At 68.4% G+C, this 56,490-nt stretch carries 61 protein-coding genes (2 of these 61 running past the window's edge); 50 read left to right on the top strand and 11 right to left on the bottom strand.

The features are described from left to right. From ACFVVI_RS00500 to smc, 8 genes are all read left to right on the top strand, one after another. A protein-coding gene (locus ACFVVI_RS00500) for a response regulator (protein ID WP_378992399.1) crosses the window boundary here: on the top strand, nt 1–553 show its 3' portion. The gene continues 119 nt to the left of window position 1, outside the view; 553 of the gene's 672 nt are visible here — the last part of the coding sequence; its start codon lies off the left edge, out of view; it ends in the stop codon at nt 551–553. Nucleotides 554–643: 90 nt separating this feature from the next. Then, entirely contained in the window at nt 644–1,087 is a 444-nt protein-coding gene (locus ACFVVI_RS00505) for an OsmC family protein (protein WP_378992155.1), read from the top strand. After that, nucleotides 1,084–1,419 carry an acylphosphatase gene (locus tag ACFVVI_RS00510; RefSeq protein ID WP_387442125.1) on the top strand — a complete coding sequence of 112 codons (336 nt, stop codon included), beginning with the start codon at nt 1,084–1,086 and terminating at the stop codon, nt 1,417–1,419. The genes ACFVVI_RS00505 and ACFVVI_RS00510 overlap by 4 nt, the downstream gene beginning before the upstream one ends. A 31-nt stretch (nt 1,420–1,450) precedes the next feature. Beyond that, nucleotides 1,451–2,200, top strand: coding sequence for a hypothetical protein (locus tag ACFVVI_RS00515; RefSeq protein WP_387442128.1), 750 nt, complete (start codon nt 1,451–1,453; stop codon nt 2,198–2,200). Next, a complete protein-coding gene (locus tag ACFVVI_RS00520; RefSeq protein WP_378992159.1) occupies nt 2,201–3,364 on the top strand; it encodes a glutathionylspermidine synthase family protein in 1,164 nt (387 codons plus the stop codon). It begins immediately after the preceding gene. Nucleotides 3,365–3,399: 35 nt separating this feature from the next. Next, complete coding sequence (locus tag ACFVVI_RS00525) at nt 3,400–3,855, top strand: DUF350 domain-containing protein (protein ID WP_062986928.1); 456 nt, start codon at nt 3,400–3,402, stop codon at nt 3,853–3,855. A gap of 87 nt (nt 3,856–3,942) precedes the next feature. Next, on the top strand, nt 3,943–4,419 hold the full coding sequence (locus ACFVVI_RS00530; RefSeq protein WP_387442130.1) for a DUF1707 domain-containing protein: 477 nt from the start codon (nt 3,943–3,945) through the stop codon (nt 4,417–4,419). A 155-nt stretch (nt 4,420–4,574) separates the two neighbouring features. Then, nucleotides 4,575–8,201 carry a chromosome segregation protein SMC gene (smc, locus tag ACFVVI_RS00535; protein WP_387442132.1) on the top strand — a complete coding sequence of 1,209 codons (3,627 nt, stop codon included), beginning with the start codon at nt 4,575–4,577 and terminating at the stop codon, nt 8,199–8,201. Nucleotides 8,202–8,230: 29 nt separating this feature from the next. On the opposite strand, the gene ACFVVI_RS00540 is transcribed toward smc, so the two are convergent. Beyond that, nucleotides 8,231–9,151, bottom strand: a complete 921-nt coding sequence (locus ACFVVI_RS00540) for an NmrA family NAD(P)-binding protein (RefSeq protein WP_387442135.1) — start codon at nt 9,149–9,151, stop codon at nt 8,231–8,233. A 123-nt stretch (nt 9,152–9,274) separates the two neighbouring features. On the opposite strand from ACFVVI_RS00540, the gene ACFVVI_RS00545 reads away from it, so the two are divergent. Continuing rightward, nucleotides 9,275–10,048, top strand: a complete 774-nt coding sequence (locus ACFVVI_RS00545; protein ID WP_387442137.1) for a TetR/AcrR family transcriptional regulator — start codon at nt 9,275–9,277, stop codon at nt 10,046–10,048. On the opposite strand, the gene ACFVVI_RS00550 is transcribed toward ACFVVI_RS00545, so the two are convergent. Further along, nucleotides 10,032–10,421 carry a DUF2237 family protein gene (locus ACFVVI_RS00550; RefSeq protein ID WP_019048221.1) on the bottom strand — a complete coding sequence of 130 codons (390 nt, stop codon included), beginning with the start codon at nt 10,419–10,421 and terminating at the stop codon, nt 10,032–10,034. The two genes, ACFVVI_RS00545 and ACFVVI_RS00550, sit on opposite strands and share 17 nt — an antisense overlap. A 154-nt stretch (nt 10,422–10,575) precedes the next feature. Between ACFVVI_RS00550 and ftsY the strand changes: the two genes are divergently transcribed. From ftsY to ffh, 6 genes are all read left to right on the top strand, one after another. Next, nucleotides 10,576–12,096 (top strand): signal recognition particle-docking protein FtsY, encoded by a 1,521-nt coding sequence (gene ftsY / locus ACFVVI_RS00555; protein ID WP_387442140.1) that lies wholly within the window; start codon nt 10,576–10,578, stop codon nt 12,094–12,096. Nucleotides 12,097–12,410: 314 nt separating this feature from the next. Next, nucleotides 12,411–13,757 carry an ammonium transporter gene (locus tag ACFVVI_RS00560; protein WP_378992171.1) on the top strand — a complete coding sequence of 449 codons (1,347 nt, stop codon included), beginning with the start codon at nt 12,411–12,413 and terminating at the stop codon, nt 13,755–13,757. Nucleotides 13,758–13,762: 5 nt separating this feature from the next. Next, the gene (locus ACFVVI_RS00565) at nt 13,763–14,101 is read left to right on the top strand and encodes a P-II family nitrogen regulator (protein ID WP_067449485.1); all 339 of its coding nucleotides are present in this window, start codon (nt 13,763–13,765) and stop codon (nt 14,099–14,101) included. A gap of 91 nt (nt 14,102–14,192) precedes the next feature. Further along, complete coding sequence (locus ACFVVI_RS00570; RefSeq protein ID WP_387442144.1) at nt 14,193–16,637, top strand: [protein-PII] uridylyltransferase; 2,445 nt, start codon at nt 14,193–14,195, stop codon at nt 16,635–16,637. A 132-nt stretch (nt 16,638–16,769) separates the two neighbouring features. Further along, entirely contained in the window at nt 16,770–17,084 is a 315-nt protein-coding gene (locus ACFVVI_RS00575) for a hypothetical protein (protein WP_378992174.1), read from the top strand. 80 nt (nt 17,085–17,164) lie between these two features. Beyond that, nucleotides 17,165–18,730, top strand: coding sequence for a signal recognition particle protein (ffh, locus tag ACFVVI_RS00580; protein ID WP_056811842.1), 1,566 nt, complete (start codon nt 17,165–17,167; stop codon nt 18,728–18,730). Nucleotides 18,731–18,898: 168 nt separating this feature from the next. Here ffh and ACFVVI_RS00585 read toward each other — a convergent pair whose 3' ends face one another. Beyond that, nucleotides 18,899–19,690: a 3-oxo-5-alpha-steroid 4-dehydrogenase gene (locus tag ACFVVI_RS00585; RefSeq protein WP_378992176.1), complete on the bottom strand. Its 792-nt coding sequence runs from the start codon at nt 19,688–19,690 to the stop codon at nt 18,899–18,901. Nucleotides 19,691–19,794: 104 nt separating this feature from the next. On the opposite strand from ACFVVI_RS00585, the gene ACFVVI_RS00590 reads away from it, so the two are divergent. The 6 genes from ACFVVI_RS00590 to trmD all read left to right on the top strand — a co-directional run bounded on the left by ACFVVI_RS00590 (nt 19,795) and on the right by trmD (nt 23,924). Continuing rightward, a complete protein-coding gene (locus ACFVVI_RS00590; protein WP_378992178.1) occupies nt 19,795–20,613 on the top strand; it encodes a nuclear transport factor 2 family protein in 819 nt (272 codons plus the stop codon). A 122-nt stretch (nt 20,614–20,735) separates the two neighbouring features. Further along, a complete protein-coding gene (locus tag ACFVVI_RS00595) occupies nt 20,736–21,830 on the top strand; it encodes an amidohydrolase family protein (protein ID WP_378992179.1) in 1,095 nt (364 codons plus the stop codon). A 208-nt stretch (nt 21,831–22,038) separates the two neighbouring features. Then, nucleotides 22,039–22,476 (top strand): 30S ribosomal protein S16, encoded by a 438-nt coding sequence (gene rpsP, locus ACFVVI_RS00600; protein ID WP_378626367.1) that lies wholly within the window; start codon nt 22,039–22,041, stop codon nt 22,474–22,476. Then, the gene (locus tag ACFVVI_RS00605) at nt 22,476–22,718 is read left to right on the top strand and encodes an RNA-binding protein (RefSeq protein ID WP_056811833.1); all 243 of its coding nucleotides are present in this window, start codon (nt 22,476–22,478) and stop codon (nt 22,716–22,718) included. Before rpsP ends, ACFVVI_RS00605 begins: the two co-directional genes overlap by 1 nt. Next, on the top strand, nt 22,719–23,243 hold the full coding sequence (gene rimM, locus ACFVVI_RS00610; RefSeq protein WP_387442150.1) for a ribosome maturation factor RimM: 525 nt from the start codon (nt 22,719–22,721) through the stop codon (nt 23,241–23,243). A gap of 3 nt (nt 23,244–23,246) precedes the next feature. After that, on the top strand, nt 23,247–23,924 hold the full coding sequence (gene trmD / locus ACFVVI_RS00615; RefSeq protein ID WP_378992180.1) for a tRNA (guanosine(37)-N1)-methyltransferase TrmD: 678 nt from the start codon (nt 23,247–23,249) through the stop codon (nt 23,922–23,924). Between the two features lies 1 nt (nt 23,925). Here the strand turns inward: trmD and ACFVVI_RS00620 are convergent, their stop codons facing one another. Together ACFVVI_RS00620 and ACFVVI_RS00625 are read right to left on the bottom strand one after the other, a co-directional pair. Beyond that, entirely contained in the window at nt 23,926–24,294 is a 369-nt protein-coding gene (locus ACFVVI_RS00620) for a VOC family protein (protein ID WP_378992183.1), read from the bottom strand. Nucleotides 24,295–24,696: 402 nt separating this feature from the next. Continuing rightward, nucleotides 24,697–25,542 (bottom strand): LuxR C-terminal-related transcriptional regulator, encoded by an 846-nt coding sequence (locus tag ACFVVI_RS00625; protein WP_387442154.1) that lies wholly within the window; start codon nt 25,540–25,542, stop codon nt 24,697–24,699. Between the two features lie 96 nt (nt 25,543–25,638). Between ACFVVI_RS00625 and ACFVVI_RS00630 the strand changes: the two genes are divergently transcribed. The 16 genes from ACFVVI_RS00630 (at nt 25,639) to ACFVVI_RS00705 (ending at nt 41,660) form a co-directional block, all read left to right on the top strand. Further along, nucleotides 25,639–27,252, top strand: coding sequence for an AMP-binding protein (locus ACFVVI_RS00630; protein WP_387442157.1), 1,614 nt, complete (start codon nt 25,639–25,641; stop codon nt 27,250–27,252). Next, a complete protein-coding gene (locus ACFVVI_RS00635) occupies nt 27,252–28,865 on the top strand; it encodes an AMP-binding protein (RefSeq protein WP_387442158.1) in 1,614 nt (537 codons plus the stop codon). Before ACFVVI_RS00630 ends, ACFVVI_RS00635 begins: the two co-directional genes overlap by 1 nt. Before the next feature lie 110 nt (nt 28,866–28,975). Further along, nucleotides 28,976–30,145: an alpha/beta hydrolase family protein gene (locus tag ACFVVI_RS00640; protein ID WP_387442160.1), complete on the top strand. Its 1,170-nt coding sequence runs from the start codon at nt 28,976–28,978 to the stop codon at nt 30,143–30,145. A 47-nt stretch (nt 30,146–30,192) separates the two neighbouring features. Beyond that, nucleotides 30,193–32,574: a Tex family protein gene (locus ACFVVI_RS00645; protein WP_378992192.1), complete on the top strand. Its 2,382-nt coding sequence runs from the start codon at nt 30,193–30,195 to the stop codon at nt 32,572–32,574. Nucleotides 32,575–32,602: 28 nt separating this feature from the next. After that, a complete protein-coding gene (locus ACFVVI_RS00650; RefSeq protein ID WP_378992193.1) occupies nt 32,603–33,481 on the top strand; it encodes a hypothetical protein in 879 nt (292 codons plus the stop codon). A gap of 157 nt (nt 33,482–33,638) precedes the next feature. Beyond that, the gene (rplS, locus tag ACFVVI_RS00655) at nt 33,639–33,980 is read left to right on the top strand and encodes a 50S ribosomal protein L19 (RefSeq protein ID WP_071929278.1); all 342 of its coding nucleotides are present in this window, start codon (nt 33,639–33,641) and stop codon (nt 33,978–33,980) included. Nucleotides 33,981–34,066: 86 nt separating this feature from the next. After that, nucleotides 34,067–34,831 carry a signal peptidase I gene (gene lepB / locus ACFVVI_RS00660; RefSeq protein ID WP_378992195.1) on the top strand — a complete coding sequence of 255 codons (765 nt, stop codon included), beginning with the start codon at nt 34,067–34,069 and terminating at the stop codon, nt 34,829–34,831. A gap of 182 nt (nt 34,832–35,013) precedes the next feature. Then, a complete protein-coding gene (locus ACFVVI_RS00665; protein ID WP_378992196.1) occupies nt 35,014–35,718 on the top strand; it encodes a ribonuclease HII in 705 nt (234 codons plus the stop codon). Between the two features lie 46 nt (nt 35,719–35,764). Next, nucleotides 35,765–36,070 (top strand): DUF2469 domain-containing protein, encoded by a 306-nt coding sequence (locus ACFVVI_RS00670; protein WP_011210678.1) that lies wholly within the window; start codon nt 35,765–35,767, stop codon nt 36,068–36,070. A gap of 91 nt (nt 36,071–36,161) precedes the next feature. Then, nucleotides 36,162–36,518, top strand: a complete 357-nt coding sequence (locus ACFVVI_RS00675; RefSeq protein WP_378992197.1) for a YraN family protein — start codon at nt 36,162–36,164, stop codon at nt 36,516–36,518. Beyond that, complete coding sequence (locus tag ACFVVI_RS00680) at nt 36,518–38,026, top strand: YifB family Mg chelatase-like AAA ATPase (protein ID WP_387442164.1); 1,509 nt, start codon at nt 36,518–36,520, stop codon at nt 38,024–38,026. Before ACFVVI_RS00675 ends, ACFVVI_RS00680 begins: the two co-directional genes overlap by 1 nt. After that, complete coding sequence (gene dprA / locus ACFVVI_RS00685; protein ID WP_387442166.1) at nt 38,023–39,204, top strand: DNA-processing protein DprA; 1,182 nt, start codon at nt 38,023–38,025, stop codon at nt 39,202–39,204. Before ACFVVI_RS00680 ends, dprA begins: the two co-directional genes overlap by 4 nt. Nucleotides 39,205–39,465: 261 nt before the next feature. Then, entirely contained in the window at nt 39,466–40,389 is a 924-nt protein-coding gene (locus ACFVVI_RS00690; protein ID WP_378626382.1) for a tyrosine recombinase XerC, read from the top strand. A 416-nt stretch (nt 40,390–40,805) separates the two neighbouring features. Next, complete coding sequence (locus ACFVVI_RS00695; protein WP_378992200.1) at nt 40,806–41,171, top strand: YidH family protein; 366 nt, start codon at nt 40,806–40,808, stop codon at nt 41,169–41,171. Continuing rightward, complete coding sequence (locus ACFVVI_RS00700; RefSeq protein WP_378992202.1) at nt 41,168–41,467, top strand: DUF202 domain-containing protein; 300 nt, start codon at nt 41,168–41,170, stop codon at nt 41,465–41,467. Before ACFVVI_RS00695 ends, ACFVVI_RS00700 begins: the two co-directional genes overlap by 4 nt. A 61-nt stretch (nt 41,468–41,528) precedes the next feature. After that, a complete protein-coding gene (locus ACFVVI_RS00705) occupies nt 41,529–41,660 on the top strand; it encodes a hypothetical protein (protein ID WP_387442170.1) in 132 nt (43 codons plus the stop codon). Nucleotides 41,661–41,901: 241 nt separating this feature from the next. Here the strand turns inward: ACFVVI_RS00705 and ACFVVI_RS00710 are convergent, their stop codons facing one another. The 3 genes from ACFVVI_RS00710 to ACFVVI_RS00720 form a co-directional block, all read right to left on the bottom strand. Continuing rightward, nucleotides 41,902–42,414 carry a DUF1990 family protein gene (locus ACFVVI_RS00710; protein ID WP_387442172.1) on the bottom strand — a complete coding sequence of 171 codons (513 nt, stop codon included), beginning with the start codon at nt 42,412–42,414 and terminating at the stop codon, nt 41,902–41,904. Between the two features lie 61 nt (nt 42,415–42,475). Then, nucleotides 42,476–42,955 carry a M23 family metallopeptidase gene (locus ACFVVI_RS00715; RefSeq protein ID WP_387442175.1) on the bottom strand — a complete coding sequence of 160 codons (480 nt, stop codon included), beginning with the start codon at nt 42,953–42,955 and terminating at the stop codon, nt 42,476–42,478. Nucleotides 42,956–43,301: 346 nt separating this feature from the next. Next, nucleotides 43,302–43,550 carry a hypothetical protein gene (locus tag ACFVVI_RS00720; protein ID WP_378992206.1) on the bottom strand — a complete coding sequence of 83 codons (249 nt, stop codon included), beginning with the start codon at nt 43,548–43,550 and terminating at the stop codon, nt 43,302–43,304. 478 nt (nt 43,551–44,028) lie between these two features. Here ACFVVI_RS00720 and ACFVVI_RS00725 point away from each other — a divergent pair, with 478 nt between their 5' ends. From ACFVVI_RS00725 to ACFVVI_RS00750, 6 genes are all read left to right on the top strand, one after another. Beyond that, nucleotides 44,029–44,202, top strand: a complete 174-nt coding sequence (locus tag ACFVVI_RS00725) for a hypothetical protein (protein WP_387442178.1) — start codon at nt 44,029–44,031, stop codon at nt 44,200–44,202. Nucleotides 44,203–44,464: 262 nt separating this feature from the next. Beyond that, nucleotides 44,465–45,355, top strand: a complete 891-nt coding sequence (gene rpsB, locus ACFVVI_RS00730; protein WP_062989975.1) for a 30S ribosomal protein S2 — start codon at nt 44,465–44,467, stop codon at nt 45,353–45,355. Between the two features lie 108 nt (nt 45,356–45,463). Beyond that, nucleotides 45,464–46,288 carry a translation elongation factor Ts gene (gene tsf / locus ACFVVI_RS00735; RefSeq protein ID WP_378992207.1) on the top strand — a complete coding sequence of 275 codons (825 nt, stop codon included), beginning with the start codon at nt 45,464–45,466 and terminating at the stop codon, nt 46,286–46,288. Between the two features lie 168 nt (nt 46,289–46,456). Next, nucleotides 46,457–47,185 carry a UMP kinase gene (gene pyrH / locus ACFVVI_RS00740; RefSeq protein WP_378607015.1) on the top strand — a complete coding sequence of 243 codons (729 nt, stop codon included), beginning with the start codon at nt 46,457–46,459 and terminating at the stop codon, nt 47,183–47,185. 49 nt (nt 47,186–47,234) lie between these two features. Beyond that, nucleotides 47,235–47,792: a ribosome recycling factor gene (frr, locus tag ACFVVI_RS00745; protein WP_101468579.1), complete on the top strand. Its 558-nt coding sequence runs from the start codon at nt 47,235–47,237 to the stop codon at nt 47,790–47,792. Nucleotides 47,793–47,903: 111 nt separating this feature from the next. Beyond that, complete coding sequence (locus tag ACFVVI_RS00750) at nt 47,904–48,782, top strand: phosphatidate cytidylyltransferase (RefSeq protein ID WP_387444401.1); 879 nt, start codon at nt 47,904–47,906, stop codon at nt 48,780–48,782. Between the two features lie 11 nt (nt 48,783–48,793). Here ACFVVI_RS00750 and ACFVVI_RS00755 read toward each other — a convergent pair whose 3' ends face one another. Beyond that, the gene (locus ACFVVI_RS00755; protein WP_379317489.1) at nt 48,794–49,174 is read right to left on the bottom strand and encodes a lipopolysaccharide assembly LapA domain-containing protein; all 381 of its coding nucleotides are present in this window, start codon (nt 49,172–49,174) and stop codon (nt 48,794–48,796) included. Nucleotides 49,175–49,275: 101 nt separating this feature from the next. Between ACFVVI_RS00755 and rlmN the strand changes: the two genes are divergently transcribed. Further along, on the top strand, nt 49,276–50,385 hold the full coding sequence (gene rlmN / locus ACFVVI_RS00760; protein WP_378626392.1) for a 23S rRNA (adenine(2503)-C(2))-methyltransferase RlmN: 1,110 nt from the start codon (nt 49,276–49,278) through the stop codon (nt 50,383–50,385). Nucleotides 50,386–50,427: 42 nt separating this feature from the next. Here rlmN and ACFVVI_RS00765 read toward each other — a convergent pair whose 3' ends face one another. Beyond that, complete coding sequence (locus ACFVVI_RS00765) at nt 50,428–51,231, bottom strand: transglutaminase family protein (protein WP_387442183.1); 804 nt, start codon at nt 51,229–51,231, stop codon at nt 50,428–50,430. A 115-nt stretch (nt 51,232–51,346) separates the two neighbouring features. Between ACFVVI_RS00765 and ACFVVI_RS00770 the strand changes: the two genes are divergently transcribed. From ACFVVI_RS00770 to ACFVVI_RS00790, 5 genes are all read left to right on the top strand, one after another. Beyond that, the gene (locus ACFVVI_RS00770; protein ID WP_387442185.1) at nt 51,347–51,769 is read left to right on the top strand and encodes an uL11 family ribosomal protein; all 423 of its coding nucleotides are present in this window, start codon (nt 51,347–51,349) and stop codon (nt 51,767–51,769) included. Between the two features lie 105 nt (nt 51,770–51,874). Then, nucleotides 51,875–52,123, top strand: coding sequence for a hypothetical protein (locus ACFVVI_RS00775; protein WP_378992212.1), 249 nt, complete (start codon nt 51,875–51,877; stop codon nt 52,121–52,123). 32 nt (nt 52,124–52,155) lie between these two features. Then, the gene (locus ACFVVI_RS00780) at nt 52,156–53,112 is read left to right on the top strand and encodes a hypothetical protein (RefSeq protein ID WP_387442187.1); all 957 of its coding nucleotides are present in this window, start codon (nt 52,156–52,158) and stop codon (nt 53,110–53,112) included. 94 nt (nt 53,113–53,206) lie between these two features. Next, a complete protein-coding gene (locus ACFVVI_RS00785; protein ID WP_387442189.1) occupies nt 53,207–54,343 on the top strand; it encodes a serine/threonine-protein kinase in 1,137 nt (378 codons plus the stop codon). 43 nt (nt 54,344–54,386) lie between these two features. Continuing rightward, the gene (locus tag ACFVVI_RS00790; RefSeq protein ID WP_387442191.1) at nt 54,387–55,349 is read left to right on the top strand and encodes a LysR substrate-binding domain-containing protein; all 963 of its coding nucleotides are present in this window, start codon (nt 54,387–54,389) and stop codon (nt 55,347–55,349) included. A gap of 64 nt (nt 55,350–55,413) precedes the next feature. Here the strand turns inward: ACFVVI_RS00790 and ACFVVI_RS00795 are convergent, their stop codons facing one another. Beyond that, on the bottom strand, nt 55,414–55,683 hold the full coding sequence (locus ACFVVI_RS00795; RefSeq protein WP_378992217.1) for a DUF2631 domain-containing protein: 270 nt from the start codon (nt 55,681–55,683) through the stop codon (nt 55,414–55,416). Between the two features lie 119 nt (nt 55,684–55,802). Here ACFVVI_RS00795 and dxr point away from each other — a divergent pair, with 119 nt between their 5' ends. Continuing rightward, nucleotides 55,803–56,490 carry the 5' portion of a 1-deoxy-D-xylulose-5-phosphate reductoisomerase gene (dxr, locus tag ACFVVI_RS00800; RefSeq protein ID WP_387444403.1) on the top strand. 482 nt of this gene lie beyond the right edge of the window, so 688 of the gene's 1,170 nt are visible here — the first part of the coding sequence; its start codon is at nt 55,803–55,805; its stop codon lies beyond the right edge, outside the window.

Here is a 56,490-nt window from a genome sequence, read left to right on the forward strand (position 1 = left end):
AAAGCACCCCGACGTCGTCATTCTCGACCTCGGTCTGCCCGACATGGACGGGATCGAGGTGCTGGCCGGACTGCGTGGGTGGTCGCCCGCACCGGTGCTCGTGCTGTCGGCGCGTACCGATTCGGCCGACAAGGTCGAGGCGCTCGACGCCGGCGCCGACGACTACGTGACCAAGCCGTTCGGGATGGACGAACTGCTGGCCCGGCTGCGCGCGGCGGTGCGTCGTGGTGCCAGCGCGACCGATGCGGGCGACCCGATCGTGGTCACCGACTCGTTCACCGTCGACCTCGTCGCCAAGAAGGTCACCAAGCAGGGTGTGCCGGTGCACCTGACGCCCACCGAGTGGGGGATGCTCGAGATGCTGGTGCGCAATCGCGGAAAACTGGTGGGGCGCAAGGAACTACTGCGCGAGGTGTGGGGTCCGGCCTATGCCACCGAGACCCATTACCTGCGGGTCTACCTCGCGCAGTTGCGGCGCAAACTCGAAGACGATCCGGCCAACCCGCGCCATCTGCTCACCGAGGCGGGGATGGGGTACCGCTTCCAGGAATGAGCGTGCGCCCGGTCACGTGACCGGAATGCCGGGAGTGGCGTGGACGTTCCCAGGCGTGGATCGTCGTCGAGCGAATGGCAGGATCAAGGCATGGCTGAGCAGATCGCACCCGTGACCAACGCCCCCACCGAACTGTGGGTCGAGCGCACCGGAACCCGCGCCTACACCGGGCGCAGCAACCGTGGCGCCGAGGTGTTGATCGCCTCCCAGGGCGTGCCGGGCGCCTTCACCCCGGGTGAGTTGCTGAAGATCGCGCTCGCGGGCTGCACCGGGCTCAGCTCCGATTTGCCGTTGTCGCGTCGCCTCGGCGACGAGTTCGACGCCACCATCCGCGTCTCGGGCGATGCCGACCGCGAGAACGAGCTCTACCCGCAGCTCGACGAGGTCCTCGAACTCGACCTGTCCGAACTCGACGAGGCCGCCCGCGAACGACTACTGGTCACCGTGCAGCGTGCTGTCGACAAGGTGTGCACCGTGGGCCGCACGCTCAAAGCGGGCACGAAGGTGACGCTGACCTTCAACATCGACGCATGAGCGAGGAGCCGGTTCGGCTGAGCGCGTGGGTGCACGGGTACGTGCAGGGCGTGGGATTCCGGTGGTGGACGCGGTCGCGCGCACTGGAACTCGGCCTGGTCGGCTACGCGCGCAACCACAGCGACGGCCGCGTCCACGTTGTCGCCGAAGGGCCACGAACGGCGGGCGAGAAATTGCTGGAACTGCTACGGTCCGGCGAAGCGCCCGAGAGCTCGCACGCTGTCGGGCACGTGACACATGGTCTGTCCGGGCGTGCTCCTGGGCGGGTAGACCTGGTTGTGGAAAGCTGGGAGCCCGCGCGGGGCGACATGACGGGATTCGAGGAGCGCTAGTGGTGACTTCGGGGGCTAGGGGGCGGCAGCGGTGAGCACACAGAACCCTGGTCCGCCCGATCGACCGGAACAACCCTCGAACGGCGAGCCCGAGAGATCGCCGTGGACCCCGCCCGACTCCGGCGCGGGCTGGACCCCGCCGGACCCGGGTTCGGCACCGTCCGATCCGAATGCCGATGCGACGCCGGCGGACCCGGTGTTCGGCGGGGGCGGGCATCCCGTCGGCCAACCGCAACCCGGCCGGATGTCACGGCAGGAACCCGGCGTCACCCAGCCACGTCCACCCACCGTCGGTGAGGCGCGCGCCAGGGACAAGGCCCGCAGGCAGGCCGAAGAGGCCGAGCGGGCAGCGGTCGCGGCGGCCGAGGAGAAGCGGCGCAACCGTAAACGCGTGATGATCGGCGGTGTCGCCATCGTGGGCGTCGCCGCGCTGGTCGGTGGCGGTTACCTCGCCTACCGGGCGATCACCGCACCTGACCAGGTCACGGCCTCGTGCGTGCAGATCGACCAGAACGGTCAGGAAGTCGTTGTCCCCGACGACAACTGCGGCGACGGCAAGACCAATTTCCGCAGTGAGGGCTCCGGCGGTCACGGCGCCGGACTGCTGATTCTGGGCTGGCCGCAGTACCGCTACCACTACGGCGGCACACCGACGATCGGCAAGCCACCCACGGGCGGCACCTCGGTGAAACCGCGCAATGCCCAGATCACGACCAAGAGCGGCACCACGGTGCAACGCGGCGGACTCGGCAGCAAGTCGACCGGGGGGAGTGGGTCGTAGATGCGGCGCACCAAGAGCACACCACGCCAGGACTGGCAGCAGATCGTCGAGAAGCAGGGCCTCGTCTACGGCGCGCCGGGGCGCGATGCCAGCGGTCAGCCGCGCCCGTACTGGGACGAGTCGGTGCACTACGAGTTCTCGATGGACGAGATCCTCGCGCTGGAAGCCGATGTGGAACTGCTGCAATCGATGTGTCTGCACGCCGTCGAGCACGTGGTCCTCACCGAGCGCTTCGCCGATTTCGGTCTGCCGGAATGGACGTGGGGCCCGATCGCCGAATCATGGCGTCGCAGTGACCCTTACGTGTACGGCCGCTTCGACCTGCGCTACGACGCGCGCCGCCCGGCCAAGCTGCTGGAATACAACGCCGACACCCCCACCTCGCTGCTCGAGGCCGCGATCATCCAGTGGCACTGGTTGCAGCAGGTGTATCCCGGTGGCGACCAATGGAATTCGCTACACGAGAAACTGGTGGAGCGCTGGACCGAACTGCGCGGCGTGCTGCCCGGTACCGAACTGCACTTCACCTGGTCGGGCGCCGACGCGACCGGCGAGGACAACGTCACCACCGCCTACATGCAGGAGACAGCGGCCGAAGCCGGGTTCGACACGGTCGCGCTGCCGATCGAGGAAGTCGGTTTCGACACCGAGCTGAACCGGTTCGTCGATCTGGCCGAGGCGCCGATCGAGGCGATCTTCAAGCTGTATCCGTGGGAGTGGATCCTCGACGACGACTTCGGCAAGCGCGTGGTCGGCAGCCTGCCCGCGACCGCGTGGATCGAACCGCTGTGGACCACGCTGCTGAGCAACAAGGCGATCCTGGCGATCCTGTGGGAGATGTATCCCGGTCATCCCAATCTGTTGCCCGCCTACCTGGACAACCCGCACGAGCTCACCGAATACATTCGCAAACCCAAGCTCGGCCGCGAGGGCGCGAACATGACCATCGTCGGCCCCGGCATGGAGACCGCGACCGGCGGCGTCTACGGCGCCGAGGGTTTCGTCTACCAATTGCTCGATCCGCTACCGGAATTCGACGGGATGCGCCCGGTGCTCGGCGCCTGGGTCGTGGGTGACACCGCGGCGGGGCTGGGCATTCGGGAGACCGCCGGCCTGATCACCGATGACGGCGCCGCGTTCGTGCCGCACCGCATCGTCGACTGACACCTGACCTCACAACATTGTTCGAAAGGACCACGATGACCGCCCTCGCCCTGGAATCGGGTTATTGGAGTGCGCTCGGTGAAGGCGTCGGCGCCATCATCCTGTACTGCCTGATCGGCCTCGCCCTCATGCTGATCGGCTTCTTCGCCATCGACCTGACCACGCCCGGCAAGCTGCGCGACCTGGTGGTGGCGGGTAAGCCGAACGCGATCATCGTCTCGGCGGCCGGGATGATCAGCATGGCGTTCATCGTCGTGTTCGCGGTGCTGGCCACCGGCGGCAGCGGCAAGCTGTCGGAAGGTCTGATCGCGGCGATCATCTACGGCCTGGTCGGCATCATCGCGCAGGTGATCTCGGTACGGGTGATCGAGAAGGTCACCGGCATCGACATCGGCCGCACGCTGCACGCCGAGACCTACACCCCCGAGGTTCTCGTCGTCGCCGCCGCGCACTTCGCGCTGGGTCTCGTGGTGGCCTTCGCCATTCTCTGAACGAGGGTGATCGGTTGACATCGCACTGTGGAGGGTGGACGCTGGAAACCAGCACTCCACCGTGGATGTGACCGAGAGGACGTCGGCATGGATATCACCCCGGGTACGCGCGCGTCCGACGCCGAACGCAACGCGATCGTCGCCCAGTTGGGCACACATCTGGCCGACGGCAGGCTCGACCTGGGCGAATACGATCTGCGCGTGGCCAAGGTCTACGCGACCACCACGCGCGACGAACTCGCCGTCGTCCTGTCCGACCTGCCGGCGCTGACGAAACAGCAGCAAGCGGACGTACCGGTCGAACACAAGCCCGGTACACGGTTCCCGATCTGGCAGCGCATCGAGGCGGGCAGCTGGCTCGGCGTCAGCGTGATCGTGCTGGTCATTTGGGGTCTGATCTCCTTGACCGCGGGCGAGCTCACCTACTTCTGGCCGATGTGGGTGATCGGCCCGTGGGGCGCGGTCCTGGTCTTCCGCGTGATCACCGGCTGGGAAGCGACTCCCGGTACCCAGACCCACTTGCGTCAACTTCAGAAGCAGATGAAGCACATCAATCCGCACTGACCGCAAACTTGCCGCTACGTCCGCTAGGCTTTCGCGAGCACATGGGTAACTCGTCGGGAACCGGCTGCCCGAGTCACCCCCATCACCGCTGGCCGCGTGCGATGCCTGCACGCACCTAGGTCTGGCCTGATTCGCGGAGAGGCGGACGAGTTCTCTTGCATTTGAAGAGCCTGACGTTGAAGGGGTTCAAGTCCTTCGCGTCTGCGACCACGTTGCGCTTCGAACCGGGCATCACCTGCGTAGTCGGGCCGAACGGGTCCGGCAAATCCAATGTCGTGGACGCGCTGTCCTGGGTGATGGGCGAGCAGGGTGCCAAAGCGTTGCGGGGCGGGAAGATGCAGGACGTCATCTTCGCCGGGACGGTCGGGCGGGCTCCGCTCGGGCGCGCCGAGGTGACACTGACCATCGACAACTCCGACGGCGCACTGCCCATCGACTACGCCGAGGTGTCGATCACCCGGCGGATGTTCCGCGACGGCGCGGGCGAGTACGAGATCAACGGCAGCACGTGCCGGCTGATGGATGTGCAGGAACTGCTGTCGGACTCCGGTATCGGGCGCGAGATGCACGTCATCGTGGGTCAGGGCAGGCTGTCGGCGATCCTGGAATCGCGGCCGGAGGATCGGCGCGCGTTCGTCGAAGAGGCCGCGGGCGTGCTCAAGCACCGCAGGCGCAAGGAGAAGGCGGTCCGCAAGCTCGACGCGATGCAGGCCAACCTCGCCCGGCTCACCGACCTCACCACCGAACTGCGCCGCCAGCTCAAGCCGCTCAGCCGCCAGGCCGAGGTCGCCCGCCGCGCGCAGACCGTGCAGGCCGACCTGCGCGATGCCCGGTTGCGACTGGCCGCCGACGACCTGGTCACCCGCCGTGGCGAGCTGGAATCCCAGCTCAGCAAAGAGGCCTACGCCCGCGAACAGCAGATCAACGTGCAGACCGAACTCGACGCCGCCAACGCCGCACTGGCACAGCAGGAGTTCCAGCTGTCGCGGCTGAGTCCCAGCGCCGAGGCCGCCGCGCAGACCTGGTTCCAGCTCTCGGCGCTGACCGAACGGGTCAACGCCACCATCCGCATCGCCAGCGACCGGGCCCGGCACCTGCACACCGAGGCGCCGGTCGGCACCGGACGCGACCCGGACCAACTCGAGGCCGAGGCCGACCGGATCGAAGCCGAAGAGGCCGAACTGCGGTACGCGGTGGAGATGGCCACCGAGACCCTCGAAGCCGCCCGCGAAGCCCTCGCCGAGCGGGAACACGCCGCCAAGGCGGCCGAGCAGGCGCACCTGGCGGCCGTGCGCGCGATCGCCGACCGGCGGGAGGGGCTGGCCCGGCTGTCCGGCCAGGTCGACACCTTGCGCACCCGTGCCCAGTCCGTGGACGCCGAGATCGCGCGCCTGTCCGTGGCCATCGCCGACGCCCGGCACCGTGGTGAGACCGCGCAGGTCGAATACGACTCGGTGCAGGACGAACTCGGCGATCTCGACGCGGGCGAGAAGGGCCTGGACGCCCAGCACGAACACGCCGTCGCCGCCCAGGAACTGGCCGACGAGCGCGTGCGGGAACTGCGGGAACTCGACCGGGAGGCGAGCAAGCTGGTCGCCCGGCTCGGTGCCCGCATCGAAGCGCTCGGTATGAACCTGGCCCGCAAGGACGGCGCGGCCTGGCTGCTCGAACACGGCGTGGGCGGGCTCGGCGGACGGCTGTCGGGCCTGCTACGCGTGCAGTCCGGGTTCGAGGCCGCTGTGGCCGCACTGCTCGGTCCGCTCGCCGATGCCATCACCGCCGATACCGCGACCACCGCCGACTCGGCGGTGCGGGAATTGCGCAGCGGTGACGGTGGCCGGGTGGCGTTCGTCTTCGCCACCGACGCGGCGTTATCGGCCGAGCGTTCCGCGTTGCCCGCCGGTGCGCAGTGGCTCGCCGACGTGCTCGAAGGCGACGAGCAGGTGCGACCCGCGCTGGCCGCGCTCACCGCCGACGTGGTGGTCGTCGACGATCTGGCGACCGCCACCGAGCTCGTCGCCCTGCGCCCGGAATTGCGGGTGGTCACCCGTGACGGGGATCTGGCCGGTGCCGGCTGGATCGTCGGCGGTTCGGAACGGATGCCCAGCCAGCTCGAGGTCCAGGCCGATATCGACACTGCCACCGCCGAATTGGCGGCCGCGCAACGGCGGGCCGAGGAGCTGGAGGCCGCGCTGGCCGGCGCGCTGGCCGAACAGACCGACCGCAAGGACGCCGCCGACCACGCGCTGATGGCGCTGCACGAATCCGATCAGGCACTACTGGCGATCTACGACCGGCTCGCCCGGGTCGGGCAGAACGCCCGCGCGGCACAGACCGAGGGGGAGCGGCTGGCCACCCAGCGCGCGGAAGCCGAAGCGGCGCGGGAGAAGTCGCTCGCCTCGCTCGCCGAACTCGAGGACCGGCTGCGGCACGCCGAGATCGAACACGACGGCAGCGACGACAGCTACGGCGCCGCGAGCACCGAGACCGCCGGCTATGCCCGTGAGGAAGCCGCCGCCGCGCTCGCCGAGGCCCGGACCATGGAGGTCGAGGCTCGGCTGTCGGTGCGTACTTCGGAGGAGCGCGCGGAATCTGTTCGCGGCAAAGCGGATTCGCTGCGCAGAGCGGCCCGTGGGGAGCGGGAGGCCAGGGCTCGCGCCGAACGCGCGCAGGCCGCTCGGCGCCAGGCTGCCGCGGTCGCCGCGGCCGTCGCCGCATCGGGCACCGAGATCAAGAACGAACTCGAGCAGGTCGTGGCCGCCGCTGCGGCACGGCGTGACGAATTGGTCCGTCGCCGTGGCGAATGCGCGGCCGCGCTGGAACAGGTGAAGGAACGCGCCCGTGCGCTGAACACCCAGCTGACCCAGCTCACCGACGCCGTGCACCGCGACGAAGTCGCCAAAGCCCAAGCGGCACTGCGCATCGAACAGCTGGAGACGACGATCTCCGAACAATTCGGCATCGCGCTCGCCGACCTCGTCGCCGAATACGGGCCCGAGGTGCCGTTGCCGCCCTCGGCCCTGGAGCTGCACGAGTACGAGGAGGCCAAGGAGCGCGGCGAGCAGGTCAGCGCACCGCAGCCGATGCCCTACGATCGCCCGACCCAGGAGCGCCGCGCCAAACGCGCCGAGAAGGACCTCACCACCCTCGGTAAGGTGAATCCCCTTGCGCTGGAGGAGTTCGCGGCCTTGGAGGAGCGCTATACCTTTCTGGCCACCCAGCTCGAGGACGTCAAGAACGCGCGCAAGGACCTACTCGACGTGGTCGCCGAAGTCGACGCCCGCATTCTCCAGGTGTTCACCGAGGCCTACGCCGATGTGGAACGCGAATTCGTCGGCGTCTTCGGGAAACTGTTCCCCGGCGGCGAGGGCAGGCTGGTGCTCACCGACCCGTCGGACATGCTCACCACGGGCATCGAGGTCGAGGCGCGCCCGCCCGGCAAGAAGGTGAAGCGCCTCTCGCTGCTCTCCGGCGGCGAGAAGTCGCTCACCGCGGTCGCGTTGCTGGTCGCCATCTTCCGCGCTCGCCCCTCCCCGTTCTACGTGATGGACGAGGTCGAAGCGGCCCTCGACGACACCAACCTGCGCCGCCTCATCGGCCTGTTCGAGCAGCTGCGGGAGAAGAGCCAGCTGATCGTCATCACCCACCAGAAGCCCACCATGGAGATCGCCGACGCCCTCTACGGCGTGAGCATGCGCGGCGACGGCATCACCCAGGTCATCTCCCAGCGGCTGAACCGAGCCGAGGTCCCCGACCCCGACCCGGTCTCGGCTTCGGCCTGAGGCCGGTGCTCGCGCGGCTGGACGGATTCTCAGCCGAACCGGGTCGCCGGGGCCGTGGTGTCGATCCGGTCGATGATCCGCTCGGAGCCGCCGCGGGCGAGCCAATCCCGCAGGGAGGTCAACTCTGGGTGCAGCGCGCGCAAGGCGGGCAGGTCGGCGTGCCAGCCGCCGGTCTCGCGGATCAGGCGCCAGGTGTTGCCGAGTTGGGGGCCGATCGCGTCGGCTTCCTCCTCGGTGACTTCGCGGTAGTGGACGTGCCGGCCGATCGCGGCGCCGATGATGGCGGCCGCGTCGACCGGAGTGATGGCGTCGCCCGCGAGTTCGAGGATGCGGGCGTGCCAGCCCGCGGGGTCGGCGAAGGCCAGGGCGGCGAACGCGGCGATATCATCGATCGCGATCATCTGGAGCGGGCGATCGGCGGGGAACAGGTGCGGGTGTTCGCCGCCGTCGCGGATACCGTCGACAGGGGAGCCGTGCAGCAGGTAGTTCTCCATGAACCGCACCGGGCGCAACACGGTGTAGCGCAGACCCGACGATGCCAGCGCCTCTTCGATCCGGCGTTTGCCCTGCTGACCCCATGATTTCGCATCGCCCATCGTCGCGACGCCGGTGAACACGATCTGTTCGACACCGGCGGCGCGGGCCGCGTCGATCAGGGCGATACCGCGGCGGGCCTCGGTGTCCTCACCCCAGCCCTTGACGCGGTAATCGGCTGGGGGAACGAGAAATACGGCTCGGATTCCGGTCACCGCCACCCGCAGGGAGGCCGCGTCGTCGAAGTCGCCGACCGTCAGTTCGGCGCCGGCATCGGCCAGTGCGCGGGCGGCGGGGGAGCCGGGGTCGCGCACCAACGCGCGAACCGGGTGGCCTTCGGTAAGCAATCGGTAGGCGGTCGCGCCACCCTGCTTGCCTGTCGCGCCGGTGATCAGAACGGGAAGTGCTGACGTCATTGCGGAGGAGCTCCGTTTCGTGATCGATCGTGTGCCTACAATCGGGTCGGTCGACCCGTATTCCGGACGGTACGGGTGGTCGCACCCGGTTGGCCAGGTCCGGTACAGGGAAGGCGTAACGAAATGACGGTCGAGCACGGCGTGGAACCGGCGATCCGATCCGACGCACGCCGCAATCGCGCGCTGATCCTGGCTGCCGCGCAGCGTGCGCTCGCCGAACGCGGCGCCACCGTCTCGCTGGCCGAGGTGGCCCGCCGCGCCGGTGTCGGCGCGGGCACCGTCCACCGGCATTTCCCCACGAAAACCGATCTGCTGGAAGCGGTTATGCAACAGCGCGTCGACCGGCTGGCGGCGCTGGCCGCCGACCACCTCACCGATCCGGATCCGGGCACGGCCTTCTTCGCCCTGTGCACCCACGTCATCGTGACCACACCCGGCAACAAGGACCTCTGTGACCTGGTGCAATCCGACGACGGCTGGCCTCGCGCCCTGCTACGCGGGGCGGGCAACCGCTTCCATCGCGCACTGGGCGCGCTGCTGGCCTCGGCGCAACGTCAGGGCGCGGTCCGGCGCGACGTGGTCGTCACCGATGTGCTGGACATCTTCACCGGATGCGTTGCGATCCAACGACATCGACGCGCAGTGGACCCGCTCGCACCGGCCGTCGCGCTCATCCTCGACGCCCTGCGCGCCCATCCGTCAGTCGTAACGGAACGCCCGGCGGCCGACCGTAACGAAACGGCGGAAGGTAACGAAACCTCGGCACCCTGCGTCGTCTGCGGCTCGCCCGTCCGGAGACCGGCCACCGGCCGACCGGCCCGCTACTGCTCCCCGGCCTGCCGCCAGAAGGCCCACCGCCTCCGCAACGGGTCGCGAGCCCTTACAGCAGGTCGCTGACGTCGTCGGGGACATCTACGGCGTATTTGCGCAGGATGTCCATGGAGATGACCTCCAGCGCGTTCTCATGGGTCGCGGCCAGCACCACGGGTGCGGCCACGCCGTCCTCGTGGGCGTGCAACCAGCGGACCGCCACCACGCACCAGCGGTCGCCCGGTTGCAGGCCGGGGAAGTTGTTCTCTGGGCGCGGGGTGCTGAGGTCGTTGCCGATGGAGGCCTGATGCTCCAGGAATTCCGCCGTCACGACGGTGCACACGGTGTGGCTGCCGAGATCCTCCGGACCGGTGCTGCAGCAGCCGTCCCGGTAGAAGCCCGTGAGAGGATCGGTGCCGCACTCTTCCAGCGGCCCCCCAAGCACGTTTCGATCGGTCACTCCGCCGATCCTATGGGGCAACCGCCAGAAGTTCCGCAGGACAACGAATCTGTAGTATTTCCGCCACGCCGCGACGCGCCCGGCTACGGCTCGCCGACCTGCCGCGCAGACGCCGCCGACGTGCGGCAACTCCCCGCCCGAATAGACTCGCCGGGTGAGTTCGCAAGCGTGGATCCTGATCGCCGCGATCGCCGCCGTCCTGTTGGTGGCGCTCGTCGCGGGTTTCGTCCTGTACAAGCGACGCCAGATTTCGCTGGCCCCGCCCGAGCCGGACAAGGAGTTGACGGACCGCTCCGGTGGTTACACCGCGTCCGGTGGATTCAGCTTCAGCCAGGGCGGCTCGACGGCGACCGTGCCGAAACCCGAACCCGTCCCTGAACGCACCGATACCGACGGTCAACCGCACATCGGCGACGACGCCGCGATCCCGCGTGACGCCCCGCGCCGCGGCATCACTGATGTTCCGCTGCCCGAGGGCGATGTCGCCGTCGACGAGACCGTGGTCGTCCCCGACGACGCGTCCGCCCTCGACACGGTCGCACCGGCCGAGCCCGGCACCGAGACCGCGCCCGCGGACACGGCCCCCGCGAAGACCGCGCCGTCCGACCCGGTTGTTACCGAAGTCGAGCCCGCGGATACGTCCTCGATCGAGGCTCCCGCCGCACCGACCACCGAGCCCGCACCGGCTCCGGCCGAGACCACCCCGGCCGAAGTCGGCGCCACCACCACCGCGATCGACGAGATCGACCCCACCACCGGCCGCCTCGTCCGGCTGCGCGGTCGCCTGGCCCGTTCCCAGAACGCGGTCGGCAAGAGCCTGCTCGGCCTGCTCGGCGGCGGCGACCTCGACGAGGACTCCTGGGAAGAGATCGAAGACACCCTGGTGCTGGCCGATATCGGCACCGCGAGCACCGCCAAGATCGTCGAACGCCTGCGCGAGGAGATGGCCTCGCGCAGCGTGCGCACTCCCGAACAGGCTCGTGCCGCCCTGCGTGACGTGCTCATCGAGGCGCTGCGTCCCGAGCTCGACCGTTCCATCCACGCCCTTCCGCACGGCGACAAGCCCGCGATCCTGCTCGTCGTCGGCGTCAACGGCACCGGCAAGACCACCACCACCGGCAAACTGGCCCGCGTGCTCGTCGCCGACGGCCGCCGGGTACTGCTCGGCGCCGCCGACACCTTCCGCGCCGCCGCCGCCGATCAGCTGCAGACCTGGGGCGAACGGGTGGGCGCCGAGACCGTACGCGGTAAAGAGGCCGCCGACCCGGCCGCTGTCGCCTTCGACGCGGTCACCGCGGGCATCGACCGCGGCGTCGACGCGGTCCTCGTCGACACCGCGGGCCGCCTGCACACCAAGACCGGCCTGATGGACGAGCTGGGCAAGGTGAAGCGGGTCGTGGAGAAGAAGGGCGAGGTCGACGAGGTGCTGTTGGTCCTCGACGCGACCGTCGGCCAGAACGGCTTGATGCAGGCCCGGGTGTTCGCCGACGTCGTCGACATCACCGGCGTGGTGCTCACCAAGCTCGACGGCACCGCCAAGGGCGGCATCGTGTTCCAGGTGCAGCACGAACTCGGTGTGCCGGTGAAACTCGTCGGCCTCGGCGAGGGCGCCGACGACCTGGCGCCGTTCGAGCCGGGCGCGTTCGTCGACGCGCTGCTCGGGGGTACCGCGTAACGGTCCCGCCGATGCCCGTCCGATCCAGCGATCGGGCGGGCATCGCTGTTTTCCTGAGCTGACATCACTGTTTCCGGACAGCGGTGGTGTGGGGAATCGCCGCGCGAACTCGCGGCGAATCGCACATCCGTACCAACCTCACCGTGAGCTGACAGGCTCGTGCCAACCACGCGAAACGTGGATGCAACACAACAGCGCTATCCGTTCACTCAGGTGAAACACCACAGCTCAACGGATGAAACACCGAGTGGCGACCCTTCTGTACAGGTCCTTTTGCCGTCATCGGCAGGGCCCGAGATGAGGAGGAACACAAGGTGGCATTTCCACTGATCGGCGCACCGGACGCCGGTGACACCGCCTGGATGCTGGCGTCAGCGGCCCTCGTGCTGTTGATGACGCCGGGTCTGGCGTTCTTCTACGGCGGTATGGTCCGTGGCAAGAACGTGCTGAACATGATCATGATGAGCGTCTCCGCGATGGGCCTGATCACCATCCTGTGGTGTCTATACGGCTTCTCGATGGCGTTCGGCGAGGACAAGGGCAAGCTGGTCGGTGACCCGCTCCAGTACTTCGGCCTCAAGGGCGTCCTGGGCGGCGACTATCTAGCGACTACCGACCCCGCGGCCCCCGCCGCCATCCCGCTGTTCGGCACGATCCCGCTCTCGGTGTTCGTCGCCTTCCAGCTCATGTTCGCGATCATCACGGTCGCACTCATCTCGGGCGCGGTCGCCGACCGCTTGAAGTTCGGGTCGTGGCTCGTATTTGCCGGAATCTGGGCCACGGTCGTCTACTTCCCCGTCGCGCACTGGGTGTTCGCCTTCAGCGGCTACACCGGTGAGAACGGCGGCTGGATCGCCAACAACCTCAAGGCGATCGACTTCGCCGGTGGTACCGCGGTCCACATCAACGCCGGTGCCGCCGGTCTGGTGCTCTGCCTGATCCTCGGCAAGCGCAAGGGCTGGCCGAAGACGCCGTTCCGCCCGCACAACCTGCCGTTCGTGATGCTCGGCGCCGGTCTGCTGTGGTTCGGCTGGTACGGCTTCAACGCGGGTTCGGCGCTGAGCGCCAACGGTGTCGCGGGTGCCACCTTCCTCACCACCACGATCGCCACCGCCGCCGCCATGATGGCCTGGCTGCTCGTGGAGAAGATCCGCGACGGTCACCCGACCTCGCTCGGTGCCGCCTCGGGCATCGTCGCCGGTCTGGTCGCGATCACCCCGGCCTGTTCCTCGGTGAACGTGGTCGGCGCCCTGGCTGTCGGTGTCGTCTCCGGTGCGCTGTGCGCCTTGGCCGTCGGCCTGAAGTTCCGCTTCGGCTTCGACGACTCGCTCGACGTCGTCGGCGTCCACCTCGTCGGTGGTCTGGTCGGCACGCTGATCGTCGGACTCGTCGCTACCAGCGAAGCTCCCGCAGGTGTCGATGGACTGTTCTACGGTGGTGGGGTCGAGCAGTTGAAGCTGCAGGCCGTCGGTGCCTTCGCCGTTCTCGCCTACTCGCTGGTCGCCACGGCCATCATCGCGTACGCGATCAAGTTCACGATCGGCCTGCGCGCCAGCGAAGAATCCGAGTCTGCGGGCCTGGATGAGTCCGAGCACGCGGAAACCGCTTACGATTTCGCTGCTGTGGGTGGCACGGCACGCACGCTCGTCAAGGAGGCATGACGAACATGAAACTGGTTACGGCAATCGTCAAACCGTTCACGCTCGAAGATGTGAAGTCCGGGCTGGAACAGGCAGGCGTGCTCGGCATGACCGTCAGCGAAGTCCAGGGATACGGCCGGCAGAAGGGCCACACCGAGGTTTACCGCGGTGCCGAGTATTCGGTGGACTTCGTGCCCAAGGTCCGGGTCGAGGTCGTCGTGGACGATGCGTCGGTCGAGAAGGTCGTCGAGGTGATCGTCGAAGCCTCGCGCACCGGCAAGATCGGTGACGGCAAGGTGTGGGTGACCCCGGTGGACACCATCATCCGCGTCCGTACCGGCGAACGCGGAAGCGACGCACTGTAATTCGGTAGGGCACGCACGATAAATCGATCGAGCGGCGGCCCCGCTCCCACCGGTGAGACTGATCCGGTCGGGGCGGGGCCGCCCGCATGAAATGGTGGTGTGGGCTGTGGCACAGCGGAACGGTGGTATTCAGAACAACGGAGCGGCGGACCTGGTGAAGGCCAGGGCGCAACTGCTCGACGGAGCGGGCACCCGCAATCCGCGGCTCGATCCGGAATCGCTGCGCGAGGCCTTGGTCGATCTGTTCGAACTGTGGCTCACCAGCAAGGGCAACGAACTCGGCATCACCGCCGACAGCGGCCTCTCGCTCGTCGCGGTGGGTGGACTCGGACGCCGCGAGATGCTGCCCTACTCCGATCTCGACCTCGTGCTGCTGCACGACGACGTCGACCCCAAGGTGGTTTCGGAGGTCGCCGATCAACTCTGGTACCCGCTCTGGGACGCCCACATCAAGCTCGACCACAGCGTGCGCACCGTGCCGCAGGCGCTGCGGGTGGCCGCCGACGACATGATCGCCGCGCTCGGCCTGCTGGAGGCGCGCCACATCGTCGGCGACCGAGACCTCAGCAATCTGCTCATCGGCGGCGTGCGCCGGGAATGGCGCACCGGTATCCGGTCCCGCTTCGACGATCTGATCACCCAGACCACCGCCCGCTGGCAGCGCAGCGGCGAGATCGCCCATCGCGCCGAACCCGATCTCAAGAACGGTCGCGGCGGGCTGCGCGATATCCAGCTGCTCGACGCGCTCTCGATCGCCCAATTGACCGACGCCATGCCGGGATTGGGCCCCGAGGTCCCCGGCGGCGGCCTGAAACAGGCCCACCGCAGGCTCCTCGACGTGCGCACCGAACTGCACCGCGTCGCAGGCCGGGCCCGCGATCAGCTGCGCGCCCAGGACGCCGACGAGATCGGCGCCGCACTGCGCATCGGCGATCGCTTCGATCTCGCCCGGACATTGACCGATTCGGCGCGTACGGTGAGCTATTCGTGCGACGTCGGTCTGCGCACGGCCGCCAACGCGTTACCGCGGCGCGGCCTGGCCAGACTGCGCCGCATGCCGGTGCGCCGACCACTCGATGAGGGGGTGGTCGAGCACTCCGGCGAGGTGGTGCTGGCCAGAGACGCGCGCCCGCAGCGTGATCCCGGGCTGATCCTGCGTGTCGCGGCGGCGTCGGCGCAGACCGGGTTGCCGATGTCGGCGACCACGCTCAACCGGTTGTCCGAGGACGCGCCCGAACTACGCGAACCGTGGCCCAAGGACGCGCTCAACGATCTGCTCGTCCTACTCGGCGCGGGTCGCGGCAGCATCGACGCGGTCGAGGCGCTCGATCGAACCGGATTGTGGGGCAGACTCTTTCCCGAATGGGGTGCGGTCCGCGATCTGCCGCCGCGCGATGCGATGCACACCTGGACCGTCGATCGGCACCTGATGGAGACGGTCGCCTACGCGAGCAGCCTGAGCACCAGGGTCGCCCGGCCCGACCTGCTGGCGCTCGGCGCCCTGCTCCACGACATCGGCAAGGGGCGGCAGGGCGACCACAGCATCGTCGGCGCCGAGCTGGCCACGCATATCGGCCGCAGGCTCGGAATGTGGCCTTCGGATGTGCGTACCCTCAGCGCGATCGTGCGCCACCACCTGCTCCTGCCCGACACCGCGACCCGGCGCGACCTCGACGACCCGGCGACCGTGCAGCACGTCGCCGACGCGCTCGGTGGTGACGTCGGCCTGCTCGAACTGCTGCACACGCTCGCCGAAGCCGACTCGATGGCGACCGGCCCCGGAGTCTGGGGCGATTGGAAGGCCTCGCTGATCGGTGAGCTGGTGCGCCGCTGCCGGCTGGTCATGGCGGGCGAGCCGCTGCCGCAACCGGAACCGATCGACCCGGAGCTTCTGGACAAGGCCAGGGCAGGCGGCGTGCACGTCACCCTCGCGCCCGGTGACGGCAAGCACACCTTCGTGGTGACCGTGATCGCCCCCGACGAACCCGGCCTGCTCTCCGACGCCGCCGGTGTCCTGGCGCTGCACGCGTTGCGGGTGCTCTCGGCCGCGCTGGGCAGTGCGGGGGACTCGGCGATCAATACCTTCGTGGTGATGCCGAAATTCGGCGATCCGCCGGACGCGGGTCTGCTGCGTCAGGAACTCATCCGGGCCACCACCGGCGCGCTCGACCTGCCCGCGGTGCTGGCCAAACGCGAAACCGACGCTGTCGGGACCGGGCCCGGCCGGTACGCGCGCGCCGCGCCGCGCCTGATCTGGTCACCGACCAGCACTCCCGGACAGGTGATCCTGGAGCTGCGCGCCGACGACCGGATCGGTTTGCTGAGCAGGCTGGCCGGTGCGTTCGCCGCGACGGGAGCCAATGTCCGGTGGGCCAAGGTGGTCACGATGGGCTCGGCTGTGGTCGACGCCTTCTGCCTCGATCTGGGCGACACCGACAGCCCAGCCCTGCGCGACCGGATCGAAAAGGCCGTCCTGGACGTGGTTCCGCGGCCCGCGCCCACCCCGCCGCCGACCGAAACCACCGACGCCGGCTGACACCGCAAGGACACGGTTTACTCACTGATTGCTATCAGGTTGCTACACAGCGTCCTCGCGGCCCGATAAGTCGAGATGGGACCTATAGCATTCCCCTGGTCCGGCTGTCGCTTGTACGAGGGGAGCTGATCCGTGGCTATCGAAGTCGTTTCCGCGTCGATGATGACCAGCGACGCGACCGCGCACATCGCGCGGTGCGTCGGTGGTGACCTGTGGGTGGTTTCGTGGTTGCCGGGTCGCACCCTCAGTGGTGCGCAGGCGTTGGCCGCGATGACCATCGCCTCGACCGCCGCCCACCACGCCGACAGCGCCGATTCCGAATGGATTCGGATCGAGGCGCTCTCCCGGGAACTCGGCCTCACCGGCAGAGAAGCGGTGTATCTGGTGGACATCGAATCGCACGAGTTGCGCCGCACGGCGCCACCGCACGTGCAACATACCGAATAACCTCCATTACCCTGGGAGGGCAAGAGACGTCCGGCTTCGGTCAGACGACCTGAGACCCTTTCAGATCAGGAGCGCGATCGGTGTTCGAATCCCTGTCCGACCGGCTTACCGGTGCACTGCAGGATCTGCGCGGTAAGGGGCGTCTGTCACCGGCCGACATCGACGCCACCGCGCGCGAGATCCGGCTCGCACTCCTCGAGGCCGACGTCGCGCTGCCCGTGGTGCGCGGCTTCATCGCCAACGTCAAAGAACGCGCCAAGGGCGCGGAGGTCTCCGGCGCGCTCAATCCCGCGCAGCAGGTCGTCAAGATCGTCAACGAGGAACTCGTCGCGATCCTCGGTGGCGAGACCCGTCGTCTCAATCTCGCCAAGAACCCGCCGACGGTCATCATGCTGGCCGGTCTGCAGGGTGCGGGTAAGACCACGCTCGCGGGCAAGCTGGCCAAATGGCTCAAGGGTCAGGGGCACCAGCCGTTGCTGGTGGCCTGTGACCTCCAGCGTCCCGGCGCGGTCACCCAGCTGCAGGTCGTCGGTGAGCGCGCGGGCGTGCCCGTGTTCGCCCCGCACGGCGGCACCTCCATCGGTGGCGGCGAGAACCCGCTCGGGATCACCGCGGCCGACCCGGTCGCCGTCGCCGCGGCCGGTATCGAAGAGGCCAAGGCCAAGCAGTACGACGTGGTCATCGTCGATACCGCAGGCCGCCTCGGTATCGACGCCGAGCTGATGCGCCAGGCCGCGGGCATCCGCGACGCCGTGCAGCCCGACGAGACGCTGTTCGTGCTCGACGCGATGATCGGTCAGGACGCGGTGAGCACCGCCGAGGCCTTCCGCGACGGCGTCGGGTTCACCGGTGTCGTGCTCACCAAGCTCGACGGTGACGCCCGCGGTGGTGCCGCTCTGTCGGTCCGCAACGTCACCGGCGCGCCGATCATGTTCGCCTCCACCGGTGAGAAGCTCGAGGACTTCGACGTCTTCCATCCCGACCGGATGGCCTCGCGCATCCTCGGCATGGGCGATGTGCTCACCCTCATCGAGCAGGCCGAACAGGTCTATGACGCCGAGCAGGCCGAGGAGACCGCGCGCAAGATCGGCAGCGGCGAACTCACCCTCGAGGACTTCCTCGATCAGATGCTGGCCATCCGCAAGATGGGCCCGATCGGCAATCTGCTCGGGATGCTGCCGGGCGCCGGTCAGATGAAGGACGCGCTGGCCGCGGTCGACGACAAGCAGCTCGACCGGGTGCAGGCGATCATCCGGGGCATGACCCGCGCCGAGCGGGACAATCCGAAGATCATCAACGCCTCGCGCCGCCTGCGCATCGCCAACGGTTCCGGGGTGCAGGTCTCCGAGGTCAACCAGCTCGTCGACCGGTTCTTCGAAGCCAAGAAGATGATGGCGATGATGGGTCGGCAGATGGGGATGCCGGGAGCTCGCCGCGGCAACAACAAAAAGGGCGGTAAGAAGGGCAAGAAGGGCGGGCGTGGGCCCACTCAGCCGAAGATGCGCGGCGGGTTCCCCGGAATGCCCGCCGGAATGCCGGGCTTGCCGCCGGGCATGGATCTGTCGAACATGCCCCCCGGTCTCGATCAGCTGCCGCCCGGCCTGGAGGGGATCGACCTGTCCCAGCTGAAGTTCCCCAAGAACTGAATTGTTGGCGCGCTGGCGCGCGCGTGTCCGCGGCCCTGAGGGGCCGCCGGTTAGACGCCGTTGCTTGCTCCTTCGTCGCGTACGCAACGGCGTCTAACCGGCGACCCGGCCGCGGACCGGCCACTTCGTGGCCGCCGCTCCCTAGGGGTCGCGGTGCTGGTTGGCGTGTTAGATCACGCCGGGGATCAGCGCTTTGCGAGTGGTCGGGTAGTCGGCGAACTTCTCGCGGTACCAGCGGTGGGTGGCGAAGGCGCGAGGCACCAGGTTCCCTGCGGTGATCAAGAAGATCGCGACGCCGGCCAGTGACCAGGTGAGCAGGGCGAATCCGGCCCAGGCGATCAGTTCGCCGAGGTAGGCCGGGCTGCTGACGAAGCGGAAGCCGGCGCCGTGGGGGACCCGGTACTCGGCGGCGCCGGGGTTGTTCTTGTCCCGCAGATTGCGCACGATCGCCTCGGATCGCACCAGCAGCCCGAATCCGCACAGGTACACGACCAGCCCGATCAGGAAGCGCGGATCGGTGAGCCAGGCGGTGCCGTACTGGTTCTTGTAGTCGTTGCTGAAGAACGCGCCGTTGAGGTAGCCGTGCAGGGCCGTCACGAACACGCCCGCCGCGACCACCGAGACGTTGAAGCTGCTCGTCTTACCCGGCACCTGCCGGATGGAGAGCGGGAAGAACCAGCCGCGATTGCCGTAGTGCAGCAACCAGATGGCGGCCAGCACCAGCGGCACCGGCTCGAAACGATCGGGGCCGCTGAGATAGAACACCGCGAACACGACGGTCGCGGGCAGCTCCATCAGCCACCAGCCCAGCTTGGGGTTGAGATTGAAGCCGACCTTGTTCGACGCGAAGCGGCCGTAGGGGCTCTGCGCGAACAGCCCGCCGACGATCACGAACGCGGCGAAGGCGAAGGCGATGGCCAGCACGGTGTCGTAGGTGGTGTTCCCGGTGTACCAGTCCATCGAGATCCTCTTGTCCAACAGGCGCCGAGCACGATCGCCGACGCAAAACTAGAACACGTTCTATCATGGATCGCGGAGGGGGAGCGTGACTATGGAGGACCTACATGTCGTTGGATCGGACCGCCGAGGACCTGCTGGCGGCGGTGCGGGCGTCACCGCGTGCGGTGGCCGCGCACGACAAGACCGCGTGGGTCGGGCTGTTCGCCGAGCAGGCGGCGGTACACGACCCGTACGGCTCGCGCGAGCACATCGGCCCGGACGCGATCTCGCGTTTCTACAACGTCTTCATCGCGCCGAACGCCATCGCCTTCCGCGTGGACCGCGACATCGTCGCCGGCTACGCGGTGGTGCGTGACCTGCACATCGAGACCACGATGTCGACGGGCGCCACCGTCACCGTGCCGATGCATCTGCGCTACGACCTGGTCGATACCGACGGCGGCTGGCGGATCGCCCGGCTCGCCGCGCACTGGGAGCTGGGGGTGATGGTCGCGCGTCTGCTGCGCACCGGCCCGTCCGGATTGCTCGCGGGAGCGAAGCTCGGGCCGCAGCTCGTGGGCGAGCTCGGCATGGGCGGAGCGATGGGCATGATGCGGGCGCTGCGCGGCATCGGCGGCTCCGGCAAGCGCATCGTCGGCAGACTCTTCGCTGCTGTCGCGTCCGGCGACACGGGTGGCGTGCGAGCGCTGCTCGATGAGCGGACGGTGTGCGAGCTGCCCGCCGGGCGACCGATCTCGGTGACGGAGTTCGCCGACCGCGCGCGAGACATCGAGTGGGACAAGATGATCGCCGCGGGTCGCACGGTCAGCGTGAGCGTGCGGGTCGGTGCGTCGCGGGGTGTGGCCTTCGTCGACTTCGCCCCGGACCGGCCGCGGATCACCGCTGTGCGGGTCTTTCTCGACGGCGATCCTTCAGGCGACTGACCGCTCGCCCGAAGGGTGCCGACCCCGCGCCCGGTGCTGGCGCGGTGGCCGGGCCTCGGAGCGTGTGCGTGCGCCGATCCTGCGAGGTAGGTTCGGTTTCAGGCCGACGACTGGAGGTTCGTGTGCATCTGCGTGGTGTAGTTCTCCCCGGCGACCGGGAGCGCGACCTCTGGGTTGTCGACGGCGCCGTGACGTTCGAGCCCGTGCGTGGTGCCGAAACCCTGTGCGGCACAGGCTGGATCGTGCCCGGCCTGGTCGACGCGCACTGCCATGTCGGCATTCGCTACGGCGGCGGGGACGAGACCCGCGACGGCGCGATCGAGCAGGCCGAGACCGAACGCGACGCCGGGGCGCTGCTCCTGCGCGACGCGGGCTCGCCGATCGACACCCGCTTCATCGACGAGCACGCCGAGCTGCCGCGGATCATCCGCGCGGGTCGTCACATCGCCCGCCCCAAGCGCTACATCCGCGAACTCGGGATCGAACTCGACGACGAGCGCGACCTGCCCGAGATCGTCGCCGAGCAGGCCCGCTTCGGTGACGGCTGGGTGAAGATCGTGGGGGATTGGATCGACCGCTCCGTCGGCGACCTGCGCCCGCTGTGGAGTGACGACATCCTGAAGCAGGCCATCGACGCCGCCCACGCGAACGGGGCAAGGGTCACCGCCCACGTGTTCGGTGAGGACGCCCTGCCGGGCCTGATCAACGCGGGTATCGATTGCCTCGAACACGGCACCGGCATCACCGACGACACCATCGAACTGATGGTGGCCAACGGCACCGCCCTGGTCCCCACCCTGATCAATATCGACACCTTCCCCGGCATCGCCGACAGCGCCACGAAGTTCCCGGTCTACGCCGCCCACATGCGCGACCTGCACCGCCGCGTTCGCGACACCGTCGGCAAAGCCCACGAGGCGGGCGTCCCGATCTACGCGGGCACCGACGCGGGCGGCTCCATCCGTCACGGCCGCATCGCCGACGAGATCACCGCCCTGTCCGGCGCGGGCCTGTCACCCCACGAGGCTCTCGGCGCCGCGTCGTGGAACGCCCGCACCTGGCTCGGCCGCCCCGGTATCGACGAGGGCGCCCCGGCCGACTTCGTCGTCTACGCCCACGACCCCCGCGTGAACCCGCACTCGCTCACCGACCCACAATGGGTCGTGCTGCGTGGCCTGGTCGTGAAGACCCCCGATCCGGTCACCGGGCACCGCTGAATCGGCGTCGACGGCAATAGCGGAGGCGATTTCCGGGCGCGGCGGGTCGTCTGGCAGAATGAACCCTCGTCCTTCCTGGACAGTGTCAGCCCGTCTCCGGTTACGTACCGCGCGGCGGTCACGCACGCATGCGCGAAACCGGACCCGCAGACCATGCGGGTCGCCGAATCGCGTGGTGACCAAAACTACTGAAAGAAGACTGAACAGCATGGCTGTCAAGATCAAGCTCACTCGTCTCGGCAAGATCCGCAACCCGCAGTACCGCGTCGTCGTCGCCGACGCCCGTACCCGTCGTGACGGCCGCGCCATCGAGTCCATCGGCCTGTACCACCCGAAGGAAGAGCCTTCGCTGATCCAGATCGACGCCGAGCGCGTCGCGTACTGGCTGTCGGTCGGCGCGCAGCCCACCGAGTCGGTGCAGCGTCTGCTGGAGATCACCGGCGACTGGCAGAAGTTCAAGGGCCTGCCGGGCACCGAGGGCACCCTGAAGGTGAAGGCCGCGAAGACCTCCAAGCTGGACCTGTTCAACGCCGCGCTGGCCGCCGCCGACAACGCGCCCACCACCGAGGCCGTCACCCCGAAGAAGAAGGCCGCCAAGAAGGACGAGGCTGCCGCTGAGGAAGCCGCCACCGAGGCTGCCGAGTAATGACTGCTGTTGTTGCCGATGCCGTCGAACATCTGGTTCGCGGCATCGTCGCCAACCCTGACGACGTCCGTGTCGAGCTGCTCACCGGACGTCGTGGACGCACCGTCGAGGTACACGTCCATCCTGAAGACCTGGGCAAGGTGATCGGGCGCGGTGGTCGTACCGCGACCGCGCTGCGCACCCTGGTCGCCGGCATCGGCGGCCGTGGGATCCGGGTCGACGTGGTCGATACCGACGCCTAGATGGAACTCGTCGTAGGTCGGGTCGCCAAGTCGCACGGTGTGCGCGGCGAACTCGTCGTCGATGTTCGCACCGACGAACCGGACGTCCGGTTCGCGCCGGGCGTCACGCTGCGCGGCAGGATGCCGAAGTCCTCGGCGACCCGTGACTACACCGTGAAGTCGGCCCGAGAGCACTCGGGCCGGCTTCTGGTGTTCGTCGACGGGATCGACGATCGCACCGCCGCCGACGCCCTGCGTGGCACGTTGTTCGTCGTCGACAGCGATTCGCTGCCGCCGTCGGAGGACGACGACGCCTTCTACGACCACGAACTCGAAGGCCTCCGGGTCAAGTTCACCGACGGCACCCTCGTCGGCACGGTCACCGAGGTGCTGCATTCGGCCGCGGGCGAACTGCTGTCGGTGCGCGCCGCCGACGACGGTCGCGAGATTCTCATTCCCTTTGTCACCGCCATCGTGCCGACGGTTTCGCTCGCCGATGGACTGGTTGTCATCACGCCGCCCGAGGGCCTGCTCGATCCGGAGTAATTCGTGCAACTCGACGTCGTCACGATCTTCCCGGAGTACCTCGAGCCGCTGCGGACAGCGCTGCTCGGCAAGGCTGTCGACAAGGGCCTGATCTCGATCGGCGTGCACGATCTGCGCCACTGGACGCACGACGTGCACAAATCGGTCGACGATTCGCCCTACGGCGGCGGTCCCGGCATGGTCATGAAGCCCACCGTCTGGGGCGAGGCCCTGGACGAGGTGTGCCCGGACGACGCACTGCTCGTCGTCCCCACGCCGGCCGGTGTGCCGTTCACCCAGGCCACCGCGCAGCGCTGGGCCACCGAGAAGCACCTCGTGTTCGCCTGCGGGCGCTACGAGGGCATCGATCAGCGCGTGTTCGACGATGCCGCCCGCCGCGTCCGAGTCGAAGAGGTGAGCATCGGCGACTACGTTCTCATCGGCGGCGAGGCCGCGGTGCTCGTGATGACCGAGGCCGTGGTGCGTCTGATCCCCGGCGTGCTCGGCAATCAGCAGTCCCACCAGGAGGATTCGTTCTCCGACGGGCTCCTCGAAGGGCCCAGCTACACCCGGCCGGTGTCGTGGCGTGGCCTCGAGGTGCCCCCGATCCTGCTGTCGGGCGACCATGCCAAGGTCGCCGCGTGGCGGCACGAACAGTCACTGGAACGCACGGCGCAGCGCCGTCCCGACCTGCTGCCCTGACCTAACCCGGGATCACCCGGGTGGTGATACAGAACGGGTGCCCGGCGGGGTCGAGCAATACCCGCCAGCGCGGATCCGGTTGTACCGGTGCGGGTTTGGCACCGATCGCGAGGGCGTGCTGTTCGCAGAGATCGAGGTCGGCGTCGGCGGCGAGATCGAGGTGCACCGCGGCCGTGCCGGGCCACTGCGGCGGGTAGTAGTCCTCGACGCGTTGCGCGGCGACCGTCAGTCCCGACGGGATTCGGATCCCGACACTGTGCGCGTCGTTCCACAGGACACGGCCACCGAGCAGCCCGAGATAGAAGCGGGCGAGGGACTCGGGGTCGTCACAGTCCAGTGAGAGGCCGGCCAGTTGAAAAGGCTCCGTCATCGAAGCGACGCTACCGGGCGCGACGGGGACCGAGATTGTTTTCCCCTAAAGACATTTGGGTATCCATCCAGGTCGTTCTTTGTGCGATCGTCCATAGTGAGGGTTGCTGGTTCCATCCGGAACGGGTTCGGTCCCAGCGTCCGTCGGCGCGGTCGGGCCGGACGCGACGAGGCCGAACGGACGGTGCGCCGATGTTCCCAGTACAGGCACTGCGTCCCTTGATGATTGGACGCTGACCCGAGTGAGCGCTCGGTGACATTCGGTGTGGTGTCGCGCCCACGAGGTGAGACCTTGCCGGTTCGCTCGGTCGCGCCGGAGGCATTGCGGCGGATTCAGCGGCCGAATGGCGGTGATATATCCCACATCTGGCGCAGGGGTCGAAGCGGTCGTGGGTCGCGGCGGTCAGGGCAGCAGGCCGTGCCGCCGTGCCCGAGCCACCGCCTCGTGCCTGGTGCCGGCATCCAGCTTGCTCATCGCCTGCCGCAGGTAACTCTTGACGGTCTCGGTGCCGAGCGAGAGTCGAAGCGCCACTTCCTGATTCGTGCAACCGAGGGCGATCTGGGCGAGCACGTCGAGTTCGCGCCGCGACAACCGCGGCGCATCGCCGGCGGACTCGCCGGTCAACACCCCGGTCAGTCGTTCGCACACCCCGGAAAGCCGGTCGCGCAGGGCGAGATCGCCCGTGGCGGCCGCGAGGGCGCGAAGCTCGGCGTGGATCTCGCGCAACTCCTCGGTCGCCGCGGGGGTGGTCGTCGTCGGCGGTGTCGCGAGCTCGAGCAGCCGGACCCGCCGGTCCACCTCGTCACGGACGGCGATCTCCGCGGCCAGTCGCTTACCCGCCTGCAGGATCACCTCGGCGGTGCGGTCGCCGAGGGGGCCCGTGCCACGCGTGGCGGCGTACAGCACGGCGCGAGGTCGGTCGGCGACCAGCACCGGCACGGCCATCACCGACCGCAACCCTTCGCCGACGACCGCGGCGTCGTAGTGGTGGGTGATCGAGGACGAGCCTCGATAGTCGGCCACCGACGCGGGCCTGCGGTACTCCATGGCTTGCCCGCCGAGCCCGGAGGTGCGCAGCACCGACAGCCCGCGCAGACCGGTGGTGACGGTGCCGACGAACTCGGTGAGCAGCAGGGTGTCCTCGTCCACCGCGCCGCCGAACACCACCGGGACGCTCGCCCGTCCCGCCACCCAGCGGATCTCGGCGCGAAGCGCATCACCGTCGCGCGGGCGCAACAGGGAAGTCATGGATCACCCCTTTTCGGGGGTAGTGGGACACGTGAGCTATGCCACATTCTAGGGCAGACCCGGTGGCCGATACCCGGGTGATGAGGAGAAGCTGCGATGACTACCGATCTGGACGTGCGGGTGCGCGACCTGCTCGACCACTACGACCGACCAGAGGCCTGTGCGGCCGATCTGCTCTGCGATCGGCACCCGGCCGGGCAGATCGCGTTCACGGTGATCGAGTCCGATCTGCGCGCCCACGACCTGACCTACGGTGAGCTGCGGGAGCGCTCGGCCCGGTTCGCCGCCGCGCTGGCCGAACTCGGCGTCGAACCCGGCGATCGGGTGGCGACATTGATGGCGAAATCCGTCGAGCTCGTGGTGGCGCTGCTGGGTATCTGGCGCCGCGGCGCGGTGCACGTGCCGTTGTTCACCGCGTTCGCGCCCCCGGCCGTCGAATTCCGGCTGACCGCGAGCCGCGCGAAGGTCGTGGTCGCCGATGCCGACCAGGCGCCGAAACTCGCGGCGGCCGGCTATCGGACGATCGTTGCCGGTGACGCCGACAGCCCCGGCGCGCTGCGCTTCGACGATCTGCTCGACGGGTACCGGTCCGACGACCCGCGTGCGAAGCCGGTGGCGGTAGGTGGCGACGGCCTGCTGGTCCAGCTGTTCACCAGCGGCACCACCGGAACCCCCAAGGGCGTGCCGATCCCGGTGCGCGCGCTGGCGTCGTTCCACGCCTACCAGGAGTTCGCCCTGGATGTGCGCCCCGAGGACGTCTTCTGGAACGCGGCCGATCCAGGCTGGGCGTACGGCCTCTACTACGCGATCCTGGGGCCGCTGGCCACCGGCGTGCGCAGCCTGCTGCTGCACGCGGGGTTCTCGGCGTCACTCACCTGGGACGTGTTGCAGCGCTTCGGCGTCACCAACTTCGCCGCCGCGCCGACCGTCTATCGGGCGTTGCGCGCCGACAGCGCTCCGGCTCCGGAGGGCTTCGCCCTGCGCCGGGCGTCGTCGGCGGGCGAGCCGTTGACCCCGGACGTGGTGGCCTGGTCGCAGCGGACACTCGGGGTTGCGGTGCGTGACCACTACGGTCAGACCGAGCACGGCATGGTGATCTGCCATGCGTGGTACCCCGCCCTCGATGTGGCAGTCCCGCCCGGTTCGATGGGCAGGCAGCTCCCCGGGTGGTCCTGTGCGGTCCTCGCCGAGGACGTCGACACCGAGGCGGCACCCGGTGAGATCGGCCGGGTCGCCATCGACACCCACCACAGCCCGCTGCTCTGGTTCCTCGGCTACCTCGACGATCCGGAGCGCACCGCGAGCCGATTCACCGCCGACGGACGCTGGTATCTGACCGGTGACGTCGCCTCCCGCGATTCCGACGGCTGCTTCCGCTTCAGCTCCCGCGACGACGACGTGATCATCATGGCGGGCTACCGGATCGGCCCGTTCGAGGTCGAGAGTGTGCTGGTTCTGCACGAGCAGGTCGCCGAGGCCGCCGTAGTCGGGATGCCCGACGAACTGCGCGGCGAGGTGCTGGAGGCCTTCGTCGTGACCCGCCCCGGCATCGAGGGCAGCGCTGGGTTGGCAGCCGAACTGCAGCAGCTGGTCAAGGACGAGTTCGCCGCCCACGCTTATCCGAGAAGGGTCCATTTCGTGGACAGCCTGCCCAAGACGCCGAGTGGCAAAGTGCAGCGATTCCTGCTGCGCGGCAAGGAGATCCGGTGATGTCCGAACTCAGCTACAGCTGCGGTCCCGCCGAGGTCGCGCTGCTCGGCGACACCATCGGCGCGAATCTGGACCGCGCCGTCGCGGCCCACCCCGCGCGTGACGCGCTCGTCGACTGCCCGGCAGGGCGTCGCTGGACCTACCGCGAGGTGGGTGCGGCGGTCGACGCCGTCGCGACCGGTCTCGCCGCACACGGCATCGAACCCGGTGACCGGGTCGGCATCTGGGCACCCAACTGCGCGGAATGGTTCCTCGTGCAATACGCCACCGCGAAGATCGGTGCCATCCTGGTCAACATCAACCCCGCCTACCGCACCAGCGAACTCGAATACGTTCTCGTCCAGGCCGGGGTACGCACGCTGATCGCCGCACCGGAGTTCAAGAGCTCGGACTACGTCGCGATGATCGAGCAGGTCCGGCCGAACTGTCCCGCCCTGGAACAGGTGCTGATTCTCGGCACCGAGCCGTGGCGGCAGGTGGCCGAAACCGTGCCGGACAGGCAGCGGCTCGGTGCGATCGCCGAGACGCTGTCGGCCGACGACCCGATCAACATCCAATACACCTCGGGAACAACGGGTTTCCCGAAGGGCGCGACGCTGAGCCACCACAACATCCTCAACAACGGGTTCTTCGTCGGCGAACTGTGCGGATACACCGAGGCCGATCGGGTCTGCATCCCGGTTCCGTACTACCACTGCTTCGGCATGGTGATGGGCAATCTCGCGGTCACCTCCCACGGTGCGACCGCGGTGATTCCGTCGCCGTCGTTCGATCCGGCCGCGGCGTTGGCCGCTGTCGCCGCGGAACGCTGCACCTCGCTCTACGGTGTGCCGACGATGTTCATCGCGATGCTGGCCGAACTCGATTCCGGCGCCGACTACGACCTGTCGAGCCTGCGCACCGGCATCATGGCGGGCTCACCGTGCCCGGTCGAGGTGATGAAACGGGTGATCGATCGGCTGGGGATGAGCGAGGTGTCCATCTGCTACGGCATGACCGAGACCTCACCGGTGTCCACGCAGACCCGTCGCGACGACAGCATCGACCGGCGCACCGCCACCGTCGGCCGGGTCGGCCCGCACCTCGAGGTGAAGGTGGTCGACCCGGAGACCGGGCGCACCGTGGCGCGTGGCGAACCGGGCGAACTGTGCACCCGCGGTTACTCGGTGATGCTCGGGTACTGGGAACAGCCCGACAAGACCGCCGAGGCGATCGACGCTGCCCGCTGGATGCACACCGGCGACATCGGCGTCATGGACGCCGACGGCTACCTCGCGGTCACCGGCCGGATCAAGGACATGGTGATCCGCGGCGGCGAGAACATCTACCCCCGCGAGATCGAGGAGTTCCTCTACACCCACCCCGATGTCGTCGACGCCCAGGTCATCGGTGTCCCTGACGCCAAATACGGTGAGGAGCTCATGGTCTGGCTCCGTCTCCGTGAGGGCGCGAAACCCCTCGACGCCGACACCGTCCGCACCTTCTGCGCCGGACGCCTGGCTCACTACAAGATCCCGCGCTATGTGCACGTGGTCGACGAGTTCCCGATGACGGTCACCGGCAAGGTCCGCAAGGCCGAGATGCGCGAACTTGCCAGGGACATCCTCGGCTGAGCGGCTGGAACGCACCCTGGCTCGATCCGTCGCGGGCACCAGTGCTTGTTGCTAGCGTGTTCGCGACGGTCGGGCGTTCGGGATGGTACTGAACAATGATGGGGGAGACGGTGTTCCGTCGTGCAGTGGTGGTGTCGATGTCGGTCTGCGCGGTGGTCGCGTCGAGTGCGGGTGGTGCCGGCGCCGGGCCGGGCGGGGTCGGCGTTCTCCCGAGTCCCAGTGCAACTCTGCCGGTCGGCGCCACGACGCTGCACCTGGTCGACGACGCACGGCCGGATCCGTTCCAGCCCGACCGGTCGAGGGAACTGATGGTCTCGGTGTTCTACCCGGCGACCGAGGTGAATCGCTACCCGCGTGCGCATTACGCGTCGACCGAACTGATCCCCGGACTGGAGGACGAACTCGGCATCGAGCTGCCCGGCGCCCTGACTCACGCCCACCGGGAGGCGCCCGCGCAGGCGGCGGGCGCCTATCCGGTCGTGCTGTACACCCCCGGCGCCGGTGTCTCGCGGATTCTGGGCACCGGGCTCGCCGAGGACCTGGCCTCGCGCGGCTACGTGGTGGTGACCGTCGATCACACCTATGAAACCGGTCCGGCCGTCGAGTTCCCCGGCGGCCGGCTCGTGCGGCCCGCCCCGGCGCCCAACGGCTTCGACACCGCGATCCGCGAGAAGTACATCGCCGCACGGCTGCTCGATCTCCGGTTCGTGCTCGACTCCCTCGCCGGGCTGGCCGCGGGGACCAACCCCGATGCCGAATCCGACCCCCTACCCGCCGATCTGGGCCGGGTGCTCGACCTGAACCGGGTCGGCGCCGTCGGACATTCATCGGGCGGGTACACCGCCGTCGAGGCCATGCACGAGGACCGCCGCATCGACGCGGCCGTCGACATAGACGGACAGATCGGGGTGGACGAGGCGTTCGGCCGCGCGGTGACCGAGGGCGTCGATCGGCCCACCCTGGTCCTGACCAGCGAGCAGATCGAGGAAGTCGGTGATGCGAATCCGTCCCTCGACGCGTTCTGGCAGGGGGCCACCGGCTGGAAACGTCATCTGGCCATAGCGGATTCGGCGCACTACGACTTCACCGACATGCCGTCGCTGGTGCCCCCCGTCGCCCGGCCCGCCGCGTCGACCTACCTCGGCGCCATCGATCCGGATCGCATGGCGTCGCTCGTGCGGGGCTACGTCGCGGCGATGTTCGACAAATTCCTGCGCGAACGCACCGACACCGTGCTGGATCGCCCGATCACCGAACCCGAGGTGCGGACAATCCGCTGACCTGGGTGCCAGCGCGGTGTCGGTCATGAGCTGTAGTCTCTGCGGCTGTGACGACAGCGCCCGAGATCGCCGACAGCACGACCACCATCGCCAGCGTAGGCAGGCGGATCGCCGATGAACTGGGGGTGCGCGAGACCCAGGTCCGCGCCGCCGTCGAACTGCTCGACGGTGGTTCGACGGTTCCGTTCATCGCGCGCTACCGCAAAGAGGTCACCGACGGCCTCGACGATGCCCAGTTGCGCCAGCTCGAGGAACGGCTCGGGTATCTGCGTGAGCTCGACGAGCGCCGCGGCGCGATCATCGAATCCATTCGCGGCCAGGGCAAACTCGATCCCACTCTGCACTCGCAGCTCATGCTCGCCGAGACCAAGGCGCGCCTGGAAGACATCTACCTGCCGTACAAGCCCAAGCGCCGCACCAAGGCGCAGATCGCGCGCGAAGCCGGACACGAGCCGGTGGCCGACGCGCTGATCGGCGACCCGGGCACCGATCCGGCCGCCTACACCGCCGAACAGCTCGACGGCGCCCGCTCGATCCTGGTCGAACGCTTCGCCGAAGACGCCGACCTGGTCGGTGAGCTGCGTGAGCTGATGTGGAAACGCGGCCAGATCACCTCCACGGTGCGCGCGGGCAAGGAGGAGGCGGGAGCCAAGTTCTCCGACTACTTCGAGTTCAGCGAGCCCTTCCACAAGCTGCCCTCGCACCGGATCCTGGCGCTGCTGCGCGGGGAGAAGGAGGAGATGCTCACACTGCATCTCGAAGCCGACACCGACGAACCGGCACCCGGCGAGCGCACCCTCTACGAGGGCCGCATCGCGGTCGCCTTCGGCATCGCCGACAAGGGCCGTCCGGCCGATTCCTGGCTGCTCGACACCGTCCGCTGGGCCTGGCGCACCAAGCTCGCCGTGAGCCTGGGTATCGACACCAGGATGCGGTTGCGCCAGGCGGCCGAGAAGGACGCGGTCGACGTGTTCGCCGCGAACCTGCGCGACCTGTTGCTCGCCGCACCCGCGGGCACCCGCACCACCATGGGCCTCGACCCCGGTTACCGCACCGGCGTGAAGGTCGCCGTCGTCGACGCCACGGGTAAGGCCGTCGCGACCGAGGTGATCTACCCGCACAAACCGCAGGGGCAGACCGAGAAGTCCCTCGCGGTGCTGGCCGCGCTCGTCGCCCGCTTCGGTGTGGAGCTCATCGCCATCGGCAACGGCACCGCCTCGCGCGAGACCGATGCCCTCGCGGTGGAACTGATCTCGCGGATTCCGGAGAACAAGCCGACCAAGATCGTGGTGTCGGAGGCGGGCGCCTCCGTGTATTCCGCATCGGCCTACGCCTCGGCCGAATTGCCCGACATGGACGTGTCGCTGCGCGGCGCGGTCTCCATCGCCCGGCGTCTGCAGGACCCGCTCGCCGAACTGGTGAAGATCGATCCGAAGTCGATCGGCGTCGGCCAGTACCAGCACGACGTATCCGAGACGCTGCTCGCGCGCTCGCTGGGCGCGGTCGTCGAAGACGCGGTGAACGCCGTCGGTGTCGACGTGAACACGGCTTCGGTGCCGCTGCTCTCGCGCGTGTCGGGTGTTTCCTCGTCGGTGGCGGAAAGCATTGTGGCCCACCGTGATCAGAACGGGCCTTTCAACAGCCGCAAGGCCCTGCTCGAGGTTCCGCGCCTGGGGCCGAAGGCTTTCGAGCAGTGCGCGGGCTTCCTGCGTATCCGCGGCGGTGCCGATCCGCTGGACACCTCCGCCGTGCACCCCGAGGCCTATCCGGTGGTGCGCCGCATTCTCGAGCACACCGGCCGGGAGATGGCCGAGGTCATCGGCAACACCAGCACTCTGCGCGCGTTGAAGCCCGGCGACTTCACCGACGAGAAGTTCGGTGTGCCCACCGTCAGCGACATTATCGCCGAGCTGGAGAAGCCGGGCCTGGACCCGCGTCCGGAATTCAAGACCGCCGAGTTCGCCGCGGGCATCGAGAAGGTCGCCGACCTGAAGCCCGGGATGGTGCTCGAGGGCGTCGTGACGAATGTGGCCGCGTTCGGCGCGTTCGTCGATGTCGGCGTCCATCAGGACGGTCTCGTGCACGTGTCGGCGCTGTCGCACACCTTCGTCAAGGATCCGCGCGAAGTGGTGAAGTCCGGTGACGTGGTGAAGGTGAAGGTTCTCGAGGTCGACGTCGCCCGTCAGCGGATCGGGCTCACCCTGCGGCTCGATGACGAGCCGGGCAAGCCCGCGCAGGGGGACAATCGTGGAGGTGGCGCGCCGCGCGGTCAGGGTCGTGGACAGCAAGGCGGTCGTGGTCCGGCGCCTGCCCGCAACCAGGGACAGGGGCGTCAGGGCAATGGCGGCGGTAACCAGCGCAAGCAGGCTGCGGCACCGAGCGGTTCGATGGCAGACGCCCTGCGCGCGGCTGGTTTCGGCAACAAGTAGGTAGCAACTCGACGACAGGGCGGGCGGCATGCGACGGTGGCTCGAGGAAGCGGTGATCGCGCACGGCCGCCTGCCCCTGCTCTGTTTCCTGCTGGGGTTCATTCTCGGTTTCGTGGTGATCCGGGTGAGTGTGCGGATGATCCGGGCCAATGTGCGCTGGTGGCCGGGCAATGTGAAAGCGGGCGACACCCACATCCACCACATGGTGTTCGGCGTGATCACCGTGCTGCTGTCGGGCATCGGGCTGATCGCCACCGCCGAGGACTCCACCCAGGTCACCTCGAGCGTGCTGGCCGCGATCTTCGGGATCGGCGCCGCGCTGGTACTCGACGAGTTCGCGCTGATCTTCTATCTGCGTGATGTCTACTGGTCCGAGCAGGGCCGAACCTCGGTGGACGCCGTCTTCGTCGCCTTCGCCGTGACCGGTCTGCTCCTGCTCGGCGTCCAACCGGCGACGTTTCTGGACTACGACGACTTCCGGGCATCGCGCGGTGTCGGGGTGCGGGTCGGGGTGGTGATCACGATCACGGTGAATCTGGTGCTCGCCGCGATCGTGATCGCCAAGGGCAAGATCTGGACCGGGCTGTTCGGCATGTTCTTCACGCCGCTGCTGCTGGTCGGCGCGGTGCGCTTGAGCAGGCCGGGCGCCCCGTGGGCACGTTGGCGCTACGGTCACCGGCCCAAGACCATGAACCGCGCGGTCGCGCGGGAGCGGCGCTACCGTCGCCCGGTCATCCGCGCGAAGATCTTCATCCAGGACCTGATCGCGGGCAAGCCCGATGTCGAGCACGCGCGTACGGCAGCCGAGGCGGAATTGGCGCGTACCGTCGTCCCGGCGCCCTCGGCACCGCCGCCGCATCCGCACCTGCTGCCGCGCCGCCGAACCGACCAGACCGACGAGCAGTGAGGCCCGATTTCGAGCAGGGCTACCCGGTCTGGCACAATGAACCGGTTGCCTTGGACGAGTCATGTCCGAGAGCACTCCTGTTCTGAGCATGAACCGGTCGAGCGCGCGAGTGCCGCCAGGTTCCTCTGTTCACGCAAAGAATCCGAAAAGGTGGAAAATGAACACCCTTGATTTCGTCGACGAGAAGTCGCTGCGTAGCGACGTCCCCGACTTCCGTCCGGGCGACACCCTGAACGTGCACGTGAAGGTCATCGAAGGCTCGAAGGAGCGCATCCAGGTCTTCAAGGGCGTCGTGATCCGGCGTCACGGCGGCGGCATCGGCGAGACCTTCACGGTCCGCAAGGTGTCCTTCGGCGTCGGTGTCGAGCGCACCTTCCCCGTGCACAGCCCCAACATCGACCACATCGATGTCGTGACCCGCGGTGACGTGCGTCGCGCCAAGCTGTACTACCTGCGCGACCTGCGCGGCAAGGCTGCCAAGATCAAGGAAAAGCGCTGATCTCGCAGTAGCACTTCGCAGTACCAGAATTCTTCAGGTAGCCCGGTACCCGACTCACGTCAGGGTGCCGGGCTACTCTGTTCGGCGTGGCAGACGAAAGTGAGTCGGTGTCGGTGTCCGATTCGGGTGACGAAGGCGGGCGGCGCAGAAAAAAGCGCGGCGACAAGAAGCAGCGCCCGTTCTGGCAGGAGCTGCCGATACTCGTCGTGATCGCAGCGGTGATCGCCGCGTTGATGGTGACTTTCGTCGGTCGGCCGTATGTGATCCCCTCGCAGTCGATGGAGAACACGCTGCTGATCGGTGATCGCATCTACGTCCAGAAGATCAGCTATTACGGCTCCGAACCCGGACCGGGCGACGTGGTGGTGTTCGTCGGACCGCCGTCGTGGAACGGGCACTACAAGTCGGTGCGTTCGGACAACACTGTCGTGCGCGGTCTGCAGAACTTCCTGTCCTACTTCGGGCTGGTCCCGCCGGACGAGAACGATCTGGTCAAGCGCGTGATCGCGGTCGGCGGGCAAACCGTGCAGTGTTGTGATCCGCAGGGGCGCGTGATGGTCGACGGCAAACCGCTCGACGAGCCGTACATCAAGAAGGACTACCCCTGGTACACCGACCGTCCCAACGCCGTGTACCCGGCGGGCCGGGTGTTCGGCCCGGTGAAGGTGCCGGAGGGCAATCTGTGGGTGATGGGCGACAACCGCAACGAGTCGGCTGATTCGCGCGCCCACGTCAGCGACGATCTACAGGGCACCGTGCCGGTGGACAACGTCCGCGGCAAAACGGTGTTCAAGATCTGGCCGCCGAACCGGATGGGCCCAGTGAAGACCCAGAACCCGCAAGAGAACTAACGCGATGAGGACGAGTGTTCTGTGCCCAGTGAAGACCCAGAACCCGCAAGAGAACTAGCGCGACGAGGACGAGTGTTCTGGGCCAGAACGCGCAAGAGAACTGACACGTTGAGCAGGGGTGTTCCGGGGCGAACGCGCACCCGGAACACCCAGTCGAACTGACGCGACGGGACAATCGAACTGTGGGGCAGGATCGGACCAGCTGGCCGCCGCGGATGGTGATGCGCCGGGCGGCGGGACTACGCACGCTCGAGGCCGCGCTCGTGCGCGGTGGGCTCGCGCCGGTGGCCGGTGTCGACGAGGCGGGGCGCGGACCCTGCGCGGGTCCGCTGGTGGTCGCCGCGTGCCTGCTCGCGCCCAAGGCCTACGACAAGCTCGCCGGGCTCGACGACTCCAAGAAACTCACGGAGGCGGCCCGTGAGGAGCTGTTCCCGGTGGTTCAGCGGTTGTCGCTGGCCTGGAGCGTCGTGGTGGTACCTGCGTGGGAGATCGACTCGATCGGGATCCACGTCGCCAATATCGAGGGCATGCGCCGAGCCGTCGTCGGCCTCGAACGCACCCCCGGCTACATCCTGACCGACGGATTCAAGGTGCCCGGTCTGCCCGCACCGTCGCTGCCGGTGATCGGCGGCGACGGCACCGCGGCCTGCATCGCGGCCGCGAGCATCCTGGCGAAGGTGACCAGGGACCGGATGATGGTCGAGCTCGACGCCCAGCTACCCGGCTACGGTTTCGCCGCGCACAAGGGCTACAACACGCCCGAGCACACCGCCGCCCTGCGGCAGCTCGGACCGAGCACAGAACACCGCCGTTCCTGGCGGAATGTGCGCGAGCTCGAGGCGCCCGGAGGTAGCCGAGTGGCTACTCGCGCGGCACATGCGCGATGATGTCACCAATGAACGCGGCGCTGCTAGCAGGAGGACGTCCCACCCGATGAGTGCTGAGGACCTCGAGAAGTACGAAACCGAGATGGAACTGTCGTTGTACCGCGAGTACAAGGACATCGTCGGCCAGTTCTCGTACGTGGTGGAGACCGAACGGCGCTTCTACCTGGCCAATTCGGTCGAGCTGCGTCCGCAGAACGCCGACGGCGAGGTGTATTTCGAAGTGCGGATGAGCGATGCGTGGGTGTGGGATATGTACCGCCCGGCACGCTTCGTCAAGCACGTTCGGGTGATCACGTTCAAGGACGTGAACATCGAGGAGTTGGAGAAGCCGGACCTGCGCCTGCCGGAGTAGTTGTCCACAGGGGCGCGGTTATCCACAGGATTTCTGTTTGCCCAGGTCGCGGGGGACAGCCACGTGAGCGTCTGTGGCCATGCTTTCGCTCATGGCACACAAACAGGCGCTCGGCGCGTACGGGGAGAAGCTGGCCGCGCAGTATCTGTGCGAGTCGGGGATGGAGATCGTCGCCCGCAATTGGCGGTGTCGATACGGTGAGCTGGACCTGATCGTCCAGGACCCGTCGATCACCGCGTTCGTCGAGGTGAAGACGCGGTCCGGGCTGGGGTTCGGAACTCCGGCCGAGTCGGTCACCTTCAGCAAGCAGCAGCGCATCCGCCGGCTGGCGCTGCTGTGGCTGGCCGAACAGGACGGGCCGTGGCGGCGCATCCGCTTCGACGTCGTGTCGGTGCTGATGCCGCGGGGGCGCGGGCCGGTCATCGAACATCTGACCGGCGCGTTCTGATGGCGCTCGGACGGGCGCTGTCGGTCGCGGTGACGGGGGTCGACGGGCAGCTGGTGGAGATCGAGGCCGACATCGGTCAGGGTCTGCCCTCGGTGAATCTGGTCGGTCTGCCCGATACCGCCCTGCAGGAATCGCGCAATCGGGTGCGTTCGGCAGTGGCCAACACGGGGGAGAAGTGGCCGGACGGCCGGGTGATCCTGGCCCTCTCGCCTGCGACGCTGCCGAAAGTGGGCAGTGTCTACGACCTCGCGCTGGCGGTTTCCGTGCTCGACGCCTCCGGGGTGGTGCCCGGCGAGCGGCTGGTGAAAACGGTGCTGCTGGGGGAATTGGCGCTCGACGGGCGGGTTCGGCGGGTGCGCGGGGTGCTGCCCGCGGTGATCGCGGCCCGGCGGGCGGGGCTGCCCACGGTGGTCGTGCCCGCCGAGGCGGTGGCCGAAGCGGGGCTGGTCGAGGGGATCGAGGTGCTCGGGGCGACGAGTCTGCGGGCAGTGGTGGCCTGGCTGCGCGGGGAGGGTCAGCTGCTCGAACCCGACGGCGTCGTGCCGGGGACACAGGTCCCGTGCGGTGACCTCAGCGATGTCGTCGGACAGGACGAGGCGCGCTGGGCGCTGGAGGTCGCTGCGGCAGGCGGACACCATCTGCTGCTCACCGGGCCGCCCGGGATCGGCAAAACGATGTTGGCACAACGTCTTCCGGGACTGCTGCCACCGCTGTCGGAAGCGGAATCGCTGGAGGTGACCGCGATCCATTCGATGGCGGGATCGCTGTCGGCCGAGCAGCCGTTGCTCACGTTGGCTCCCTTTGTCGCGCCGCATCATTCGACGTCGGTCACCGCCATGATCGGCGGTGGTTCCGGCATGGCCCGTCCCGGCGCGGTCAGCCGGGCCCATCGCGGGGTCCTGTTCCTCGACGAATGCGCCGAGATCGGCACCAAAGTCCTGGAGGCACTGCGGACTCCGCTCGAAGAGGGGGAAGTGCGTATCGCCCGGCGCGACGGCGTTGCCCGGTACCCGGCCCGCTTCCAGCTGGTCTTGGCGGCCAATCCCTGTCCGTGCGCTCCAGCACGCGATGTGGACTGCATCTGCGCGCCACTGGCACGACGCCGCTACCTGGGCAAACTATCGGGGCCGTTGCTCGACCGCATCGATATCTGGGTCCAGATGCACGGGCAGGCCGGTGCGACGTTCGGCGACGAACAGGCCGAGAGCAGCAGCACGGTGGCCGAACGCGTGGCCCGGGCGCGAGCCCGCGCGGCGCAGCGGTGGAGCGAGGACGGGTGGGCGACCAATGCCGAAGTGCCGGGCCACATTCTGCGGAAGCGATTCACGTTGCCGCGGGAATCGATCGCGCCGATCGAGACGGCCTTACGGCTGGGGCGCATGTCGGCCCGTGGCGCCGACCGGGCCATCCGGGTCGCCTGGACGGTCTGCGACCTGCGCGAAGGGGAGCTGCCCACGGTGCGGGATGTGATGTCGTCGTTGAACTTCCGGCAGCGAGGTGCGCAATGAGCGAATCGCGTGCGGTCGGCGACATGGTGGATCTCGACGGTGATCCGGACGAGCGCCGACTCGCCTGGGTGTACCTGTCGCGGGTGGTACAGGGGCCGTGTGCGCCACTGTCGGCCTTGATCGCCTCGGTCGGGGTGTGCGAGGCCGCGCGTGCTGTCCGTGAGCACGAGTTGCCCGCGGCACTGCGTGGTCCCACCGCGACGCGGCGTGAGATCGACTCGGCAGCAGCGGATCTGGAGGCGATTGCTCGTCTGGGCGGGCGGGTGATCACTCCCGACGACGAGGAATGGCCGGGCTGGCGGATGCTCGGACTCGACCAACTCGACAGCGAGCGCGATCGCGAGGCGGCGGTGCCGCTGGTGCTGTGGGCGCGGGGTCCCCTCTCGCTCCACACCGCCTCCGAACGTGCTGTCGCGGTGGTCGGTTCGCGGTGTAGCAGTGGATACGGGTTGCAGGTGGCGAGCGAGATCGCGTGCGACCTGGCAGGCCGGGGCTGGACGATCGTCTCCGGAGCGGCCTTCGGCATCGACGCGGCGGCGCACCGGGCGGCCCTCGCCGTCGGTGGAACCACCGTCGCCGTCCTCGCCTGCGGTGTCGACCGTCCCTATCCGGCGCAGCACGACCGCCTGCTCGCCGCCATCGCCGACAGTGGTCTGGTCGTCAGCGAATATCCGCCAGGCATCTCGGCGCAGAAACATCAGTTCCTGGCGAGGAACCGGTTGATCGCGACGCTCGGGGACGGGGTTCTGGTGGTCGAGGCAGGGCTGCGCAGCGGCGCTCGCAACACCGTGAAATGGGCCCGCAGACTGGGCAGGCCGGCCATGGCTGTGCCGGGGCCGGTCGGGTCGGCCTCCTCGGCAGGCTGTCATCGCATGATCAGAGAAGGCGAGGCGCTTCTGGTAACCCGAGCCGAAGACATCATCGACGAAGCGGGTCCCCTCCGCCTCCCTGTCAGCGAAGGCGGCTCGACGGACCGCGCCGGCCACCTGCGCGGTGCTGAAGCTGATATCTACGCGGCTCTACCCACCATCGGCTCGCGTCTACCTCGCGAACTGTCTCAGCAGTCCGGCTTGGACCTGGCCACGGTTCGAGCGGTCCTGCCGAGCCTGGAGCTCGCCGAACTGGTCGGCTGCGATTCCGGTGGTTGGTTTCGGACATCCAGTCGACGGGCCAGCTGACACGGTGGGCGTCCAGCGGGGGTGAGGTGTGGACATCGACGTTTCAGGCTAGCGCAGGTCGCGTGACGTGTGGACATCGACGTTTCGGCGAGTACAGGTCTGTCCCGGCTGCGCGGCAATGGTCGAGTGGGATCGCGACTGAGTGCCTCGCAGGCCGGGCGGCGACGGTGCGAAGACGAGCAGTACGGGGAAGCGGACCGTTCGGTCGGCTCGGCGGCGTGGTGGGTTGCGTGGGGGACCGGGAAGGGTGACGGTTGGGTCATGGATGTGTTGCCTGATGACCTGACCGCGTTGCTCACCGAGTTCGGGCGGCATCTGCGGTTGGGCCGGAATCGGTCGGCGCATACGGTGCGGGCGTATCTGGGGGATGTGCGGTCGTTGCTCGAGCATCTGTACGCGCGGTCGGCGGATTCGGCGGTGCGGGAGCTGGATCTGCCGTTGCTGCGGTCGTGGTTGGCCGAGCTGGCGGCGGCGGGGGTGGCCCGGACGACCCTGGCTCGGCGGGCATCGGCGGCAAGGACTTTCACCGCGTGGCTGACCGAGACCGGGCGGCTCGGTGTCGACCCGGGGCTGCGCCTGCAGGCTCCGAAAGCCCATCGCGTGTTGCCCGCGGTGCTCGGGCGTGGTCAGGCCGAACAGGCCATGGTCGCGGCGGAATCCGGGGCGGCGCAGCAGGATCCGATGGCGCTACGGGATCGGCTGGTGGTGGAGTTGTTGTACGCCACCGGGATTCGTGTCAGCGAGCTGTGCGGTCTCGACCTCGACGACATCGACCGGGAGCGTCGTCTGGTGCGCGTGCTCGGCAAGGGCAACAAGGAGCGCTCGGTACCGTTCGGTGGTCCGGCCGACACCGCGCTCGAGGCATGGCTCCGGGCGGGCCGGCCGTCGCTGGTCAACAGCAACTCGGGCCGCGCCTTGTTCCTCGGCCAGCGCGGTCGCCGCCTCGACCAGCGCCAAGCGCGTGCCGTCGTCCACGACGTCATCGCCGCGATCCCCGGCGCTCCCGACATGGGCCCGCACGGCCTCCGCCACAGCGCCGCCACCCACCTCCTCGAGGGCGGCGCCGACCTGCGCGTTGTCCAGGAACTCCTCGGTCACGCCAGCATGGCAACCACCCAGCTCTACACCCACGTCTCTGTAGAGCGCCTCAAACGAGTCCACGACCAGGCCCACCCCCGCGCCTGACCGTGTCGAGTCGGTCTTCGGCCCGGTCGACTTCGATGGCTGATCGTGTCGAGTGGGTTCTCGGCCAGGTCCCGTGCGCGGCCGACCTACTCGAGCGGTCAGCGGCCGGCCCACCCGGCGACCGGTCGCCTTGGAGCGGTTTACGCCCGATCCCACCCGTCGGCAGGTGACCTCGGTCTGGCCCGCAACGTGCCGATTCTCGTGTCCGGTCTGGGAAGTCGGCTCCCGGAACAGTGCCGCTCCGGGAGTGTCTCGGGGGCCGGGAACCCGCGCGCGTCCTTGTCACGGAGTGCGCACGATCGGCGCCGCGCCGGCACCGCACAGATCAGCGGCGACAACCTGATCGGCGCCGCGCTCGTGCGGATCATCCGTGGGTGGATCGGGGTAGCGCATGATGGGGGCAGGAGGTGGTGGTCGTGACGTTGCCCGAGGTCGGGGCCGAATCGGACGACGGCGAGGAGGAGGTCGACTATCGGTTCACCCTCGCCAACGAGCGGACGTTTCTGGCGTGGATCAGGACCGCGATCGGTCTGCTCGCCGGCGGCGTCGCGGTGCACACCCTCGTGCAGCCGACTCGGCTGGCCGGATTCGCCGGCGCCATCTCGATGATCTGCCTGATCATGGCGCTGGCCGTCGCGCTCGCTGCCTTCCGGCACTGGCGGCGGGTCGATCTCGCGATGCGGACCGGGCGACCGTTGCCAGGAACGGTCCTGGTTCCCGTGTTGTCGGCCGGCATCGCGATCGTCGCCGTGCTCGCCTGTGTGGCGGTCGTGCTGTCGTGACCGCAGCGACCCTGGCGATGGAGCGCACCGCTCTGGCTTGGCGGCGCACCTCTCTCGGAGCAGCCGGCTGCGCGCTGCTCTTCGTGCACGAGGCGACTGTCGACGGTTGGCCGGCATGGCCGGTCCCGCTCGCCGCCGCCACGGTCGCCCTGCTCGTGGCCGGAGTCGGCTGGTCGCGCGGCCGCGCACTCGATCGCGGACACTGCGGCACCGCGCACCGATTCGTCGCGACCACCACCCTCGCCGTTGCGACCGTCGCCCTCATCGCGGCAGTCACCGTAGTGCTCAACGGGTAGCGCGCGCTCGCCCTGCGATGTACTCGGCACCGGTGGCGTTGTCAGAAATACTGTGGTGGACGTGACTTCCCTGCGCGAGCGGCTGCGCGCCGCGTTGAAAACTGCGATGAAGGCCCGTGACCTCGGTGCGGTCACGGCGCTGCGTTCGGCGTTGGCGGCGATCGACAACGCGGAGGCGATCGATGCCGGGTGACGTACGAGCCGGCGCCGTGGAGGAAAGCGCAGTCGGCCTCGGTGCGGCCGAGGCCGTTCGCCGCGACCTCACCGAGGTCGAGATCGAAGCGATCGTCCGTCGGGAGATCGACGAAAGACGTTGCGCGGCATCTGACTACGACCGACTCGGCGCGATCGATCGGCGCGATCGGTTGAGCGCCGAAGCCGACGCGCCGGCCGCGCTGGCTGACGGCCGTACCCGGGCGGGCCGGGCCGCGACGTCAGTCGTTGGTGGGCAAGGTGTTCAGGTAGCGGTGGGTGAACCAGCGCTGGATCAGCCGGGTGACGGGTCCGCCGAGACGGACGTACCAGGCACCCGGTTGGGAGAAGGCGGTGATCAGGCCGTAGACGGTGTCGTCGGTCGGGTCGTATTCGACGGCGAACAGTTCCTCGCCGACCTCGGGGTGTCCCGGCAGGGTGCCGTAGGCGAAACCTCGGCGGTCGGGTTCGTCGAGGACGTAGACGACGCGGCAGGGCGCGCTGATGTTCAGTGGCCCGATGCGGAGGACGACGGTCAACTCGGTTCCGGGCTGCGCGGTTTCGGTATCGGCGCCGCGAAAGGTGCCGACGCCCTTCTGAATTCCGAAGTCGAGAATGTGGGCGGCCGCGCGCTCGAACAGATCGCGGCCGTGGCCGATCGGCCGCCGATTCCGGAACCGGTGGTACCCGTCGGGCATCGTGGCGCGGGTGGCGCCCACGTCGGGATAGGTGAAAGGCGCTGATTTCTCGGACACACCTCGATTCTCGTCCGCTCCGGGCTGTCATAGGTGCGGGGTGGCGGAGCGTTTCGTCACATCACGGATCCAGCGGTTTCAACCGGACCGGCACCTCGTGCAGGAGTCCGAGCGGGTCGACGTACTCGCGCCGGTTGTGGGCACCGGACTCACGGCGGGCTCCCCAGTGCAGGCACGCGGCGACCGGACACCCCTCGTGTCCGGTCACCAGCGTGCCGATCGCCGTACCCCTGACCACCCGGCTTCCCACCGCGACCTTCGCCGTCACCGGTTCATACGTGGTGCGCAAGCCGCCCGGATGATCGATGGACACCACGGGTTTGCCCGCCACTTCCCCCGCGAACACCACGATGCCGTCCCCCGCCGCCAGCACCGTCTGCCCGGCGGTACCCGCCAGATCCACCCCCCGATGCCCCGGCAGCCAATTCCGCTCCGGCTTGTCGAACCGGCGCTCCACCGCCGGTCGCGGCCGCAACGGCCAACCGAACGGCCCCGCTTCCGCCGCATCGGCCGGTACCGCGCCACTGAGCACAATGGCCACCGGACAGACGACCCCGAGTACTCCCCGGAGGATCGACCGCACCCGAAGCGCCGCGCGTCGCAGCTGCTCGGGAATGCGAGGACGCCGGCCACGATCGGTTGCCGCCGACCACGCATCACAGCCGGGCAAGGGCTGGTCGACCCGGTACAGGCGGGTCGCTGATGTGATGGCGTCAGGTCGAGGTCGATGACGGGGTGCTCGGTTCGTCGACCACACCACGGCGTCAGACCGACCGGGCCGGCTGGCGCGAGCCGGCCACGCTGTGGAGCGGGGTCGGGACCAACCGGGCCGAAGAACGCGACCCGCCAACTTCAGCCCACCGTCGTGGGTCGCGAACATCGAGGCCTCAGCGGTGCGGTCGTGGTGTCGGCACCCGCTGCTGCGCCGCCAGCGCCCGCAGCATCTCCCGCAGAACCGCGGGCAGCTGCGCCGCCGACCCGCTCCCGCCTCCGGCCAGCACTCTGATCCCTATCTCCGACCGGGCCCCGGCACTCGGATCCATACCCTGCGGTCGTGCCGGCGCGGATCCGAAATCGTGAATCGTCACCTGCACCGGGACAGGAGCGGGAACGAGTTCCCGTCGGGGCACGGTCACCGGAACCACATTCGATTCCCGGCCGCACGAGACGGCGCCGGACGGGTGCTCCGGCGGCTGGACAGGCGAACCACTCCTGCGCGCACCTTCCGTGACCGCCTTCGGCGGGAGTTCCACAGCTACCGCCGCTGCGAGGATGATCGAAACGGGAACAGCGGCCGCCGCTGGTCGGCCTGTCGAGGTGGGCGCGTTCTGTGGGTTGGGCGCGGGCGGCGCTGTCGGCACCGTGCCGGGCGCGGCCGCATGCTGTGATGGGCGAGTCGCCTGGCTGACCCGCTCGGGTGGGTGGGCCAGGACCACGGCCCCGCGTGCCCCGCCACCGGCGCATATCGGCGATGGGTCGCTGGGGTGTGGGACCGTTGGTGCGACGTCGGTAGCGGAAGGTCGAGCTGCGGGTGGAGCACCGCTCTCAGGGTGTGCCGCGGCCGGTGCGGCAGCGACCCCCGCCGCGAAGAGCAGCGGAAATGTAGTGATCAGGGTGCGTGTCACAGTGTTCATGCCCCAACTCTGGGCGCTGGACAACTCCACCGGGACAACGATTTCGGGAATGTGGACAACGTTCCCGCATGTGGATATCGCGTACTTCATCCGCGAAATGGGCGGTCGTTGCGCAGGGGCGATTTCGGACCTGGCCCTGCTCCGCGTAGACTGAACAAGCGGTTTGTGCTCAGCAGCCAATGCGTGTGCACAGCACGGACCGACTTCGCGCGCCACCCGTGCTCGTCCATCCGGTCGTCGCTCGCAATGCAGACGGTCCGCGAGGGCATGTCAGCGCGAGTTCTCCAGCGGATGAACAGGGAAATCGTCGGCTGGTCCCGGATTCTTCGAATCGGGTCCGGCGGTTTCGGTGGCGCCAGGGCAGTCGATCGCCGATCGACCGCGACAACCGGCAACGAAAGAGAGATACGAAGGCTATGCCTGTCGTAACTATGAAGCAGCTGCTCGACAGCGGCGCGCACTTCGGCCACCAGACTCGTCGGTGGAACCCGAAGATGAAGCGGTTCATCTTCACCGACCGCAACGGCATCTACATCATCGACCTGCAGCAGACGCTGACCTTCATCGACAAGGCCTACGAGTTCGTCAAGGAGACTGTCGCCCACGGTGGCACCGTCCTCTTCGTCGGTACCAAGAAGCAGGCCCAGGAGTCGATCGCTTCCGAGGCGCTGCGCGTCGGAATGCCCTACGTCAACCAGCGTTGGCTGGGTGGCATGCTCACCAACTTCTCCACCGTGCACAAGCGCCTGCAGCGCCTCAAAGAACTCGAGGCGATGGAGCAGACCGGTGGCTTCGAGGGTCGCACCAAGAAGGAAATCCTCATGCTCACGCGTGAGATGACCAAGCTGGACCGCACCCTCGGCGGTATCCGTGACATGGCCAAGGTCCCCTCGGCCATCTGGATCGTCGATACCAACAAGGAGCACATCGCCGTCGGCGAGGCGCGCAAGCTGAACATCCCGGTCATCGCGATCCTGGATACCAACTGCGACCCCGACCTGGTCGACTACCCGATCCCGGGTAACGACGACGCGATCCGTTCCGCCGCACTGCTCACCAAGGTCGTCGCCTCCGCGGTGGCCGAGGGCGTGCAGGCCCGCGCGGGCCAGGCTTCCGGCGACGCGAAGCCCGAAGCCGGCGCTGGCGAGCCGCTGGCCGAGTGGGAGCAGGAGCTCCTGTCCTCGGCGACCCCGGCTGCCGAAGCCGATGTCGCTGCCGCGACCGAGGCCCCGGCCGTCGAGACCCCGGCCGAGGCAGAGGCCGAGGTCAAGGCCGACCCGGCACAGCACACCCCGGCCGACTTCTGAGCTGACCGGTAGCACTACGTTCACCTTGCCGGCCCTTCTGAATTCAGAAGCGGTCGGCAAGGTGGTGTTAACACCCAAGCACCCCACACACGAGGAGGCTCGCCCCCGATGGCGAACTACACCGCTGCTGATGTGAAGCGGCTCCGGGAGCTCACCGGCTCCGGCATGATGGACTGCAAGAACGCGCTGGCCGACTCCGACGGCGATTTCGACAAGGCCGTCGAGGTGCTGCGCATCAAGGGCGCCAAGGACGTCGGCAAGCGCGCCGAGCGTGCGACCGCCGAAGGTCTGGTCATCGCCAAGGACGGCGTCATGGTCGAGATCAACTGCGAGACCGACTTCGTTGCCAAGAACGCCGAGTTCCAGCAGCTGGCCGACGCGATCGTGACCGCGGCCGCCGCGGCCAAGCCGGCCGACCTGGACGCCCTCAAGGCGCTCAAGCTGACCGACGGCACCGTTGACGACGCCGTGCAGGCGCTGTCGGCCAAGATCGGCGAGAAGCTGGAACTGCGTCGCGTCGTGTCCTTCGACGGCCCGGTCGCCACCTACCTGCACAAGCGCGCTTCGGACCTGCCGCCCGCCGTCGGCGTGCTGGTGGAGTACGAAGGTACCGGCGACGCCGCTGCCGACGCCGCGCGTGCCGCAGGCATGCAGGTCGCCGCGCTCAAGGCCAAGTACCTGACCCGCGAGGAGGTGCCCGCCGATGTCGTCGACAACGAGCGTCGCATCGCCGAGGAGACCGCGCGCGAAGAGGGCAAGCCCGAAGCCGCGCTGGCGAAGATCACCGAAGGCCGCGTGAACGGCTTCTTCAAGGACGTCGTGCTGCTCGAGCAGTCCGCCGTCACCGACTCCAAGAAGACCGTCAAGGCGCTTCTGGAAGAGGCGGGCGTGAACGTGAAGCGTTTCGCTCGTTTCGAGGTCGGCCAGGCCTGATCCGCCTGAACTTCACGAACAGCCTCTTCGGCGCGGTGTGATGCCGCGCCGGAGGGGCTTTCCTCATGGATCGACCGACCCCACTTCCGGGTGACCGCAACCTGATAGGGCAGGATGGATGCCGCCTGCTCGCCCCGCTCTCGACCTCGCCGAAGGAGACCGACACCCATGACCGACCCGGGTAACGACCGCCCTGGATACAACCGGGTGCTGCTCAAGCTGGGTGGGGAGATGTTCGGTGGTGGCGGAGTGGGCCTCGATCCCGACGTCGTGCAGACCGTGGCCGAGCAGATCGCCGAGATCGTCGAGACCGGCGTGCAGGTGGCCGTGGTGATCGGCGGCGGCAACTTCTTCCGCGGCGCCGAACTGGAGGAGCGCGGCATGGAGCGGGCCCGCTCCGACTATATGGGCATGCTCGGCACCGTGATGAACAGCCTCGCCCTCCAGGATTTCCTTCAGCAGCAGGGTGTGGACACCCGCGTGCAGACCGCCATCACCATGGGCCAGGTCGCCGAGCCCTACCTGCCGCTGCGCGCCAAGCGCCACCTCGAGAAGGGCCGCGTCGTGATCTTCGGCGCGGGAATGGGCATGCCCTACTTCTCCACCGACACCACCGCCGCGCAGCGCGCGCTGGAAATCGGCGCCGACGTGGTGCTGATGGCGAAAGCGGTCGACGGTGTGTTCGACGCCGATCCGCGCGTCGACCCGAATGCGAGCATGTTCACCGAGATCACCCACAAGGAAGTGATCGAAAAGGGTCTGAAGGTGGCCGATGCCACCGCGTTCAGTCTCTGCATGGACAACCAGATGCCGATGCTGGTGTTCAATCTGTTGATCAAGGGCAATATTGCCCGCGCGGTCGCCGGTGAACCCATCGGCACCCTGGTTCGGTCGTGACCCCGCACCCGCGGACGATGACGATGACGACGCTGTGGAGGATTCGGTCGTGATTGATGAAGCGCTCTTCGATGCCGAAGAGAAGATGGACAAGGCCGTCACGGTGGCGAAGGACGACCTGGGCAGCATCCGTACCGGTCGCGCCAACCCGGGCATGTTCACCCGTGTGCTGATCGAGTACTACGGCTCGCTCACCCCGATCACCCAGGTCTCGAGCATCACCGTGCCCGAGCCGCGCATGGTCGTGATCAAGCCCTACGAGCAGAGCTCGCTCGGCCTGATCGAGAACGCCATCCGCAACTCCGACCTGGGCGTGAACCCGACCAACAACGGCGACATCCTGCGCATCTCGGTGCCGCAGCTCACCGAGGAACGTCGCCGCGAGATGGTCAAGATGGCCAAGAGCAAGGGCGAGGACGCCAAGGTCTCGATTCGCAACGTCCGCCGCAAGGCGATGGACGAACTCGGTCGCATCCAGAAGGATGGCGAAGCGGGTGAGGACGAGGTCGGGCGCGCCGAGAAGGAGCTCGACAAGACCACCGCCAAGTATGTGGCCCAGGTCGACGAGCTGGTCAAGCACAAGGAAGCCGAACTGCTCGAGGTCTGAGCGCCAGATCTCGCCAGTCCCGCTCGTGCGGGGGATGAACGGAACGACGAGTTGAGCGACGGGACAATCGTGGCCGAAGACGCCGCCGCCACCGGGGCGGCACCGGATCCCATGCCGGACAAGGTCGAGGAGACCGCGGCCGCGCCGCAGGACGAGCAGCCGCCCGCCCCGGCCTCACGGGCCGGGCGCAATCTGCCCGCGGCACTGGCAGTCGGGCTGACGCTCGGGCTGTCGTTGATCGCGATCCTGTTGTTCGTCCCGAAGGTGTTCATCGCGGTCGCGGGCATCGGCGTCGGCGTGGCGACCTGGGAGGTCACCAAGCGGCTGCGCGAAGCCGATGTGTTGGTACCGCGGATTCCGCTGCTGGTGGGCGGTCAGGCGGTGTTCTGGCTGGGCTGGCCGTGGGGGGCAGGTGGGGTGCTCGGCGCGTTCGCCGCCACCGCGCTGGTGTGCATGGTGTGGCGTCTGTTCGACCACGGCCTCAGTACCGCGCCGAAGAACTTCCTGCGCGATACCGCGATCGCCGTGTTCACCCTCACCTGGATCCCGTTGCTGGCCGCGTTCTCGACGCTGCTGCTGCTCGAACCGGACGGCAATCTCCGGGTACTCACCTTCATGATCCTGGTGGTGTGCTCCGATGTCGGCGGCTACGTCGCCGGTGTGCTGTTCGGCAGGCATCCGATGGTGCCCGCGATCAGTCCGAAGAAGTCGTGGGAGGGGTTCTGCGGGTCGCTGGTGTTCAGCGTGATCGGCGGTCTGCTGACCGTCACGCTGCTGCTCGAGGCGAACTCGATGATCGGTGTGGTGCTCGGTGTCGGCTTGGTGGCCGTGGCGACCATCGGTGACCTGATCGAGTCGCAGATCAAGCGGGAACTCGGCATCAAGGACATGGGGACGCTGCTGCCAGGGCACGGCGGGATCATGGATCGCCTGGACTCGATGCTGCCCTCGGCGTTCGTGTCCTGGCTGGTACTCAGCGCGCTGATCTGATCGACTCAGCGTCAGGACGACCTCTTGGCGGCGTGCCGCAGTTGCAGAATGCGCACCCCGCCGACCAGACCCATCACCAGCGCGCCCGCGATCACCGACAGCAACACGGTGATACCGAGCGGCAGTTCGAAATCCCAGAACAGCAGGTTGGTACGGACCTTGTCGAGGTTCTGGATGATGAAGGTCAGCAGCACGATGCCGAGCAGGGCGGCGGCCAGCAACGCGATCCAGGTGTAGCCGGTGCGAGACCCGTGCACGGCGTCGCGCGGGACGGGTACCGGCGCGGCCGCGGGTTTCGCCGGTTCGGCGGGCTTGCTGTGCTTGCCGGTGAGATCGGTCGCCGGCGGGTCGTGCTCGGCCGGTGACGCACCGGATTCCGCGTGTGTACTCATGGTTCGATCATGGCCGACTGCTATGGCTCACGCACGCATCTTCTCGATAACGTCGCCCGGCGTGGCAGGTCCGACGTGGCGTTTGGGACAATGGTGAAACTATGGCCATCTCCCTGCCCCTCGTGTTCGATGCCCCGCGCCGCGGTATGCCGCCGCGCCACCTCGCCGATCTCGATTCGGACGAACGCAAGGCCGCGGTGCAGGAGCTGGGATTGCCGAAGTTCCGTGCCGACCAGTTGGCCCGTCAGTACTACGGCCGCCTGCAGTCCGATCCTGCCCTGATGACCGACCTGCCCGCCGATGTGCGCGCGAAGGTCGGCGAGACGCTGTTCCCGCCGCTGCTGTCGGTGGTGCGCAATATCGCCTGCGACGAGGGCGACACCCGCAAAACGCTGTGGAAGGCGCACGACGGGACGCTGCTGGAGAGCGTGCTCATGCGCTACCCCGACCGCAACACGCTGTGCATTTCCAGTCAGGCCGGGTGCGGAATGGCCTGTCCGTTCTGCGCGACCGGGCAGGCGGGGCTCACCCGCAACCTGTCGACGGCGGAGATCGTCGACCAGGTGCGTGCCGCCGCGGCGTCCCTGCGTGACGGCGAGGTGCACGGCGGTCCGGGCCGGCTGTCCAACATCGTGTTCATGGGGATGGGCGAGCCGCTGGCCAACTACAAGCGGGTGGTGAACGCGGTTCGCCGGATCACTTCGCCCGCTCCCGACGGGCTCGGTATTTCGCAGCGGTCGGTGACGGTGTCGACCGTCGGCCTGGCGCCCGCGATCCGCAAGCTGGCCGACGAGAACATGTCGGTGCGGCTTGCGGTGTCGCTGCACACCCCCGACGACGAACTGCGCGACACTCTGGTGCCGGTGAACAATCGCTGGTCGATCGCCGAAGTGCTCGACGCCGCACGGTATTACGCCGACAAGTCCGGGCGTCGCGTGTCGATCGAGTACGCGTTGATCCGCGATATCAACGACCAGCCGTGGCGGGCGGATCTGCTGGGCAAGAAACTGCACAAGGCGCTCGGTCCGCTCGTGCACGTGAACCTGATCCCGCTCAACCCGACACCGGGCAGCGAGTGGGATGCCAGCCCCAAGCCGGTCGAGAAGGAGTTCGTGCGTCGCGTGATCGCCCAGGGCGTGTCGTGCACCGTGCGCGACACCCGCGGCCAGGAGATCGCCGCCGCCTGCGGTCAGCTCGCCGCCGAGGGCTAGGGCCCTCGCCGCCGTGATGAGCTCGGGGAGACGTGTCCGAGCTCAGACGATGCTGCTCGGTGCGATGAAGTCGTCGTAGGGGAGTGGGCCCGCGACGAAGGCGTTGACCGACATGAAGTTCAAAGTGATGTCGCCGCCGTGGTTGTCCAGGAAGGCGATATCGGAGGCGTCGCGGCCGGTGGCGATGCGTACCAGGCTCGAGCGCGGCGCGAGGCCGGTCGGGTCGTAGGTGCGCCACTCGCCGTCGATGTAGGCCTCACAGACGGCGTGGAAGTCCATCGGCACACAGCCCGGCGCGTAGACCGCGGCGACCCGGGCGGGGACGCCGACGGCGCGCAACAGCGCGACCATCAGATGCGAGAAGTCGCGGCAGACGCCGGTGCCGGAGAGCAGTGTCTCGACCGCGCCGTCGATGGGCGTGCTACTGCCCGAGACATAGGTGATCCGTCTGCCGATCCACGACGAGACGCGGTTGGCCACCTCGGGATCGGCGATGCCGTAACCGAATTCGGCTGCCGCGAAGCCGAGTAGCTTGTCCGACTCCGCGTAGCGGCTCGGCCGCCGGTACAGCGCGAGGTCGTAGTCGGACGGCGGCGCGAGGACGGCGGTGCCAAGGACGGTCGCCTGATAGTCGATCCGGAGGGTCCCCGCGCGCACGTCGAGCACGTGGATCCGGGAACCGTGCGGACCGACCACTTCGCGCGGCGTGAGGAACTCGCCGTCGAGCGAGCATGTCATGGACTCGATGAGATCGAGTCCTGGCTGGCGGGCGACAGCGATCTGACACTGCAGCACCGAATCGGCATGGACCGCGACCTCCAGGCGAGCGGAAACGTCCCGTTTCACGCCCACAGACTGACAGGCGAATCGGGATCAGGCGAACCGAACCGCTGGAGCGGGTTGCGGCCCAGGCGTTACCGTCGTGGGACCGGATCGACGCGTGCATCCGAGATCGTTGACTATGGCGCGCGAAACAGCCTCTGTCACAGTCACTCTCGAGCTCGAAGCGGGCAATGCCTCGCTGATGATCCTCGGCAAGATGCTCGGTCCGACCGGCGTCGCGCCCTTCGAGGTCAAACGGCGCTACGACGCCGCCACCGCGGATCGGCGTGGCGAGATCATTCCGGCCGTGATCACGATCGACGCCCGCAAACGCTGGACGATGCGGCTCAAGACCCCACCGACCGCATCGTTGATCCGCAAGGCTCTCGGCCACCCCGGCTCCCCGCAGCCCGGGCACAAACCGGTGGGGGCGATCAGCCGGGATCAATTGCGCCGCATCGCGATCCGCAAACTCCCCGACCTGAACACCGACGATATCGCAGCGGCGATGCGCATCGTCGCGGGCACAGCGCGGTCGATGGGTGTGCGGGTGGAGGACTGAGCCGGGGTGTAGTGCCCTGTCCTCGCGCCGATTAGGGTTGGTGCTGGTCGGCGGCGGGGATATTCGCTGAAGGCCGGGCACTGCTTCGGTGGACAACGGGGGACCATGCTTGCGACGGGGGACGTCTTCGCCGGGTACGCGATCGAACGGCAGCTGGGGCGCGGCGGGATGGGTTCGGTGTATCTTGCCCGGCATCCGCGCCTGCCTCGGCAGACCGCGTTGAAGCTGCTGAATCCGGAGCTGTTCGCCGACAACGAGATTCGTGCCAGGTTCGAGCGCGAGGCCGACCTCGCCGCGCAACTGGAGCACGCGCCGACCAGTACGCCCTGGCCTGCACCCTGTACTCGCTGCTGACCGGCGTCGCCCCGTTCGAGGCGCCGAACCCGGTGCAGGTGATCCAGGGGCACCTCCAATCCCCGCCCCCGTCGCTGCGCGCCCGTCGACCGGATCTGCCCGCAGCCATGGACGCGGTCCTCGCCCGCGCCCTCGCCAAACGCGCCACCGACCGATTCGACTCCTGCGCCGAATTCGCGGCTGCCGCACGCCGTGCGCTGAGTGGCACCGGTGCGCAACCCACCGTGTTCGCCGGTGCGCGCTCGGTGCCCCGACACCCCCAGCCGAATCCGTACGGTGACGGCGGGCACGCGCCGCGCTTCGCCGCGCCCCAGCCGAACCCGGGCTACGCACCGCCGCCGATGCCGCGAAGCTCCGGTTACCGCGCGCCGGTGCCGCGACGAAAAGGCGGCCGGGTAGTCGCAGCGGTGTTGCTGACCTTGACACTGATCATCGGCGGCGCCGTCACCTGGGTGTGGCAGGACGAGAGCACCTGGATATCGGACATGCTGGAACGATCGCGTGCGCACAAAGATCTGGCCGCGATGTCGCAGGCGTTTCCCCGGATGGTGCCGACCGGATTCGCGGACGGCGCCGGCTTCGAGGGTCGTGAGTGCTCGGCGTACGCGAACACGAAGATCCGGAACGAACTCCTGTGGGAGTTGACGCTTCAGCAGGCAGCCGCGAAATGGTCGTGCGGCAGCCTGGACAGTGCCGATACCGACTATTTCTTCTACGCCTTCGCGACCGCGGCAGACGCAGTCGAGGCAGTGAATCGGTTTCGTGGTGAGACCGGTGACAAGGGAAACGCCTCGACCGGCTCGCGTACCGACCACCATCGTGAACAGGCCTACAACGGCGGATACAGTGGCTCCGCCGTGGTGTCCACCTTCAGCGATTCCGCGCGAGAACGATGGGTGCTGGTCTTCCAGCGCGGCTCGGCTTTCACCACAGTCGAGACCGATATGCCTGTTCTCCTCGCCGACATCGCCCGCTTTCCACTGGGTTGAACCTGCCACACAGCGGTGTACTGCACCGATTCGCGGGTCTTGGCGTTTGGTAGGGTCCAGGCCGTCGGACGAAGAGCGAGATTCGGGGGTCAGAGTGGTTTCTGACGGGACGGTGTTCGCCGGCTACACGATCGACCGGCAGCTGGGTCAGGGCGGGATGGGATCGGTGTATCTGGCCAGGCACCCGCGTCTGCCCCGATGGACGGCGCTCAAGCTGCTGAATCGGGAGTTGTTCTCCGACAAGGAGATCCGGGCCAGGTTCGAGCGTGAAGCCGACCTGGTCGCGCAGCTCGACCACCCCAATATCGTCACCGTGTTCGACCGCGGCGTCGAGGGCGATCAGCTGTGGATCAGCATGCAGTACATCGACGGGATCGATGCCTCCTCGCTGGATCCGCATTCCCTGCCGCCGGACCGGGCGCTGCAGATCATCGGTGAGACCGCCGCCGCGCTCGACTACGCCCATCGCGCGGGGGTGCTGCACCGCGACGTCAAGCCCGCCAACATCCTGCTGGCGCGTTCCAGCAGCCAGGAGCGGGTGTATCTCACCGACTTCGGCATCGCACGGCTGCGCGACGATTCGGGTCACCTCACCGAGACCGGATCGTTCACCGCCACGCTGGCCTACGCCGCGCCAGAGCAGCTCACCGGCGCCGCGCTGGATCACCGCGCCGACCAGTACTCCCTCGCGTGCACGCTCTACACACTGCTGACCGGCAGCGCGCCCTACGAATCGACCAGCCCGGCCGCGGTGATCACCGGTCATCTGCAAGCGCCGCCACCCCCGATCAGTCCGCGCCGCGCGGGCCTGCCGCCAGTGCTCGACGCCGTGATGGCGCGTGCGCTGGCCAAGCGACCCGCCGATCGGTTCACCTCGTGCGAGGAGTTCGTCGACGCCGCGCAGCGTGCGGTGCGCACCGGAACCACCGGTGCCCGCCCGATCGCCCGGCCGACCTCGGGGTCGCACGCGCAGCCGTTCGTCGGCATGCAGCCCATGCGCCCGGTGAGCTCGACGGGCACTCCCATCCCGCAGTACAACCCCGCTCCGATGCCCCCGCGGATGCCGCAGCCGCAGTACGCGCCCCCGCCGCAGTATCGGCAGCAACCGGTGCCGATCCCGAATCCGCCGCCGCAACGGGGCGGCTGGGGATCGGCACTGGGCGCCTACGCGGTCCTGTTGGTCGTCGTCATCGTGATCGCCGGCGTGATCGCGCTGCTGGCCAACCTCTGATCGGCTCGTCGACCCGATCGGCGGGTGCCATATTCTGGTCAGAATGAGCGACTTCGACGTCACCGCCGCCGACTCCATCGACCTCGACCGGTTGCGTCGTTTCGTCGCGGTCGCCGAGGAGTTGCACTTCGCCCGCGCCGCCAAGGCGCTGCGGATCCCACGGCAGGCTCTCAGCGCCACCGTGATCGAGCTGGAAGAAGAGCTCGGCACCCGCGTCTTCGTGCCGGGCGCTTCGCCCACCCAGCTCACCGACGACGGCACCGCCCTGCTCGCGCGTGCCAGGGACCTGATCCGGGTGCGGGAGCAGGCCGAACGGGAGCAGAAGCCCGACGCGCCCGCGAGCCTGCGGGTGGGGTTCGTGCCGGGAGTGACGGTGTCGAAGTGGGCGCGGATCTGGGACGAGCGGCTACCTGACCACCCGCTCGAGGTGGTCGGCGTCGCGCAGGGCGAGCAGGAGTCGGTGCTGCGCGAGGGGCGCGTCGACCTGTGCTTCGTCCGGCTGCCCATCGACCGGACCGCGACCAACGCGATCGCGCTGTGGCAGGAGACGCCGGTCGCGGTCGTGCAGAAAGACGACGAGCTGTCACTGCTGGAGACGATTGGCCCGGCGGATCTGGCCGACGAGACGATCCAGGACAGTGCCGATCTCGATCAGGCCGTCGACACTCTCGCCCTGGTCGCCGCCGTGGGCGGCGCGGCGATCATGCCGCAATCGATCGCGCGCCTGCATCACCGCCGCGACCTGGTCTACCGCCCGATCAGCGACACCGAGTTCACCGAGATCGCGCTGGCGTGGCCTGCCGGGACCGACAGCGATCTGCTCGAGGAGTTCGTCGGTATCGTGCGCGGCCGCTCGGCCAACAGCTCGCGCGGCGGGGTGGCGGAACCGGAGCAGCGCGCCACGGCGCCCGCGCGCAAATCCGCGGCGAAGAAGCCCACGGCCAAGAAACCGGCGCCGAAGAAGCCGGTCGCGCGTGGCCGCAAACCGGCCCGGCGCGGCCGCTGACGCACGAAAACGCCTGCGGCGCATGGTGATTGCCGCAGGCGTGGACGTACTTGTCGTCGAAGAACTACTTCGGCATCCGCTGGGTGAGCGAATCGACGACCAGGATGATCGCCATCACGCCTGCCAGGCCGACGAGGAAGATGTCCTCGACATGACCCTTGTGGTTGCCGATGGTCATCCCGAGCAGGGCCACGATGACGACCCAACCCGCGATGCGGAAGGTCTTGCGCGACTCACCGCTCCAGCCCCATGCTGCCGAGGGCACCTCGGCGGGGTCGACGCTGGTGGCGACGGCACGCTCGGTGCTGGCTTTATCGAGGTCCGTGGCTGCCACGATCGCTCCTAAGGGCTCGAGTTCTGGTTGGGCGAGTGAGCATATCGTGGCATACGACCGTCCGTCGTAGCCAGCAGCCCTGCCACAATGGGCCCGTGTCCCACCCCGCAACGCGTGCCATGCACGACAGTTCCCCGTCCACCGATCGGGTGAAGGTGCTGCTTCTCGGCAGTACCGGTTCGATCGGTACCCAGGCGCTCGAGGTGATCGCCGCCAACCCCGACCGCTTCGAGGTGGTCGGGCTGGCCGCACGCGGCGGCAACCCCGCCCTGCTCGCCGAGCAGATGACCGCCACCGGCACCCGCAATGTCGCCGTCGCCGATCCCGCCGCCGCCCAGGCGCTCGGGCTGGAACTCGGCGGCCCCGACGCCGTGACCGAACTGGTCCGCCGCACCGACGCCGATGTCGTGCTCAATGCGCTGGTGGGTTCGCTGGGTCTGGAGCCCACGCTGGCCACCCTGCACGCGGGCACCCGCCTGGCGCTGGCGAACAAGGAATCCTTGGTCGCGGGCGGCTCCCTGGTGACGCGGGCGGCCGCGCCCGGCCAGATCGTGCCCGTCGACTCCGAGCACTCGGCGCTGGCCCAGTGCCTGCGCGGCGGTCGCGCGCAGGAGGTCGACCGCCTCGTGCTCACCGCGTCGGGTGGACCGTTCCGCGGCTGGAGCACCGAGATGCTCGAATCGGTGAACCCCGCGGAGGCCAAGACCCACCCGACCTGGTCGATGGGCCCGATGAACACCCTGAACTCGGCCTCGCTGGTGAACAAGGGCCTGGAACTGATCGAGACCCACCTGCTGTTCGGTGTGC

It is taken from the genome of Nocardia sp. NPDC058114 (genome assembly GCF_042884695.1).
In the GTDB taxonomy this organism is placed as follows: Bacteria; Actinomycetota; Actinomycetes; order Mycobacteriales; family Mycobacteriaceae; genus Nocardia.

Excerpts from the sequence above, each read along its gene's own strand:
- ACFVVI_RS00625 (WP_387442154.1), bottom strand. The coding sequence starts at position 25,542 with ATGACTTCCCTGTTGCGCCCGCGCGACGGTGATGCGCTTCGCGCCGAG.
- tsf (WP_378992207.1), top strand. The coding sequence starts at position 45,464 with ATGGCGAACTACACCGCTGCTGATGTGAAGCGGCTCCGGGAGCTCACC.
- pyrH (WP_378607015.1), top strand. The coding sequence starts at position 46,457 with ATGACCGACCCGGGTAACGACCGCCCTGGATACAACCGGGTGCTGCTC.
- ACFVVI_RS00565 (WP_067449485.1), top strand. The coding sequence starts at position 13,763 with ATGAAACTGGTTACGGCAATCGTCAAACCGTTCACGCTCGAAGATGTG.
- rpsP (WP_378626367.1), top strand. The coding sequence starts at position 22,039 with ATGGCTGTCAAGATCAAGCTCACTCGTCTCGGCAAGATCCGCAACCCG.
- ACFVVI_RS00620 (WP_378992183.1), bottom strand. The coding sequence starts at position 24,294 with ATGACGGAGCCTTTTCAACTGGCCGGCCTCTCACTGGACTGTGACGAC.
- ACFVVI_RS00605 (WP_056811833.1), top strand. The coding sequence starts at position 22,476 with ATGACTGCTGTTGTTGCCGATGCCGTCGAACATCTGGTTCGCGGCATC.
- ACFVVI_RS00590 (WP_378992178.1), top strand. The coding sequence starts at position 19,795 with ATGTCGTTGGATCGGACCGCCGAGGACCTGCTGGCGGCGGTGCGGGCG.
- ACFVVI_RS00650 (WP_378992193.1), top strand. The coding sequence starts at position 32,603 with ATGCGACGGTGGCTCGAGGAAGCGGTGATCGCGCACGGCCGCCTGCCC.
- ACFVVI_RS00680 (WP_387442164.1), top strand. The coding sequence starts at position 36,518 with ATGGCGCTCGGACGGGCGCTGTCGGTCGCGGTGACGGGGGTCGACGGG.
- ACFVVI_RS00770 (WP_387442185.1), top strand. The coding sequence starts at position 51,347 with ATGGCGCGCGAAACAGCCTCTGTCACAGTCACTCTCGAGCTCGAAGCG.
- rplS (WP_071929278.1), top strand. The coding sequence starts at position 33,639 with ATGAACACCCTTGATTTCGTCGACGAGAAGTCGCTGCGTAGCGACGTC.
- ACFVVI_RS00510 (WP_387442125.1), top strand. The coding sequence starts at position 1,084 with ATGAGCGAGGAGCCGGTTCGGCTGAGCGCGTGGGTGCACGGGTACGTG.
- ACFVVI_RS00585 (WP_378992176.1), bottom strand. The coding sequence starts at position 19,690 with ATGGACTGGTACACCGGGAACACCACCTACGACACCGTGCTGGCCATC.
- dprA (WP_387442166.1), top strand. The coding sequence starts at position 38,023 with ATGAGCGAATCGCGTGCGGTCGGCGACATGGTGGATCTCGACGGTGAT.
- ACFVVI_RS00545 (WP_387442137.1), top strand. The coding sequence starts at position 9,275 with ATGACGGTCGAGCACGGCGTGGAACCGGCGATCCGATCCGACGCACGC.
- ACFVVI_RS00520 (WP_378992159.1), top strand. The coding sequence starts at position 2,201 with ATGCGGCGCACCAAGAGCACACCACGCCAGGACTGGCAGCAGATCGTC.
- rimM (WP_387442150.1), top strand. The coding sequence starts at position 22,719 with ATGGAACTCGTCGTAGGTCGGGTCGCCAAGTCGCACGGTGTGCGCGGC.
- ACFVVI_RS00530 (WP_387442130.1), top strand. The coding sequence starts at position 3,943 with ATGGATATCACCCCGGGTACGCGCGCGTCCGACGCCGAACGCAACGCG.
- ACFVVI_RS00570 (WP_387442144.1), top strand. The coding sequence starts at position 14,193 with ATGGTGGTGTGGGCTGTGGCACAGCGGAACGGTGGTATTCAGAACAAC.
- ACFVVI_RS00670 (WP_011210678.1), top strand. The coding sequence starts at position 35,765 with ATGAGTGCTGAGGACCTCGAGAAGTACGAAACCGAGATGGAACTGTCG.
- rpsB (WP_062989975.1), top strand. The coding sequence starts at position 44,465 with ATGCCTGTCGTAACTATGAAGCAGCTGCTCGACAGCGGCGCGCACTTC.
- ACFVVI_RS00505 (WP_378992155.1), top strand. The coding sequence starts at position 644 with ATGGCTGAGCAGATCGCACCCGTGACCAACGCCCCCACCGAACTGTGG.
- ACFVVI_RS00775 (WP_378992212.1), top strand. The coding sequence starts at position 51,875 with ATGCTTGCGACGGGGGACGTCTTCGCCGGGTACGCGATCGAACGGCAG.
- ACFVVI_RS00755 (WP_379317489.1), bottom strand. The coding sequence starts at position 49,174 with ATGAGTACACACGCGGAATCCGGTGCGTCACCGGCCGAGCACGACCCG.
- ACFVVI_RS00790 (WP_387442191.1), top strand. The coding sequence starts at position 54,387 with ATGAGCGACTTCGACGTCACCGCCGCCGACTCCATCGACCTCGACCGG.
- ACFVVI_RS00630 (WP_387442157.1), top strand. The coding sequence starts at position 25,639 with ATGACTACCGATCTGGACGTGCGGGTGCGCGACCTGCTCGACCACTAC.
- ACFVVI_RS00675 (WP_378992197.1), top strand. The coding sequence starts at position 36,162 with ATGGCACACAAACAGGCGCTCGGCGCGTACGGGGAGAAGCTGGCCGCG.
- ACFVVI_RS00690 (WP_378626382.1), top strand. The coding sequence starts at position 39,466 with ATGGATGTGTTGCCTGATGACCTGACCGCGTTGCTCACCGAGTTCGGG.
- ACFVVI_RS00750 (WP_387444401.1), top strand. The coding sequence starts at position 47,904 with ATGCCGGACAAGGTCGAGGAGACCGCGGCCGCGCCGCAGGACGAGCAG.
- rlmN (WP_378626392.1), top strand. The coding sequence starts at position 49,276 with ATGGCCATCTCCCTGCCCCTCGTGTTCGATGCCCCGCGCCGCGGTATG.
- ACFVVI_RS00635 (WP_387442158.1), top strand. The coding sequence starts at position 27,252 with ATGTCCGAACTCAGCTACAGCTGCGGTCCCGCCGAGGTCGCGCTGCTC.
- ACFVVI_RS00540 (WP_387442135.1), bottom strand. The coding sequence starts at position 9,151 with ATGACGTCAGCACTTCCCGTTCTGATCACCGGCGCGACAGGCAAGCAG.
- ACFVVI_RS00525 (WP_062986928.1), top strand. The coding sequence starts at position 3,400 with ATGACCGCCCTCGCCCTGGAATCGGGTTATTGGAGTGCGCTCGGTGAA.